The organism is Microbacterium sp. MYb62, from assembly GCF_002979475.1.
GTDB lineage: Bacteria > Actinomycetota > Actinomycetes > Actinomycetales > Microbacteriaceae > Microbacterium.
Window position 1 is genome coordinate 1 of record NZ_PCOY01000008.1, and the last position, 55658, is coordinate 55658.

The window sequence follows — 55658 nt, forward strand, 5'->3', positions numbered from 1 at the left end:
CGCCCACACCCCCGGTTCCTGAGCGAGCGCAGCGAGACGAAGGGCGCACTCCCACCGCCGAGCTCCGTCAGACGCTCCCCCTCGCCACCGTGCGCGGACTGCAGGTCGCGTACGGAGAGAACACCGTGCTCGACGGGGTCGACCTCGACCTGTTCCCCGGCGAGATGGTCGCCCTGCTCGGCGCCTCGGGGTCGGGCAAGTCGACGCTCATGCGCAGCCTCACCGGGTTCGCGCCGATCGCAGCCGGCTCGGTGCGCGTGGCCGGGCACGACGTCACGAACCTCGGCCGTGGCGAACTGCGGACCCTCCGCTCCGAGGTCGGTCAGGTGTTCCAGCAGTTCAACCTGATCCCACGGCTCAGCGTCCTGACCAACGTGCTCACCGGAGCCCTGCACGGCGCCGGGCCGATCAACCTCGCCGGCGGGTTCTCGACCGCACACCGTCGACGGGCGCTGGAGCTGCTCGACCGGGTCGGCATCGCCCACAAGGCGTCCGCCCCTGCACGCTCGCTCTCGGGCGGACAGCAGCAGCGGGTCGCGATCGCCCGGGCGCTCATGCAGCAGCCGAAGGTGATCCTGGCCGATGAGCCGGTCGCCTCGCTCGATCCGAAGCTCGCGGGCTCGGTGCTCGACCTGCTGCGGGAGATCGCCACACAGGACGGCATCCCCGTGCTGGTGAGTCTGCACGTGCTGCCGCTCGCGCTCGCTCACAGCGACCGGATCGTCGGGCTGCGGCACGGCGAGATGCTCGTCTCGGGCGTGACCTCGCAGCTGGATGCCGCGGCGCTCGAGTCGCTGTACGACGACGAGGAGCACGGCGATGACCACGACCACTGAACCGCGAACCGAACGCGCGACCCGTCCCGCGCTCGACCCCGCGGAGCGCACCCGCCTCGAGTCGGCGTTCCGGGTGCCGCGTGCCCGCTTCCTGATCGGTCTGCCGGTCGCCGTGCTGGTGCTGATCTGGTCGTTCAACGGCGCCCAGTTCAACTTCGTGAAGCTCGGCGAGGGTGCGATCAACATGGGCGAGTTCCTGTCGCGCCTCTTCCCGCCCGACTTCTCGAAGATCGGCACCATCCTCGCTCTGCTGTTGGAGACGTTCCAGATGGCCGTGGTCGGCACGGTGCTCGGGGCGGTGCTGTCGCTGATCGTCGCGTTCGGGGCCACGTCCACTCTCGCGCCGAAGTGGCTGTACTACCCGACGCGCTGGGTGATGAACATCATCCGCTCGGTGCCCGATCTGGTGTTCGCGCTCATGTTCGTCTCGGCCGTGGGGCTCGGTCCGTTCGCCGGCATCCTGGCCATGACGCTCGGCTCCATCGGCTCGATCGGCAAGATCTTCGCCGAGGCGATGGAGCAGGTCGACCGCGGACCGGTCGTCGCGATGGAGGCGGTCGGCGCCTCGAAGCGGCAGGTCATCCAGTACGGCATCCTGCCGCAGGCCGCACCGCTGCTCACCTCGTACACACTGCTGCTGTTCGAGGGGAACGTGCGAGGGGCGACCATCCTCGGTCTCGTCGGCGCCGGCGGCATCGGCCTCGAGCTGACGACGGCCATGCGCATGTACGACTACGGCCACCTCAGCGCCATCATCATCTGCATCATCGTGCTCGTCACGGTCATCGACCAGGGCAGTGCCCTCATCCGAAGGAGAATCACATGACCATCATCGACACCGGACTCGTCCTCAGCGCGCCGGTCAATCTGCGCGACCTCGGCGGCATCGCGATCGACGGCGGCGTGCTCCGCGAAGGTCTCGCCATCCGCACCGACGACCTCGCATACGTCACCTCGGAGGTGGCAGACGAGCTCGTCGCCCGCGGCCTCACCGCGATCATCGACCTGCGCTCGCCGCTGGAGGTCTCGGTCACGGGACGCGGCCCTCTCGGTGAGCATCCGGTCGCGTACCACCACCTGCCGCTCATCGCGGATGTGGGGGAGTCGATGGGCGAGAAGGCCCCGACGCTGAGCCACGAGGCCATGGGTCTGATGTACCAGCGCATGGTCGAGAGCGCAGCGCCGCAGCTGGTGATCGCGCTCAACGTGATCGCGCACACCCCGGGAGCTGCGGCCTTCCACTGCGCCGCCGGTCGCGATCGCACGGGAGTTCTCGCGGCCATGCTGCTGCTCGCGCTGGGCGCGGCAGACGACGACATCGTCACCGACTATGCCCGCACCGGCGACAACATGGTCGCGATCATGGCGCGCACCGCCCCCGTGATGGGCGCCATGTGGAAGGCGCTGGGCTTCGACGCCGACGCTCTCGACAAGTCGTCCTCCCTGCTCGAAGGCTCGATGGACGTGTCGATGCGCAGCCTGCTCGACACCCTCCGCGCACAGCACGGCGACCCGCTGACGCCGCTGCGCGCCGCGGGGCTGTCCGATGCCACGATCGCCCGTCTGCGTGCACGGGCGCTCGCCGCGTGAGCACGATGACGACGGATGCCGGGGCCGCGGTTCGCCGCCGCCCCGGTCGTCCGCGCGATGAGGAGATCGACGGGCAGATCGTCGCGGCGACACTGGAGATCATCGACGCGGGCGAGGAGGTCACGGTGTCGCGGGTGGTGGCTCGCAGCGGGGTGAGTCGGGCGGCCCTGTATCGGCGCTGGCCGTCGCTCACGCTCCTGATCGCCGCCGCGCTCGACGTCGGGCGCGAGGTGCCGCCGGAGTACCCCGCTGATGCCGACCTGCACGAGGTGCTGCTCGCCGGTCTCGGGCTCGGTGCCGACGGCGTCGCCCCCTCGGCACCCGGATACTCCGAGGAGCGGTTCCGGCAGCGCATCCGCCTGGTCATGGCTGATCGTGCCCTGCAGAGGACGTACTGGGAGTCGCACGTGTCGCGGCGACGGGTGCCCCTGCAGAACGCACTCCGCACGGGCATCGCACGGGGCCAGCTGCGTGCCGACCTCGACATCGAAGCCTGCTTCGACGCCATCGCGGGGGTCGCGTACTACCAGCTCGTGGTGCGAGGCGACCGGATCAGCGATCCCGCGGTCGTGGCCCGATTGCGCGCCGCGATCGAGGTGATCTGGCGCGGGATGGTCAGCTCTTCGTGAGGTCCTGTGCGAACATCACGAGGATGCCGCTGGGGCCGCGGAGGTACGTGAGCTTGTAGACGTCCTGGTAGTTCGCGACGCTGCGCAGCGGGTGGTAGCCGTGGCGGGCGGCGATCGCGAGTGACTCGTCGATGTCGTCGACCGAGAAGGCGATGCGGTGCATGCCGATCTCGTTCGGCTGCGTCGGTTCGGTCTCGATCGCGTCGGGGTGGATGTACTCGAACAGCTCGATCTGGCCATGTCCGTCGGGCGTCTGCAGCACCGCGATCTTGGCGTGGTTGCCGTCGAGACCGACCGCGGTCGACGCCCACTCTCCGCTGACCTCGTCGCGCCCGAGCACGGTGAGGCCCAGGTCGGTGAAGAAGGAGATGGTGGCTTCCAGGTCGCGGACGGCGATGCCGACGTTCTCGAGGGTGATGGGCATGGGTGGGATGCTACTCGCGTTCGTCGTCCCCGTCAGGGCTATCTCCCGAGCTTCTCTGCGCAGGTGACGCAGTACTCGGCGAACGGTCGAGCCTCCAGGCGCCCGGCCGGGATGGGCTTCCCGCAGTGGGCGCAGATCCCGTAGGTGCCGGCATCCACCCTCGCCAGCGCATCGTCGACCTGGCGCAGTTCGGACGCTGCGGCCTCGGCGAGCCCGGTCAGCCGCGACCACTCCGACGACAGCGTGACGCCCTCGGGGTCGTGTTCGTCGTCGTCGTTCGAGCCCGCCCGGTCGTGAGTGAGTTCGTCGAGCGTCGCGGCCGTCGCCTGCACCCGCGCCTCGGCCTGAGCGCGCAGTGCGAGCAGGCGGTCACGGGCGTCGGCGGTCATGCGCCCACTCTAGGCAGCCCCGCCGACGTCCGGGCCGGCTGAGCAGGCGTCAGGCGGAGGTCCGGGTCGTCGGCACCGAGTCGGTCGTGGTCGGAACCGCCACGGCCTTCATCCCGGGGTGATCGCGTTCGAGTGCCGCGCCCTCCATGTCGACGTTCGGCAGGATGCGGTCGAGCCAGCGCGGCAGCCACCACGCCGAGCGCCCGAGCAGGTGCATGAGCGCGGGCATCAGCAGCATCCGCACCACGAACGCGTCGAGCAGCACACCGAATGCGAGGCCGAATCCGATCGAGCGGATGATCGTCGACTCCGAGAAGATGAACCCGCCGAACACCGACACCATGATGAGGGCGGCGGCGATCACGACCGAGCGACCGGCACGGAAGCCCTGGGCGACGGCATCCCGCGCCGAGGCCCCGTGCACATACGCCTCGCGCATGCCGGAGGCGAGGAACAGCTGATAGTCCATCGCGAGCCCGAACAGGATGCCGACGAGGATCACGGGGAGGAAGCTCAGGATCGGCCCGGTGCTGTGCAGTCCGATGATCTCGGCACCCCAGCCGAATTGGAACACCGCGACGATCAGGCCGTACGTCGCGAACAGCGACAGCACGAACCCGCCCGTCGCGATGAGCGGCACGAGTAGCGAGCGGAACACCACGATCATGATGAGGAGCGAGAGTCCGACCACGACCACGAGGTACAGCGGCAGGACTCCGGCCAGTGCCTCGGAGATGTCGATGTTGATGGCCGCCTGACCCGCGACGCCGAGGGTGATCCCGTCGTCGATCGCCGGCATCGTGCGCAGTTCCTGCACGAGCTTCTCGGTGGATGCGCTGTTCGGGCCCTCTTCGGGCACGACCTGGAACGCGAGGAGCGTGTTGTCGTCGGATGCGGCGATGGGCGCGACCGCCACCACGTCATCCTGATCAGCGATGGCCTGGGCGATCGTGACCTGCGTGGAGAGCAGGTCGTCGTCGCTGACCGCGTCGTCGAGGGTCGCGGTGACGAGGAGCGGTCCGTTCGCGCCTTCGCCGAACTGCTCGTCGACGGTCTGGAAGGCGCGGTAGCTGGTGGAGTCGCTGGGCTCGCTCGATCCGTCGGGCAGTCCGAGTCGCATCGACATCGCCGGGATCGCGATGATCAGTAGGGCGACGACGCTCACGAGCGCGGTGACGATCGCGCGGAGGGTCGACATGCGCTTCACGGGCTTGCCCGCGGCATGCTCCTGGCCGATCGTGGTGCGGGCGCGACGGCTGAGCGGGCGCGTGCCGACGAGTCCGAGGATTGCCGGCGCGAGGGTGATCGCGACGAGCACGGCGACCGCGACGCAGACCGCGCCGACCGTGCCCATGAGGCCGAGGAACGGCACGCCGGTCACGTTGAGCGCGAGCAGTGCGACGATCACGGTGGTGCCGGCGAACACGACGGCCGTGCCGGAGGTGCCCGTGGCGAGGCCGATGGATTCGCGCACCGGGACGCCGGCGAGCAGCTGCTTGCGGTGTCGATTGACGATGAACAGCGAGTAGTCGATGCCGACCGCGAGGCCGAGCATCACCCCCAGCACCGGGGTCACCGAGGCCATGTTCACCACGCCGGAGAAGGCGAGGGATGCCGTGACGCCGACTCCGACGCCGACGATGGCCGTGACGATCGGGAGGGCGGCGGCGAGGAGCGAGCCGAGCATCACGATGAGGACGATCGCGGCGAACACGAGCCCGACCGCTTCGCCGACGCCGAAGATCTCCGGCACACCCTGCGCGATGTCGGTACCGAAGTCGACCTCGACGCCGTCGATCGGAGCGGACTCGAAGTGGTCGATCGCACCCTGCTTCACCTCTTCAGAGAGCTCGAGGCGCGGGTCGACGAACGAGATGTTGACGATGGCGGTCGATCCGTCTTCGGAGACCACGCCGATGCCGTCAGCCAGGTCGAGGAGGGTCGAGCCCTGCTCCACCTGGTCGGCGTTGTCGTCGAGCGTGAGGCGCGACTCGTCGAGCTGTGCGTTCTGCGCCGAGACCTGGGCCAGCTGCGCGTTCAGGGCCGCGATCTGGGCGTCGAGAGCGGCGAGCTGGGCGGAACCGGCACCGGCCTGCTCCGCCTGGGTGCGGGCTGCCGTGAGCTGGGCGAGGCCGGCGTCGAGCTGGGCGCGTCCGTCGTCGAGCTGCGTCTGCGCGGCATCCAGCTGGGCGCGGCCGTCGGTGATCTGGTGCTGGCCGTCGGCGAGTTTCTGCGCCTGGTCGTCCTGCTGCTGCTGTGCGTCGAACGGATCGATCACCCGGGCGACACCGTCGAGATCTTCGGCGCTCATGGCCAGGTCGGAGATCGCCTTCTTCTGCTCGTCGGTGAAGGGCGATCCGTCTTCGGTCTTGTACACGACCGTGCCCGTGCCGCCGGCGGTGTCGGGCAGCTTGTCGGCGAGTTCATCGATCACGGCGCCGGAGGCGGTGCCGGGGATGTCGAAGCTGTTGCTCAGCGTGCCACCGAGGGTGAGGAAGGCGCCGACGCCGATGCCGAGGATCAGGACCCACGAGACGATCACCGTCCAGGCCTTGCGTGCAGCGAACGAACCCAGACGGTAGAGCAGTGATGCCACAGTGGTCTCCTTCAGACTCGAAAGATCATACGGCACGTCTCGTCTAGAGATCTTTGACTATCCTGAGTGCATGGTCAACGAGCATCGGAGCGGGCCCGTGCGCAGCACCGCGGCACGCGAGGCGATCCTCGATGCGACCTCACGACTGTTCCACGCGCAGGGGTACGACCGGCTCACGATCGAGGGCATCGCCAAGGAAGCCGGAGTCGGCAAGCAGACCATCTACCGCTGGTGGCCGTCGCGGGGCGCGCTGATCGCCGACTGTCTGGTGGACGGGCGCCTGATCCCCGTGGACTTCGATGTGCCGGACACGGGAGACCTGTTCGCCGATGTCGAGACCTGGCTGCAGTCGGTCTTCGGGATCCTTGCGAGCACGCAGGGGCAGGCGCTGCTGCAGTCCCTGGTCGCGGCCGCCGCGGAAGATGCCGCGGTCGGTGCCCACCTCGGCGGAAGCCTCGGTGTCGAGCAGCACCTGTCGGAGCGGCTGCGAGGGGGGATCCGCGACGGTCAGCTGCCCGAAGATGCACCGATCGCACAGATCGGCCGCGCGATCCTGGGCGCGATCATCGTGGAATCGCTGGGCCGCGAGAGCAGCGGACCCGAGGGGATCATCGCTCTGACCCGGTACCTCTTCACCCGCTGAGTCCTCTCGGGGGGCCTCAGCGACCCGACTCCTCGAGCCACTCGGTGACGAAGCGCTCATTCGCGTGGATGTGCGTGGCTTCGTATGTGCCGCCGTCGAGCACCTCGAAGCGATGCGCAACGAGTGCGGGAACGACGAGGATCTGCCCGCCGACGCCCACCACCTGCTCCTCGCCGACCGTGAACAGCGCGCGGCCCTGGTGGATCAGGAACGTCTCGGCGTACGGATGCCGGTGCAGACGCGGTCCGCGCCCCGGCGTCGTGATGAACTCGCGCATGATGCTCACGGGCGAGCCCAGCAGGTATCCCTCGACGTCCTCGTCGCGGGTGATGTTCGTGGGCTGGATGGTCATGGTGCCTCCGTTCCCGCCCGAGGGTACGCCTGCGTCGCCGATGGCGCGAGCGTGCTCTGGACGTTCCGCCGTTCCGCCGATCTGTGAACGAGGTGTTCACAAACTGACGACTTCGTCCCGCAGGCTCGCCCCGGGCTGGTGACAGCCCAGACTGAGCGTCAGCCGAGGAGCAGCGTGAGCACCGTCGCGCCGCCACCACCGAGGATGAGCGCGATGATGACGGTCCAGGCGATGATGCGGATGCGCCGGTTGCGCTTCTCGCCGAGGTCGCCGTAGTCCTCTTCGTTCGGGTTCTGCCGGCTCACGTCGCTCATGCGCTGAGCTCCGTGACCGTCGGACCGAAGTACGAGGGGAGCGTGGCCTGCGAGCGCTCGCGCAGCTCGGCGGCCGACACGGTGAAGACGCCCTGCACCTCGAGCTTCGCGCCCTCACTGTCCGTCACGCCGATGCGCATCACCGGGTAGTCGCGTCCCTCGCAGAGGCCGCGGAATTTCACATCGTCTTCGCGGGGCACGGTCACCAGCACGCGGCCGGTCGACTCGGAGAACAGGGCGGATGCGGCATCCACTCCGTCGCGTTCGATGATCTCGTTGAGCCAGACGCGGGCGCCGACGCCGAAGCGCATGACGCCCTCGGCGAGAGCCTGGGCGAGACCGCCCTCGGAGAGGTCGTGGGCTGAGGAGATCAGCCACTCGTCGCGGGCGGCGGAGAGGAGGCCCGCGAGGCGCTTCTCGCCCGCGAGGTCGACCTTCGGGGGCAGACCGCCGAGGTGCTGGTGCACGACGTCGGCCCAGGCCGAGCCCGACAGCTCGGTCGAGGTGGTGCCGAGCAGGTAGATGTTCTGGCCCTCGTCCTGCCATCCGGAGGGGATACGACGTGAGACGTCGTCGATGATGCCGAGCACGCCGACGAGCGGGGTCGGGTGGATCGGCACGTCGCCGGTCTGGTTGTAGAACGAGACGTTGCCGCCGGTGACCGGGGTGCCGAGCTCGTAGCATCCGTCGGCCAGGCCATCGACCGTCTGACCGAACTGCCACATGACCTCGGGGTTCTCGGGGGAGCCGAAGTTGAGGCAGTCGGTGATGGCGGTCGGCACGGCACCGGTGACGGCGACGTTGCGGTATGCCTCGGCCAGGGCCAGCTGCGCGCCCGCGTACGGGTCGAGCTGGCAGTAGCGGCCGTTGGCGTCGGTCGAGACCGCGAAGCCGAGACCGGATTCCTCATCGACGCGGATCATGCCGGCGTCGTCGGGGAAGCTCAGGGCGGTGTTGCCGAGCACGTAGTAGTCGTACTGGTTGGTGATCCAACTCGTGTCGGCCAGGTTCGGCGAGGCGACGAGATTCAGGAACTGCTCGCGCAGCGTCTCCGGGTCGTTCGAGCGGGGAAGGTTCTCGGCAGCATCGGCCTGCAGGGCGTCGATCCACGTCGGGTACGCGACCGGACGGTCGTAGACGGGGCCGTCGACCGCGACGGTGGAGGGGTCGACGTCGACGATGCGCTCGCCCTGCCAGTCGATGATGAGGCGTCCGTCGCCGGTGACCTCGCCGAGCACGGAGGTCTCGACCTCCCACTTGTCCACGACCGCGAGGAACGCGTCGAGCCTCTCGGGCGCGACGATCGCCATCATGCGCTCCTGCGACTCCGACATGAGGATCTCCTCGGCCGTGAGCGTGGGGTCGCGCAGCAGCACGTTGTCGAGTGAGACCTTCATGCCGCTGTTGCCGTTGGCCGCGAGTTCGCTGGTCGCGCACGAGATGCCGGCGGCGCCGAGGTCTTGGATGGCCTCGACGAGCTCGCCGCGGTACAGCTCGAGGCAGCACTCGATGAGCACCTTCTCGGCGAACGGGTCGCCCACCTGCACCGCGGGACGCTTGGTCGGTCCGGTCGAGTCGAAGGAGTCCGAGGCCAGGATGCTCGCGCCGCCGATGCCGTCGCCACCCGTGCGGGCACCGAACAGGACGACCTTGTTGCCGACGCCGGTCGCATTGGCGAGCTTGAGGTCTTCGTGACGCAGTACGCCCACCGCGAGGGCGTTCACGAGGGGGTTGGCCTGGTAGACGGAGTCGAAGACCGTCTCGCCGCCGATGTTGGGCAGGCCGAGGCAGTTGCCGTAGAAGCTGATGCCGCTCGTCACGCCGTGCACGACCCGGGCGGTGTCGGGGTGGTCGATCGCGCCGAAGCGCAGGGCGTCCATGACCGCGACCGGGCGCGCGCCCATCGAGATGATGTCGCGGACGATGCCGCCGACACCGGTCGCCGCACCCTGGAAGGGCTCGATGAACGACGGGTGGTTGTGCGATTCGGCCTTGAAGGTGACGGCCCAGCCCTCGCCGACGTCGACGACGCCCGCGTTCTGGCCCATGCCCACCATGAGGCGTTCCTTCATCTCGTCGGAGACCTTCTGGCCGAAGCGGCGCAGGTAGTTCTTCGACGACTTGTACGAGCAGTGCTCCGACCACATGACGGAGTACATCGCCAGCTCGCCCGAAGTGGGGCGGCGGCCGAGGATCTCCTTGATGCGCTCGTACTCGTCGGGCTTGAGTCCGAGGGCCGCGTACGGCTGCTCCTTCTCGGGCGTCGCGATCGCGTTCTCGACGGAGTCGGGGACGTGCTGGGGGGAAGGTGCAGGGGCGGTGGTCACGCGCACTCCAAAGGAAGGGGCCGGCGGGGCATGCTCAGTCTACCGGCGCAGGTGAGGCGGCTCTCCCGTGGGTGCGGAGTCAGATCTGGTCGGCACGGATTTCGTCGAGGACCTTCGCGGACGTCTCGGTGTCCTGCTGTGGGAGGTGTGACAGAGCGCCCTTCTTCGTAGGAAGGGTGACTCTTCCGGTGCGCACGAGTCGCGACCACGCCGCGTCACGATCACCCGAGGCGAGGGCGGCGGCGATATCTCTCCGGGTATGAAGCACACGATGCACGCGCACGGAATCCGGGTCGTCGGTGTAGATGACGATGTACGGGAACCGCAGCAGAGTGAAGGCGCGGATGTCGGGAATCTCGGTCACCAGCTCGAAGCGGGCCGATCCGAGCGAGGGGTATGCGGTAAGTCGACCCATCGCATGCTGGAGGTCGTCGATGAACTCGAGCGCGACCTCCGACCCTGCGTCACCGAGATAGCGGGTGACCGCGCCGGCGATGTCCTCGTCGGCCCGCCGAGTCGTGACGAGACGCTGCGGGGTCACGCGTCGGGCGCGTCGGCGTGGGCGCGGTCTCGAAGGCGATCGAAGTATGCCTGGTCCACCACAGAACCTGGCCCAGACGTCATCCCGTCGATGACGAGCGACCGCAACTGTTCGCGAGACTGCTCGTGGCGAATCAGCTCACGCACGAACTCGCTGCTGTTGCTGTAGCCGCGCTCGGTCACCTGGGCTTCGACGAAGTCCTTCAGCGCGTCCGGAAGAGAGATGTTCATCGTGGCCATGCCCCCACGCTAATACCGATGGCAAAGTTTGTCATAAGGACAGCAACCCTGATTCTCGCCACTGATGCCGCCCCGTCATGGCCTAGTTCCAGGAAATGGGGAAAGGTCGTGAAACTCGACGATTCAGGAGGACGAGTCGCACGCCGCGGCGAAGCGCTTCGCCAGGGCGGTCGCCGCCTTCCGCAGCGCCGGCGGTCCGACCACGGCGAAAGCCGCATCGAAGCGTGCGACCGAGGCGAGCACCCCTGTCCACGACCACGAGCCGACCGTGACCAGGCACGAGCCGTCGGCGAGCTCCTCCACCTCGCCATCGCCCACCCACGGTGCGACCTCGCGGGCGGGCAGCGCGATCACGACCTCGCCCACGCACGGCCAGCGGTCTTCGGCCGCCGAGCCCTTCGCCCGAGCGGCCAGATACGTCGCGGCATCCGTGGCGGGAAGCGGACGCGACGTGAACGTCGGTCCGGTCGGGATGCGCGGCTGCATCCGATCCAGCCGGAACGTGCGCCAGTCGGCAGCCTCCAGGTCCCACGCGAGCAGGTACCAGCGTCCCTCGCGGGCGACCACCGCGTGCGGTTCGGTGCGACGGGCCGGGCGGTCGGGGTCGGAGCCGTAGTCGAAGCGCAGCACCTGGCGGTCGCGGACAGCTGCGCTCGCCGCCTCGAGCACCGCCGGATCGACGCGCACATCGGCGGCGGCGCCCGAGAACCGGATGCCGTCGACACGGTGCCGCAGTCGCGAGGGCATCACCTGCCGCACGGTGGCGAGCGCCCGCGCCGCACCTTCCTCGATGTCGATCCCGCTCGACGGAACGGTCTGCAGTGCCACGGCGATCGCGACGGCCTGGTCATCGTCGAACAGCAGCGGCGGCAACTCGGATCCGGCTTCGAGGCGGTAACCGCCGTAAGGGCCCTTGACCGCCTCGATCCGGTAGCCCAGCTCCCGCAGCCGATCGACGTCGCGGCGCACCGTGCGCGGGCTGACCTCCAGCCGCTCGGCGAGCACATGGCCCGGCCACTCGCGCGGTGTCTGCAGCAGCGACAGCAGCGCGAGCATCCGGGACGAACTTCCGATCATGTGATGCAGTCTGCCCGTAGTAGCGGACAGAAACCGACCGCTACCCCTGTGATCGTCGTCATCGAAGCGGTTCCGACTGGCGGATCGCAGCGAAGAAGGAGACACCACATGACCATCACCACCACGACCCACCTGAACTTCCGCGGCACGGCTCGGCAGGCGCTCGAGTTCTACCGTTCCGTGTTCGGCGGCGAGATCACTGCCGCGACCTACGGGCAGTTCGGCATGCCCGAAGGGGTGCCCGGCTTCGACAGGATCGTGTTCGGGCAGCTCGAGTCGGCCGACGGCATCCGCCTGATGGCCTACGACATCCCGGGCACGGACGACGCTGACCCGGCGGCGACGGCGGGGACCACGCACCGCGAGAACGGGGCGACCATCACCGATCGCACGTTCTTCCAGTCATTGCGCGCCGACTCGTTCGACGAGATCCAGCGCTACTGGGACGGCCTGGCCGAGGGCGCGACGGTCATCGAACCGCTGGCGGCCTCGGCATGGTCGGCGGGCTTCGGCATGCTCACCGACCGCTTCGGCGTGACCTGGGTGCTCGACGTGCAGGCCGGCTGACCGTCGGCGGCCTCCACACCGCGACGGCCGCGCATCACGCGGGTGGCCACTGCGGATGCCGTGCCACGGCCACCCGCGCCGCCAGATCCGTGAGCACGCGAGACCCGGAACCGGCGGCCACGGACCCACCGGCACCGCCGAACCCGACCGCCTCGGCCCACCCGAGCGCGAGCAGGGCATGCCCCGCGGCGCTCGGGTGGAACGCGTCGTCGAGCAGCCCCCACGGCGTGCCCTCGTTGCCCGGGCCGGTCCCCGCCGGGAACTCCGCGAACGCGGCGTAGTGGTCCACGACCACCACCCCGTCCCGCGCGGCCGCATCCCGGATCGCCTGCGCGAACTCGCCGATGCGTGCCCGGTCGGGGGCGTGCAGCAGGTCGACGGTCGGCGGCGTCTGCAGCACGGGCACCGCCCCGAGCTCCCGCACCCGCCGCACGAACTCCGTGATCGACTCCGCGAACGCCGACACCTCGATCACCGGGTCGAGCCACTCGGTGGTGCAGTCGTTCGTGCCGATCATGAGCGTCACCACGTCGGGCCGCCAGCGCGTGACGCGACGGTCGAAGTCGCCCAGGATCAGGTCGGCCCGCCACCCCGTGATCGCCGTGTTGATCACGGCATCCTGCACCCGGCCGGCATCGCCGCGGATCAGCTCGTGCAGGTGGTCGACGGAGTTGCGAGCCCCGCGCGTGTGGATCAGCCCGTGCGTGATCGAGTCGCCTGTGAACACCCAGGTGACCGGCGCCCCGGAGGCGAGGAGCCCCCGGAGCGCCGCGCGGTCGTCGGTCAACGGCTCACCTGCAGCTGCACGTCGATGAACCGCGGCCGGTAGATCGAGGCGTCGTCGTACACGTCGCCGACATTGTCGAAGGTGTTCACGTTGTACGACACGAGGATGCGGTTGCCCTGCCGCAGATTCGGATGCTCGTGCGCGTTGTAGGTGAACACGTCGGGGTCGCCGTAACTGCCGAGCGCCCCCGTCTCGGGTGTGCGGTACAGCTCGACCGGATCGGTGAACGGTCCGGTGGGAGAGCAGGACATGCGCGCGACGATGCGGGTGCTGAACAGCTCGGACGTGTCCTGCGTCACCAGCAGGTAGCCGTCGCGGAAGGGGGCGACACTGAACTCGTTGGCCACGGACGGCACCACGGGCACGGCATCCGTCTCGGCCCCCGACCAGGTCGTGCCGTTCCAATACGTCCACGTGCCCTTCAACCCGTCTTCGCCCTGCACCTTCGCGACGTACGCCGAGCGCACTCCGCCGGGGTCGGCGATGCCGTAGATGTAGGTCGTGCCGCGTTCTTCGAGCGTCCAGGATCCCCAGTTGATGCCGGTCGCGGAAGGAAGATCCACGATGCCGTCGAGCTGCAGCGTCTGGCCGTCGAGCGTGGCGAGGCGGTTCGCCGTCCACGCGAAGTCCCACTGGCCGGTGCCGGTGCGCGCGAACTGCAGCAGCGGTACCTGCACGGTGCCGTCGCGGCCGGGTGTCGGGTCGCCGATCCAGTACCACTTGCCGTCGGGCTCGGGCGGGATGATGCCGGCCGGGTCATCCGGGGTGCCGCCCGTGATGGTCGAGAGCCCTCCGCGGCGGTCCTGCACCACGACGGAGTTGTTCACGAACGGGGAGTCGGAAGGACGGGAGCCGTCGGGGTTCACGGTGCCGAGGAAAGTGTCCGAGAAGAACCAGCCGGTCTTCCCCTTGCCGAGCGGCAGCGAGTAGGTGCTGTCACCGCCGGTCCACGCGCCGCCCGTGTTCCCGTAGGTCGTGAACGTGTCGGTCAGTCCCTGGTTCACGCTCGATGTCGCCGTGAGCGTCTTGTCTACCAGCGAGCACTGACCGGGGCCATGTCCGTTGCCGTGCCCGCCTCCGGCGGGAACGGCCGCGCTCGCCGGGGCGGCGAACAGGGCTCCCGCGCAGAGGGATGCGGCGGCGAGCCCCGCCGCGATCATGCGTCTTCTCATCTCGATCACTCCTTCGTGTTCGTGTGGGGTACAGCGTGGTCCTGCGGTTCGTGCAGTGGTCCGGCGGTCGTGTTCAGCGCCCGGGAGTCTCGGAGATCCCTCCCGACGCGTCGATGTCGTAGGTCCGATCGCCGACGCGCAGCCCGTGCAGCACGGCGTGCGGGTCGAGCGCGGCGACGCATCCGGCCGCGCGCACCGTTCCGTCCGTCGCGACCGAGACGCCGAACAGGGCCTCGATCACGAGCTCGATCCAGGCGCCCGACGACGAGCACGACCAGTCGATGATGTACGGCAGCTGCGGCGGGGCCTTGCGGGCGCCGCCGTTGATGCCGGGCACGGCCTCCTCGACGAAGTGCGCCTGCCCCATCGGGCCCTGGTTCGCCGTGCGTGACAGCCCCTCGATCCACGACGTGAGCACCTCGGGCGCCCCGAGCGCGGCGAGGGCGCGTCCGGCGTCGGCGGGCCAGGCGGGGTAGGCGCCGTTCCACTGGTGGTCGGGTCGAGGGCTGTAGCTGGCGTCGGGGTCCCAGGGCGAGAGCGCCCGCATCCAGTTCTCGGTCTGCAGCTCGCGCTGGAAGAACGAGACCATGTCGTCGCGGATGCCGGGGGCGAGGTCTTCGGCGATCGTGGTGCCGACGACGCTGAAGTCGTAGCAGTGCCGCACCGGCAGCACGGTGCCGTCGGGCTGTCCTGCCGCGAAGATCCCCTGCCCGGGGAGGTAGCGCTCGATCACGGCGGGGAGCAGTGCGTCGGCCTCGGCACGCAGTTCCGCTCCGGCAGCGGAGTCGCCCTGCAACTCGGCGAGTGCGGCGGCCGTCCGCATGCTCCAGACGTTCGCGGCGTTGAGGCTCGCGACCTCGTGCGTGTACGAGCTGACGCATTCGAGCAGGTTGTCGATCTCCCCGTAGTCGGCGAGGGGAGTGTCTCGGCGCAGCGTCTTCCAGGCCGTCGCCCACTGCCGCACCGACTCGGCGATCGTGTGGTCGCCGACGATCTCGTCGAGGAAGGCGGTGTCGCCGGTGAAACGCACGTAGTCGTGCACGAGCCTGGTCATGGCGTAGTCGTTCACCGAGTACCAGCGCCCGACCGGGCCTCCGGTGAGCGAGGAGGTGCCGAAGTGCGAGTGGATGTCGAGCGAGATCCAGTGCCGCACCTGGTTCCGCATCTCGGCGGGGTCGAGCAGCGCGTGACTGACCGAGCTGAGGCTGTAGTCCCAGATGAACGTGGTGGTGCCCCAGTAGTTGGGCATGAGGGTGTCGTAGGAGCGGCCGAGCACGTTGCCGGCGAAATCGCGGCGGAACCAGATCACGCCCAGCGCCGCCCACCAGTACAGGCGGCGCAGCGGCGCGGATGCCGTCTCCAGCACCGGCAGCGCCCCGGAGAACTCGCCGTCGTCGGGGTCGAAGGCGCCCCGCAGCTGGTTGTTCCAGAACTCCTCGGCCGCGGCGACGGCGCCTGAGACGTCGGCGGTCACGGCCGCATACGTGCGCGCCGCGTCGTCCCGAGAGGTCCCGACCGCCTGCACGTACGCGGTGCGCGCGACGGCCCCGGCCGGCACCGCGAGCACCACAGCCAGCTCGCCGCCGCGTCCGTTGCCGCCGATGCCCGTGTCGAACGCGTCCGGCAGCTCGGCCACGCCGCTCAGTGCCGCCGAGCCTCCGATGATCCCCTGCATGCTCCACGCCGCGGCATCCGCCGAGGAGAACAGCAGGCGCTCGCCGTCCACGGTCGCGGTGTCGCGTTCCGACGGCGATTCGGCGTCGAGCCAGGCGTCGGCCGAGCGCGTCACCCGCGCGGCCGCCGAGAGCCCGATCCGCACCTCCCGGTCCGTTTCCCCGGTGTTGCGCACGGCGATGTCGATCGCCACCGCGGTCTTCCCCGGCACGCACACCGTCGTGGTCTCGATCTCGAGCTCACCCACGGTCGCCCGCCGCACCACCCGGTCCGCCCGCCACTCGTGGGTGACGGGCACGCCGTACGACGCGAACAGCCGTCCGTCGACGAACAGCACCCCGGTCTGGGTGAGCCCCTGCGACACGGGTGGGAACTGCACGGCACTCACCGCGGTCAGGTCGTGGTCGACGCGCACGGTGCCGAGCATGTTGGTGAGGCCGGTGGGCGCGATCATGTCGTCGTAGTGATGGGTCACCGCATCGGCGGCGAGGTCATCGACGGTGGGGATGAGGGGCTGCATGATGCCTTTCGAGGGGCGGGAGAGAGGGGTCAGTACTGTCCGAGCGCGAGGCCCTTGGCGAAGAACCGCTGGGTGCACAGGAACAGCACCACGGTGGGAAGCGAGACGAGCACGGCCGCGGCGAGCACGACCGACATCTGCGCGCCGCCATAGGTGCTCTGCATGCCGGACAGGGTCGTGATGATGGGGCGGATGTCGTCGGACTGGCTGAGCGTGAGGCCGAGCAGCAGGTCGTTCCACACGAACGTGGCCTGCAGGATGAAGATCGCGACCAGGGCACTCGACGCCATCGGCAGGTACAGGCGCACGAAGATGCGCCAGGTGGTGGCGCCGTCGAGCACCGCGGCCTCGAACACGTTGTGCGCGACGCCGGTGAAGAAGTTGCGCATCACGAACGCCGAGAACGGGATGGAGATCACCGTGTAGATGATCACCATGCCCACGCGGGTGTCGAAGAGTCCGATGCGCGAGTATGCGTCGAACAGCGGCAGCAGCACCATCTGCAGCGGGAACACCGTGCCGCCGAAGATCACGACGAACCACAGGAACCCGCGCTTGAGCCGCAGGGCCACGATCGCGAACCCGGCGGCGGCACCCACGAGTACAGCGATGGTCGGCGAGACGATCGAGTAGATCAGGGTGCTCAGGATGCTGTCGCCGATGCCGGAGAGCGCGAACGCGTCGGCGAAGTTCTCGAACAGGTGGAAGTCGGTCGGGATCCAGGACTCCTTCGAGGTGAAGGTGAGCGGATCTTTCATCGCGTTCACGACGAGGAGGTACGCGGGCAGCAGCCACACGAGTCCGAGGATGATGAGGACGGCCGTTCTGATGACTTTCGACATCACATCTCCTTCTTCGGGGAGAGCTGCTGACGCAGGTACAGCACCGACGCGACCAGGGTGATGACGGTGAGGAACACCGCGATCGCCGAGCCGAGGCCGTAGTCGCTGTTCACGAACGTCTCCTTGTACATCGTCAGCGCCAGGGTCTCCGAGACCGTGCCCGGTCCGCCCTTGGTCATGCCCCAGACGATGTCGAAGGTCTTCAGGCTCGCGACGATCGAGAGCCCGACGACCACCGCCGTGAGGGGGCGCAGCATCGGCCAGAGGATGCTGGTGAACAGTCGCACGCCGCCGGCGCCGTCGATGCGCGCGGCCTCGAGCGGCTCTTTCGGGATGGCCTGCAGCCCGATCGTGAACAGCAGCGCGTTCACGCCGACGCCCTGCCACGACGAGGCGATGATCATGACGATCGTGTTGAGCGGAGCATCCAGCAGCCACCGCGGCGGGTCGGTCACGCCGAACGCGGCCAGGGCCTGGTCGAGCGCCCCGCCGGAGGAGAGGATGAACGACCACACCACGCCGACGCCGATGCCGGAGAGGGCATAGGGGATGAGGAAGGGCAGGCGCAGCCAGATGCCGCCGCCGAGGTTCCAGGTGAGCAGCGCGATCGCGAGGCCGATGCCGACCGGGATGATCAGGGTGCCGATCACCCAGAGCACGGTGTTCATCGCCGAGCCCACGAAGTCGCCGTCGGTCAGCATCTCGACGTAGTTGTCGAGGCCGATCCACTTCGGGCTCCCGAGCCCGTTGTATTTCGTGAAGCTGAGGAACACCGTCCACAGCAGGGGGAGGTAGAGCAGGACTGCGACCAGGATCACGCCCGGGGCGATGAAGCCCCGGGCGGACCACTGGTACGGCGTCTTCTGATGCGCCATCCGCCCGCTTACTCCTGCTCTGCCCAGTACTTGTCAGCGGTGGCCTGGATCTTCTCCAGGAACGGCATCGGGTCGCCGGGGTTGGCGTTGAAGGCGCCGAACTGCTCGATCGCGGTGGTCACGATCTCGGTGGGCATGGCCTCGAAGAACCGGTCGTACAGCATGTAGTCGTCCCCGGCGATCTCGGTGCCGAGCTCGGCGAGAGCGGGGTCGGAGACCTTCGCCTTGGGGTTGAAGGCGACGTCGCCGTGCGCGTCGTTCCAGGCGGTCTGCGCGTCGGGCGACATCCACCACTCGGCGTAGGCGAGGCCGAGGTCGCGCTGCTTCGAGTTCTCGGCTGTGCAGATCGGGCCCGATTCGACGGCCACCGGGGTGGCGTCGAGGTCGTCGCTGACGGCCGGGATGGCGAACATCCCGTAGTCGTCGGTGGTCATGCCCGCGCCTTCGAGGTTGCCCGCGAAGAACGTGCCGAAGTTGATCATGGCGTAGTCGCCCTGCTTGAGGCCGACGGCGGGATCGGTCGTGCTGCCCGCGTCGCTGAACCAGCCGTTCTCCTGCTCCTCGAGCCACACGTTCATGACGTCGACGATCTCGGGGTCGGTGTACTTCACGTCGCCCGTGGTGAGTCCGGCGTACAGGTCGGGGTCGGTCGAGGCGACCAGGTGCTGGAACCACTGGAAGGTGAAGAGCACGCTGGTCTGGTAGTACGGAGTGACCCCGCCGTCCTTCAGCGTCTCCGCGGCGGTGTTCAGCTCGTCCCAGGTGGTGGGCACTTCGACGCCGTTGTCGGCGAAGGCGGCCTTGTTGTAGAACATGATCCAGTAGGCGATGTTCATCGGCACGCAGTACTGCTTGTCGTCGAAGGTGTAGCTGTCGCGCAGGTCTTCGCTCACCCAGCCCTCGTCGACGGCCTTGGTCCAGATGTCGGTGGTCTCGGCGACCAGGCCCTCGTCGACCAGCTGCTTGAGCGAGTCGCCGGTGTGCCAGGTGAACAGGCCGGGCGACTTGTCGGTGCGGAACGACTGCTTGATGAAGGCGTCGTACTGGTTGGCGTCCGAGTAGCCGGTGGTCTTGAGGGTGATGTCGACGGCCTCGCCGCTGACCTCGTTGAGCGACTCGAAGTCGGGCTTCCACGCCGCCTTGTCGGTGTAGAAGTTGAGCGTGCCGGTCACCTCGCCGGAGTCTCCGGAACCGGAGTCGCCGGAGCATCCGGCGAGCGCCAGGGTGCCGAGGAGGAGACCGGCCGCGGCGGCGGCGATCGTGCGTCGCGAAATCATTCAGAACTCCCTTGTTCGTTTGGTATCGTTACCAGAAATCTGGATTCACGCTACCAAGGTGATGAGTGCGGTGCAAGGGATTCCTGTGGTGGGAGTCCCCGGCGATGGGTACGGCATTGCGGGTCGCTGTGTTCAGTTGTCGCTCGTGCGCGAGCCGCGCACGTAGGCCTTGACGGTCGCGAAGCGGGCGCTGCGCGAGTTCTCGGTGCGCTCGATCCGGTACGCACCCACGGCGGCCGGCACGATGAACGTCTCGGCGTAGTGGATCACGAAGGGCTCGAACGCGCCGGTCGGACTGACGACCTGCACCTCGTCTCCCTCGACCAGGTTGAGCACGTTGACCGTGCCCTCGGTGTCGTGGTCGGCGGCTCGGGTGAACCAGTGCCGACGCACCTCGATGAACTCGAGCTCGTGCAGGCCCGTGCTCTCCTCGGTCACATCGCCCTCGGTGCGGATGGTCTCGACCTGGCCGAGGAGGTTGTCGCCGACCCAGGTGGTGTCGCGGTCCCACTGGATGTTGCGGGCGCCGTGGTCGAGGTGCACGGGGCGGGGGATACCGTCGAGGCCGACGCGGCCCCAGTCCCAGAGCTTGAAGGTGAAGATGAACGGCGTCGCCGAGATCTCCAGCACCATCGAGTTCGCGCCGGAGCAGTGCACGGTGCCGGCGGGGATCGCGAAGTGGTCGTGCTTGCGGGCCGGGAACGAGTTGACGTACTTGTCGGCGGGGAACGGATGCTCGCCGTCCTGCGCCGTCGCCAGATCCTGCAACATCTCGGTGCGGTCGATGCCCTCCTTGGTGCCCAGATACACGACGGCGTCGTCGCCCGCATCGAGCATGTAGTAGCTCTCGTCCTGCGTGTAGTGCATGCCGAACGTGTTCTGGATGTAGTCCGTCAGCGGATGCACCTGCAGGCTGAGGTTGCCGCCGTCCATCGTGTCGAGGAAGTCGAAGCGGATCGGGAACTCGGCGCCGAAGCGCGAGAACGTCTTCGCGCCGAGCAGATCGACCGGGCGGCTGAAGACGAGGTCGAGTGCGGGGATCTCGATCACGCCGCCCTCCCCTTCCAGCAGCAGCGAGTTCTCCTCCGGCACGCAGTCGAAGCACCACGCATAGTTGTCCTTCGACGGATCGAGGCCCATGAGGTTCTTCATCCACTGCCCGCCCCACACGCCGGGGTCGAAGAACGGCACGACGCGGAAGGGGCGGAGCGCGGCATCCTCCAGGGCCTGCCGGAAGGCGGCGCCGGTGATCATGCCCGCTTCCGGGGAGTCCGGATGCTGTTCGGCCGGGGCGATCGCATTGCCGTCGAGCACGAAATCGACCGTCTCGAAGAGGCTGCGCTTGTGGCGGTCGGCCACGCGCCACTCGACGAAGAAGCCGCGCTTGTACTTGCGCAGGTTGTCTTCGGAGGCATTGTCGGCGCGCCAGTTCGTCGCCCCCTGGCGCTGGCGCAGCTGGATCTCCCATCGGGCCATGTCGACGAGCACGGTGACCGTGGAATCGTCGAGGCGCGGGGAGAGGAGGGCGGCGCCCCAGCCGATCACGACGGTCGGGCTCTGGGTGATGCTGCCCGCGAGATCGTCGAGCTTCGCGGCGTCGTAGAAGTCGGTCAGGGTGAAGTGGCTCATGACGCCGAAGACACGGTCGTCGGTGAGGTTCGGGGTGATCAGCTGCTCGACCTCCGCGACCGGGCGGGCGGCGCTCTCGACGTCGACGATGCTCCACTCCGGCAGCGCCTGGCGCACCTGCTCCGTGAGGACGGGGACGTCGACTCCCGGGTAGGTGTCGACGAGCAGCACGGGGCCGGCGCCGGTCACGCGGGCGCAGGCCTCGGCGAGTTCGGCGGCGGCGGTCCAGCCCTCGGCGCCGCGGAGGATGCGCTCGCCCTCCGGCAGGGCCACGGTGGGCTGGGTGTCGTAGCGACCTCGGGTCGTGTGCCCTTCGTGCATGTCGCTGATCGGCGTGGTCACTGTTCCTCCTGCGGTGTTGCGGTGTGAGTGGTCGTGGCGCGGGCGAGGACGCTGAGTCCGCGGGCGACGGAGAGTTCGGGCTCGGGCGGGACGACGAAGCGCGGGGGTGTCATCGAGGGCCAGAGGTGTCGGCGCACGTGAGCCTCGATCGGGGCGCGGACCGCGTCGCCGGCGCGCAGGATCCCGCCGGACAGCACCACAACGGTCGGGTCGTACGAGTGCACGAGCGAGGTGACCACGGCGCCCCACACGTGCAGGAAGCGCTCGCGGAGCGCGGGGTGCGTGTCGGTCGTGAAGACCTCGGTCATGGTGACCGCGTCGGGGAGCGCCCTCGTGCTCGCGAGCGCCTCACCGCATCCGAGGTTCCCGCACGGGCAGAGGGGGCCGTCGATGTCGACCGTGAGGTGTCCGCCGAGGATGCCGGCGTGCCCGGTGCGTCCGCGCAGCGGGGTGCCGTCGATCATCGCCGCGGTGCCGATGCCGGTGCCGAGGGTGACGAGCACGGTGTCGCGCTCGCCGGCCGCGCTGCCGGTCGAGGTCTCGCCGATGAGGGCGGCGCGGGCGTCGTTCTCGACGACGGCCGCAAGTCCGAACTCCGCCATCGCCCACGCGTGCAGGTCGAAGCCCTCGAGGAAGTCGTACTTGGCGTTGGCGTGCCGCATGCGTCCGGTGGTCGGGTCGACGACGCCCGGTACCGCGATGCCCGCGGCGTCGGCGGATCGCCCGTTCTCGGCGAGGAGTCCGCGTGCACAGGTGGCGGCCGCGGCGAGGTCGGCGGCGCTGCCCAGGACGGGGATGCTGCCCGCGGCGACCATGCTGCCGCCGTCGATCAGGGCGAGCTTGATCTCGGTGCCCCCGAAATCGATGCACAGCTCCATCCGGCCTCCTCGTCGCCTCATTCGACTGCCCCGTCAATGATTGGTAACGTTATCAACGCAATGTGGGGGTGTCAACACTTCTGTTGCGAGGGCGAGACCGAAACCTTCAGGATTCATGTCCGCATGTCGTCATGACGTGTGAGCGCTCTACTAGGTTGTGTCTAATGCCCAAGAACGCCTAAGGGGAAGAATGACCGCCGAGCCTGGTTCCCGCAACGATTTGAAGGACCTACGCGAAAGGTTGACTCACATCGCGCAAGGCGGCGCGGGGACCCTTCTGACGGTTGTCGGCTCCGGTGTTAGTCGTGGGTCGGTGGCCTCGACTCAAGAAATGACGGAACGTTTTCTTATCGCCTTGAGCGATTCCGTCGCGCAGGGCCTACGAGCACGTTGGGCGGCCGATACCCCCGACTATCTGAAGTACCAGCAGGCGGCTGAGGCAGTCTCGAGGCAACGCGGGGACAAGGCTCTGACGTCGATCATTAGAGCCGCCGTGCTCGAAGCCCTTGACGAGGACTGGCAGGAAACGGACGACGTGCGCACCGCCGTGCGCGAGCGTCGCTGGAAGCTACCGAAAGCGCATCGCGACCTCGCGGAGTTCTACGCGCGCCTCCCCGCGGAAATCCGTGGGCCGATCATTACGACCAATTTCGATCCATTGATTGAGGTAGCGCTGCGTGGGAGCGGCCTCATAGCCGATCCGATTCCTGTTTCATTCGACGATCCGCCAAGTCGGGCGCACCTACGAAACATGATGTCGGTGCCGGTGATTCATATCCATGGCTACTTTGCCGAACCTTGGAGCATCAATGCCCTGAACCAGATCGCTGCGCCGCGGGCAAAACTAGAGGAACTGTTGAGCGCTCTTTTTACGGATGCGAACGTCCTTGTGCTCGGCTATGGAGGGTGGGAAGACTCCTTCATGCGGGTGCTTGAGCGGCACGCGGCGTCTCCGAGTGTGTTGAGCGCGGAGGTTGTGTGGTGCTCACACGCCCCAAAACTCGAAGAGGCGGGAGGCTCCATCCAAAGGCTGCATGGGATGCCCGGGTTCCACGTGTACTCCGGGATCGACGCTGCCACGCTGTTCGACGCCCCGATCGGTCTGAGGGCGGCCTCGCCCACCCTTGCGTCGCCCCGAGGATGGACACGGCTGCCGGTGCAAGTAGACGAGTATCGACCACCCCGCGAGTTCTTCGAGGGAGCTCAGCCCTCCTGGTCTGACGGGGTCGCTGGTCGTTGGCCGCTCTTGTCACCAGGTCGAGAACTTTTGTTCGAGGCCAGAAGCCGCATGTCGAGTGGCACGACCACAGCGGGTCTAGTTGCGTTGGGGCCGATAGGTGAGGGCAAGTCGATGGCCTTGCGTCAAGTCGCGATGGAGTTGGCTGGCGACACTGATTGGACCGTACTGTGGCGTGCTCCCGGGGCGCCGGCACTTAGTGAAGACTGGCTCGCAAATGAGAGACCGAGCTTGGGCAGTGCCGTTTTCTGCATAGACGAGGCCGATCTCGCGCGCTCAGATATCGAGGTTCTGTTACGCGCGGACAGGTCCGAGCGCACGATTCTTCTTCTGGCGTCGCATGATCGATTGTGGTGGTCGTTGCCTGCGAGCGTCACCCGGCAAATCGATCCCGTGTTGTTCGATGGGCTGAGTGACACTGATGCCGCTCTGCTCGCCGAAGGGTGGGACAGCCTAGGGATCACGATCAGGCGCGGAGATCGAGAGTTGGTGAGCACCGAGGTACGGGAAGACCTGATTGCAAAAGCGCGCGCGCAACATCACCAGGCGAGGTCGACCTTGTTCGGGGCGGTGCTCGCGGTTCACGAATCCAAGGCGTTGTCCGCGCGTATCGATGAGCTCATGAATCGTCTCGTTCGGACTCCGGCGCGTGCTGGCACTCTACTTACTCTCGCGGACGTCTTCGGTGCAATCTGTTTCATGCAGGCGACACTGGATTCGAACGGCGCGAACCTTCGGGGCGCGACGCGAGTCCTCGTCGGCGAGATGGTCAACTTCGATGATTCGCTTGAGAACGTATCTGTCCTCAACGCGCTTGGACGCGAGGCGAGTATCACCTTCGCGGGGCGGCACGTTTACGCGAGGCATCCGATAATCGCCCAGCACGCGGTCGATTGGTTGCGGAAGAACGGGCGACTTACGGATGTAGCAGAGGCGTGCGCTCGGGCGGGTGCCCGACTCCGGGTAGCCGGTGCGGAAAGAGCGGACTACCAGGACGCGTACCTGTTGGGCAAAAGCATCGACGACACCAGAGTGGCCAGGGCGGCCTGTACCGGAGCTATCAAGGGAGCCCCTGAACTTCTGGAGCCTCGTATCACGTACCTGAGTGTGACACGGAAGACTGATTCACAGCACGCCCTCGAGTATGCGAAGGGGATCATTCCGCTCCTGACTACGACGCAGGACTCTAGGAGCGCGATTCGTGTGTACCTCAATGAGCTCGCTCGCATCGAACTGCTTCAGAACCACGCCCGGCTTGGGCTCGGCGTTGCCGGACTTATCCTCCATAACGGCGCTGGCCACGGCGCGACGCGTGAGCAAGTTGGGTACGGGATCGGAACAATGGCTAGTGCGTTCCGCGTGCTTCATCGGCAGAGTCCGCAGCGCTACAGCGATGGGATTCAGGTATTGGAGAGAGTCGCCTCACAAATCCTGGGCGCTGAGGACTTTAGGCGGTATGTAGGTAGCGTCCTGCCAAGCCTGCCGAGGGACCCCATGCTTGAACGGCTCCCGCTGATGGCTGGACTCCAACGCCTGGCGCGACACCTCTCTCCGTTCAGCGTGGACGCAATCTCTCAGCTGGGTTTGCCGTTCGGCTCCGCGCCGGGGGGAGGCAAATTCTCCTTCCACGGGGGGCTAGATTTCAGCGAAATCCGACACTACGAGATCTCCCCGTGAGTGCGACAGTGGGTTAAGCGTCTCAGCGCACCCCGCGCAGCGACACCGGCAACTCGATCTCGCGGGCGGGGGCGTCGAGCTTTCCGCCATCGAGCCGGTCGAGCAGCAGGCGGGTGGCGGTGCGGCCGAGTTCGCGGGGGTCGTGGTCGATCACGCTGATCGGGACCGGCGACAACTCCGCGAGCTCGAAGTCGTCGAAGCTCATGATCTCGGGGAAATCGGCCACGGTGCCCGACCCGGCGTTGAGCTGGGTGCTGATCTCCTTGAGCGCTCCGATCGCGTTGCGGTTGTTCGCGCAGAAGATCGCGGTCGGCGGATTCTCGACGCGCAGAAGAGTGCGCGTCGCTTCCCTGGCCTGATCGACGGTCTGCTGGTTCGCGGCGACCAGGTGCGGGTCGACGGCGACGCCGCGTTCGTCGAGCGCGCGGGCGAATCCTGCGTAGCGACGCTCGCCGGTGAAGATCGACAGCGCATTGCCGAGGTAGCCGATGCGGGTGTGGCCGCGGTCGAGGAGGGCGATCGTTCCGCGGTAGGCACCGTCGTCGTCGGCGAGCACGACGCTGTCGGCGGCGAGACCCTCGATGCGGCGGGAGGCGAGCACGACGGGCACGCCCTGGCTCTGCGAGTGGGCGAGGTGGGCGGAGGTCGTGCCGGCGGGGACCACGATGAGCCCGTCGACGCGGCGGCCGAGGAAGTCGCCGACGAGGTCGGCTTCGCGCGCGGCATCCTCCGACGTGTTGCCGAGCAGGATGCGGCGGCCGGTGAGCGCCGCCTCCTCCTCCACGCCGAGTGCGAAGGTGCTGTAGTACGGGTTCGCGATGTTCGTGATCGCGACGCCGATGAGGCCGCTGCTGTGACCAGGGCGGAGGCTGCGGGCGTTCTCGTTGCGGTGATAGCCGAGTTCGGCGACGGCCTCCATCACGCGCTGCTGCACGTCGGGCTTGACGTTGAGTCCGCCCGAGAGTGTGCGCGACACGGTCATGGGGCTGACGCCCGCGCGGAGGGCGACCTCTTTGACGGTCGGGCGGCGCGCTCGTTCGCTCATCACTGCCCTCCGAGATGTGGTGCCGTCGATCAAGGGAACGTTACCAGCGAGCCCCGGATCTCGGGGGTCGTCGCGGGGTGGCAGGAGATAATTGCGCACGCGGTCGCCGCGTTCGCGGCGTCACGGACGGAAACGCGAGATGCGACGGCGCGGGGCCGTCCGTAGATTGGTCGGACCCTGCTGTGAATGGAGTTCCCCGTGTCCGAGATCCGCGCCGTGCGCCCGTCCTGTACCGGCACCGCCGGCTGACCCGGCGGGAACCTCGATCATGACCGCGAAGCCCTCCGCTCCTCCGTCGCATCCGTTCGATGCGCGCACCCGCCTACACCTCGATCGGCCGCAGAGTCGCAAGTGGAGTCTGCATCCGGGGCGGATCGGGGCCTGGGTGGCGGAGATGGACTTCGGGGTCGCTCCCGAGATCGCCGAGGCACTGCACCGGGCGATCGACGACGAGAACCTCGGCTACCTCTCGCCGCCGCAGGCCGCGGAACTCGGCGAGGCGACCGCCGACTGGATGCGCGACGAGTACGGGTGGGCGGTTGATCCGGAGCGCGTGCATCCGGTGTCCGATGTGATGGCGGCTCTCGGCGTCGCGGTGCAGGAGTATGCGCCGGCCGGTTCGCCGGTGATCGTGCCGACTCCCGCATATATGCCGTTTCTGACATACCTGCCCGCGATCGGACATCCGGTCATCGAGGTTCCGGGCTCCGAGGTCGATGGGCGCTGGCAACACGACCTGCAGTGCATCGAGGAGGCGTTCGTCGCGGGGGCGCGGACGCTCGTGCTCTGCAACCCGCACAACCCCACCGGCACGATCGCGGGGCGTGAGGAGCTCGTGGCGATCGCCGAGATCGTCGAGCGCCACGGCGGGCGGGTGTTCGCGGACGAGATCCATGCGCCGTTGCGATACGACGGTGCGCCGTTCGTGCCGTACGCCTCGGTGTCGGCGGCGACGGCCGCCCACACGGTGACGGGGACGAGCGCCTCGAAGGCCTGGAACATCCCCGGGTTGAAGACCGCACAGCTGATCACCTCGAACGATGCGGATCAGGAGCAGTACAAGCGGTTCGGATTCGCGGTGCAGCACGGGGCGTCGACGCTCGGCGTCGTGGCGTCGTCGGCGGCGTATCGGTCGGGGAAGCCGTGGCTGACCGATGTGATCGGGTATCTCGACGGTTCGCGGCGCGAGCTCGCGCGACTCGTGGACGAGCACCTGCCGGGGGCCGTGTACCGTGCGCCCGAGGCGACCTACATCGGCTGGATCGACACCAGGGCGCTGGGGATCCCCGGTCCGCCGGCCGAGTTCTTCCGGGAGGAGGCGGGGGTCGTGCTCACCGAGGGGCGTCTGCTGGGGCGAGGGGCGGAGGGCTTCGTGCGCGTGGTGTTCGCGACACCCCGACCGATCCTGGAAGAGGCGTTCGCGGCGATGGGGGATGCGGTGCGGAGAACGGCTCTCACGTCCTGAGAGTCGCGGGGTCGGATGCCGCGGAAGAGGGTGTCAAGGCCCTCTGCCGATGTCGGTTCCGTGGCGTAGAAAGGATGCAAGAGAAGGGATCGCGCATGTCCGCAGGCGATATCGAGACGTTCCACCGCAACGGCATCTGGTTCAACCGCATCGAAGGGGAATCCCAGACGCTGGGCAGCAGCTTCGAGAGCGAAGACGAGGCGGTGAAGGTCGGTCGCAGTGCGGCGGTCGCGCGTCAGGTCGCGCACACCGTGCGCTCCGAGGAGGGTCCGTCGAAAGACGCCCACGCCTACGATCTGCACCCGCGCGAGCTGATCGGGTGATGGCCGCGGCTTCCGATTCGAGTGCCGGCGCGGCCGCAGAGCGACGAATGCTGTTGCAGGCATGTGTCAACGGGGCCCGCGAGGCGGCGGAGCATCCGTGGCTGAGTGCCGATGCGTCCGTCGTCGTCGATGACGCTGCCCGTGCCGTCGTCGCCGGGGCGCACGAGGTGCACGTGCACCCGAAGGATGCTGCGGGCCGTGACAGCCTGGCCGCCGACGACGTCGCGCGGTGGGTGTGGGCGGCTCGCGCCGCGAGCCCGGGGGTTCCGGTGGGGGTGACCACCGGGGCGTGGGCCGAGCCCGACGTCGAGCGTCGTCTCGCCGCGATCGAGGCGTGGACGGAGTTGCCCGATCACGCGTCGGTGAACTGGCATGAGGCCGGTGCCGACGAGGTAGCCGCGCTGTTGCTGCGCCGGGGAGTGGCCGTCGAGGCCGGGTTGTGGGATGCCGCGGGCTTCGGGGTGTGGAAACGTTCGCCGGTGCGCGGGCAGTGCCTGCGGGTGCTGATCGAGCTGCCGGACGAGCCGGCCGCGACGCTGCGTGATCACGCCGAGGGGATGATCGCGCACGTCGAGCTGGAGGAGCCCGGTCTTCCGATCCTGCTGCACGGCGAGGAGGGTTCGGCGTGGCCGGTGTTCGACCTGGCCGTCGAGTTCGGACGGGACTCGCGGATCGGGCTGGAAGACACCCTCCTCCTGCCCGACGGTTCCCCCGCGCCGGGGAACGCCGCCCTGGTTCGTGCCGCTGTCGCACGGATGGGCGTGCGCGCCGGCTGAGCAGGCGCTCTGTCGCTGACGCGGGGTCCCGCTCATGCAGTGGAGTCGTCGCCGGCCTTCAGGAAGTCGACCATGAGCGCCGCCGCCTCGGGGGCATGCGTTTCGAGCAGGAAGTGCCCGGCGTCGAACACGTGAGCCTCCATGCGCGGGAGGTCGCGCATCCACGATTCCACCTCGGCGAGGTCGAAGAAGGCGTCGTGGCGCCCCCACAGGAGGAGCGCTCGCGGCTGCGTGCGCGCCAGGTATTCGGCGATCTCGTCGAACCGCGCGGCGTGGTTCGCGTAGTCGGCGTTGAGCGCCCGTTGCGCGTCGAGCCGACCCGGCAGCTGCATCACGTGCCAGTCCTGCTCCCAGACGGCGGGTGAGATGTGTTCGGCGACGTCCGCGGGGAGGCCGGCGATGTACTGATCCCGTGTGCCGTCGTGCGTGAGGTGCGCGGTGGCGGCGTTCGTGTTCTCCTCGCTCGGGTGCTCCCACGATTCGAGTGTCGCCGCCCACTCGGGGCCGAATCCGGTGTGGTGGGCGTTGGCGTTCTGGATGATCAGGCCGAGCACCGACGCGGGGTCGCTCATCGCGATCTGGAGTCCCACCGGTGCGCCGTAGTCGTGGAGGTAGACGTACCGCTGTCTCACTTCGAGCGCGTCGAGCAGTTCGGTGACGGCTTCCGCGAGGGCGGGGAAGGTGGCTGTCGGGAGGACATCCGATTCCCCGAAGCCCGGCAGGTCGGGCGCGATCACGTACGCGACCTCGGCCAGTGCGGGGATGACGTCGCGGAACGTCAGCGCGGAGGAGGGGAAGCCGTGCAGCAGCAGAACTGCCGGGCGGCTCGGGTCGCCTGCGGTGTAGTAGGAGAGTTCGGTGCCTCCGGAGAGGCGCAGCCGGTGGTGGTCCGCTCCGGGAATGTCATGAACCCTGTCGGCCTGTTCCCTGTCGGCGGGATTCCTGTCGTTCATCGCATGCACTCCTGTTCCGGTCTCACGAGGAGGCGCCGCGGGGTCTCCGGCGGCGCGGTTCTGTCGTGTATACCCGGACCTCGAGGACAAGGCAACACCGTTGCGATGCCTGGTTCGTCCCCTGCGGATCACGCTCCGGGACCGCGCGACGAGCACGTCGTGGGAGCGACTGGGTACTCTGGGCGCATGTTCGGTGACAGCGTTGTCCTCTTCATCTTCTTCTACGCCGCGGTGTTCCTGATCGGAACCCTCATCCTGTGGCTGGTGATCTACTCGGCCGTGCGCGCGGCGTTGTCGTCTCATCGGCAGGCGGTGGCGCGGGGTGGGCAGCCAGGCCGGCTGTAGTCGCGCAGCGGCGATCGCGCACCCGGGCCGCGGTCACGCGCCTTCGTGCTCCCACCCCGACCAGCCGGGTCGGTCGACGATGCAGAAGCGGTTCCCTTCCGGGTCTTCCATGATCATGTAGTCGGCGTCGGCCGGCCGACCGTCCCAGTGCACCTCGCTCGCGCCCAGCTCGGTGAGTCGGCGCACCTCGGCGGCCTGATCCTCGGCGTAGATGTCGAGGTGGATGCGCGGAGGCAGCACGCGCTCGGAGCGATGGGCATCGAGGGAGATGCAGGGGGCATCGGCGTCACGCGGCTTCAGCACGACCCAGTCGTCTTCCGCGGGGTCGCGTTCGATGTAGTCGAGGGCCGCTTTCCAGAAGCGCGTCTGCGCGGGGAGGTCCGTCACGCGGATCACGATCGAGGCGAGCTTCAGCATGAGGTCGAGTGTAGGGGCGCGCGAAGGTTCGCATCTGACGTCGTGAGGAGATGGGGCAGGGAGATCCGCGAGCCATGGCGGCGTGGGGCCGACAAGACCGCCGAGTTGCGCATTCATCGCTCAGCTCCGACTCCGTGCACAGGCGATATTCCGGCACTCAACGCCACATATGAGTGCAATATGACCTTCTTTGTGCCACTGTCCATCGTGAACCGCCGCAGTGCGGCACATTTCACGAAGGGAGCTCGCCATGATCCGCAAGAAGAGGTATCTGCTCGCTGCATCAGTTTCGATGCTGTCGGTATCGGGGGCCGCGTTGTTTGCGGCACCAGCGATTGCCGATGATTCGCTGTCGCCTGACTCGGCCACGCCCGCTGACGTCTCGGCTCTGGTCGCCGAGGCCGTCGATTCGGCTGGCGTTTCAGCTACTGCTGCTTCGGGAGGTTCTGCTGTCGATGTGAACGTGCCGAAGGATGCGGCTGAGGGCGTGGTGGTGCAAGTGGCTGATGGCCTGGACTTCACCGTCGCTACGCCAATCGGGGTCTTCACCGACCAAGGGATGACGACTGCGGATGGATCCACGGTCTACACCGGTGAGGACGGGCACCCCGACGTGGCCGTGACCCCCCTGCAGGGCGGTGTGCGGATATCCACGGTCCTCTGGGACGAGTCGCACGCGACGAGCTTCGACTATCCGCTGCCGGAAGGAGTCAACGCCGAGGTCCTTCCCGACGGGAGTGTGGAGTTGACACGTGCCCTCGAGGTCGCCGGCACCGCCGGCGAGGTTGCCGCCGTCGTCGGTCAGGTGGAGCCGGCATGGGCGGTCGATGCGGACGGGAACACGGTTCCCACCACCTACGTCGTCTCCAACGGGATCTTGACTCAGGAAGTCGACACGGCGGGCGCAGCCTTTCCGGTCGTAGCTGACCCGACGTGGGGATTCACGAGCCCGATTCAAGTCCGAGTTCGATGGAATCGCGCGGAGACGGCGACCATCGCGAATGGCGGGTGGGGTGCCAGTGGCATCACGGGGGTCTGCGCCGGGGCGGGAGCGGCACTGGGCGGTCCTGCCGGCGCCGCGGCCTTCGGGGCCGGCTGCTTGGCTACGTCGGGGCCGGCCGTCTACACGGCAGGCGTCGCGCAGAACTCGAGCCCGAAGAGGTGCCTCGAGGGCTTTCTCACCTACATCCCTGGGGTGAGCCTCATCATCCCGTGGTACGGAACGTACGCATGCAGATGAACGCGAACTTGTACACGTACTCGATGCGCACGCGACTTCACGTCCTGTTCTCGCCGCTGCGTCTGGCGGCCTTCATCGCGGCGATCGTCATCGCAGTGGTGGGGAACGTGCTCTACATCAACAATGGGGGCGGGCCCGACTGGCTGGGGCCGGTGTCAGTGGCCCCGATCTGGGCGTGCGTCGCCTGGGAGGTCGCGACCGACATGAAGATGAGGCGTCGTGACCGCGAAAGTGGAGGCAGCGACTCATAGATCGTCGGGCTGAATACCTGACGCCATGAGGTCTCGGGCAGATGCGAAACGCCCCCGCCGTTCGGGTCGGCGGGGGCGTTGGCTTCGCGGGTGCGGCTTACTGCACCGACCATCCGCCGTCCGAGGCGAGGATGGCCCCGTTGATGTTCACGGCGTCGTCCGACAGCAGGAACGTGATGGATGCGGCCAGGTGCTCGGCCGTCGCCACCGTCGGGATGGACTGCTGGAATGGAGCCAGGCGGCCAGAACCGTACTCGGACATGTTCGGGGGCATCGGGATGCCGGTGGCGACGCCGCCGGGGGCGACGGAGTTCACGCGGATGCCCTTCGGCCCGTACATGAAGGCGGCGGACTTGGTGACGCCGATGATGCCGTGCTTGCTGGCCGTGTAGGCGTTGCCCGAGGCGTTGCCGCGCAGGCCCGCTTCGCTCGAGACGTTGAGGATCGCACCGTGACCGGCTGCCTCCATGACGGGGATGACCGCGCGCATGAGCTTGAACGGAGCGGTCAGGTTGATCGCGATCACCCGGTCCCAGACAGCATCCGGGGTCTCGCCCGCGGGGGAGAAGTCGTCGTTGATGCCGGCGACGTTCGCGAGGCCGTCGATGCGGTCACCCGCGGCGGCGAGGACGGCGTCGATCGCGTCTTGCTTCGTGAGGTCGCCGGCGACCGTGACGATGTCGGCATCCGGGAGCTCGGACTTGAGGGCGTCGAGCTTCTCGGCGGCGATGTCGCTGGCGATCACGCGTCCGCCTTCGCGGGCGATGCGCGAGGCGGTGGCCTTGCCGATGCCGGAGGCGGCACCGGTGACGATCACGGTCTTGCCGGCGAAGCGGCCGGAGGTGACCTTCTCGGTCCAGCCCTCGGAGGCGTCGTCTTCGGGGATCTCGCCGCCGTTGGCCGCGCGCACGAGGTCGTTGACGACCGACTGGGGGAGCTGGCCCTGGCTCATGGCGACGAGCTGCTGCAGCGGCAGGCCGAGCACGGGGGTGAGGAGTTCGGGGTCGGCGCCCGTCTGCTGGAAGAGTCCGCGGATGAGAGGCCCGCCGGTCGGGTCGTTCATCCAGTCGCCGATGGTGGAGTGTGCGGTGAGGGCCATGCTCTTTCTCCTTGTTCGGGGTTCCTGCGGTTTCGCAACGGTGCGTCTACTTATATTCCAGTGTACGCCTGACTACGCTCGAAGGGTGCCCCGTCCTCGCAGTGAAAAGGCCCGTCAATCCGTGCTGGAGGCGATGCGGCGCGCGCTCGCCGCAGACGGGTACGAGTCCGTGACGATCGAAGGCCTCGCGGAGTCGGCGGAGGTGTCGAAGCAGACGATCTACCGGTGGTGGCCGTCGAAGGCCGCGATCCTCGGCGAGGCGCTGCTCGAGGGGTCGATCCCGGATGCCGACGCTGTGGTCCCCATGACGCCGGACCTCGGCGCCGATCTTCGGGCGTGGTTCACGGCGGTGTCCGCCGGGCTGGCTCGGCCGGAAGGGGTGGCGCTGGCGCGGGCGCTGATCGAGGTGACCGCGGCCGATCCCGAGTTGGGGCTCGTGCTGAACGAGCGGTTGGCGGCGCCGATCCGCGAGTGGGTGGCGGAGCGGGTGGCGCGCGGGCGTGCGGAAGGGGACGTCCGGGCGGATGTGGATGCTGCCGCGATCGCGGATCAGTTCATCGCCATGGCGTCATACTCCGCGCTGATCGGGCAGCCGTTGAGTGCGGAGCGGGTCGAGGAGACGGTGGTGCGGTTGCTGCGGGGGATTGCGGCGTAGCTCTCGACGTCGCGCCCTGGGTGCGATGTGAGAGGGTCATCGCATGACAACTGAGAACCCCACCCCGGCTGAAGCAGGTGAGCTCATCCTGGCTGCTGCGCGACGAGAAAAGCTCTGGCGAGATCTGTATGACGTCGTGAGGCGGAATCGTGATGCCAACGGCCCGCGACCGATCGCCGAGCTCGAATCTCTGGTCTCAAACGCGCGATTCGCGATCCGTTCGCCGGAAACCAACGAGCAGGACGGACCGCTGTTGCGCGAGTTGGAGGATGTGTTCCGTTCGAACAGCGGCATCGTCGAGGAACTGCCCGAGAGCGACCTGGACTACGTCGTCGCCCAAGCGCTCGCTGGGAACAGGCCAGAACGGTTGACGTAGTCGACGTAGTCGACGCACTCGGGCTGATGGCGGCTAGAAGTTGCCCTCGGCCACCTGGAAGCACACCAATCCGCGAGACCGCCACATCTCGACCACGCTGCGACGGTCGTCGACGACGCCGATGACCGTGAAGTGCGGTTCGATGTGAGCGTCGTAGATCTCGGCCTTGACGATGTTGTCGGCGCGCTGGTCGCCGGTTCTCCGGAGCAGGAGGCGGTCGAACGGGATCTCGTTGAACGTCAGCCAGGCTTCGGTGGAGCGTCGTGCGGTCTCGTCGCGGCCAGAGACGACGATGAGCGCATCGACGTCGGGGTGGGCGGCGAAGGCCTGTGCTGCGACGACGACCGGGTGGTTCGGGGTGTCGATCGCCACGTTTCGCATATCGTACGGCGAGCGGTCGCCGATGAGGGCGAGGGTGCCGTCGACGTCGAAGATCCAGGCGCGCGGGCGATCGGTGGGCATGGTGTGAGGGTAGTGGGTTCTTGGTCGGACGATCGCCGTGTGGAGTGTCGAACGGGCGCGCTTACTGCGCCGGCTCGGACATCTTCGCATCCGTCCGCCCATCCGCGAACCGCGCCTGAGCCCGGTCGTGCCGCTTGCCGACCTCGACGAGCTCCGTCGCCTTCGGCAACCCCATCGGTTTCGTCGAGACGTACACGCTCTCGGCGGTGTCGACGCGGAACGTCTCGTGCCAGATGCCGACCGCTCCCGGAGCCTTGCGGGCTGCGCGGTTGAAGGCGGTCCAGGCGGGGCGGTGCTCCTGGTTCGGGCTGGACGCGTAGGCGTAGAGCTTGTCGACGGATGACCAGTACTGCACGACGTAGGGTCCGCCCGAGCCGAAGAGCAGGTGGTAGCCGAGCATGCCCGAGTCGGGGTCGGTGCTGAGTTCGCGCAGCATCCCCGGCATGGCGAAGAAGGCTGGCATCCACAGGTCGGGGCGCCACCAGCGGTTGATCTGCATCCCGATGTGGAACACGACGAGCTCGCCCTCGTGGCGGTGGGTCATGCGGCCCGTGATGACTTTCGACATGATGACTCCTTGGTTAGATAGTGTCACTATCGATAATGGATAGCGCTACTATCGAAGTCAAGAGGTGGTCATGAGAATTTCCGAACTGTCAGCCCAGACCGGCGTGACCGTGCCGACGATCAAGTACTACCTGCGCGAGGGGCTGCTGCCCGAGGGTGAGCGGTCGTCTGCGACTCAGGCCGCGTACGGCGAGAAGCACGTGGAGCGGTTGCGGGTGATCCGGGCGCTGCTCGACGCGGGCGTGAGTATCGCTGAGACGCGGCGGGTGCTGGCTGCGCTCGACGAGCCTCCAGAGAACGCACACAACCTGCTCGGGATGGCGCATGCGGCGATCACTCCGCCGGTGGATGAGTCTTTGGATCTGACGGACGCTGAGGCTCTTGTGGCGGGGCTCGGGTGGAAGCCGGGGATGTGCGACGAGGCAGTGCTGCACGCGGTCGCACGGGCGCTGCAGGGATTGGAGCGCGTCGGCTTCATCGTGCCGGATGCGGCGATGGCGGAGTACCTCGCGAGCATGCGGCGGATTGCGGATGCGGAGATCGCGGGGGTGCCGGAGGAGTCTGCGGAAGCGGCGGTGCGGTACGTGGTGTTGGGGTCGGTGTTGGTGGAGCCGTTGTTGCTGGCGCTGCGGCGGGTGGCGCAGCAGGTTAGCTCGGGGGAACGGTTCGGGGCCCCGCGGGTAAATAGCGATCGCCGTTACTCTTCTCCGGCCGCCCTGCGGACGTATGCCCGGAAGACGAGACACCCACGAGATCGCTAGACGTTAGGAGTCGCTCCCCGAGCCCAACCCGAAGAACCGCTCGAAGAAGCGCGCGAGTGCCTCGATGGCGGTCCGCTTCTTCTCGCCATGCCCGCCCTCCACAGCGAACCGCGATACCGGCGGAAGAATCTTCGTGATGGCGGTCCCTGTCGTCCGGAGCTGGCCATCGCGGAACGCTGCCTCGATGAACGCGCGCGTTTCATCGGGACGGAGCTTCTGATCGGAGATCAGTGTTTCAAGCTCGGCGTCGCGCTTCGCCGCCACGAAAGCCTTCCATTGTTCGTCGACGGCGCCGGTCACAGAGACCGAGTCAACGAAGTCTTCGACGAGGTCGCGCTTGCTGCGCAGGCTCGGGCTGGCGTCGACCGCGCGGGTGATCTCGGCGCGAATCTCCTTGTCTTCGCCGTCTCCGAAGCTGGTGCGGTACTTCTCGACGAGCATCAGGATGTAGTCGACGTTGATCTCGACCTGCTTGATCAGCTCGATCTCGAACACGACGTCGTCGTTGATGAGCTCTTTGTCCGAGTCGCGGTCTTTGCGGAACTCGGCGTAGAAGTCGAGATACCAGCTGCGATAGTCCTGCGCCTGACGTTCTGTCAGGGGATTCTGACCCTCGAAGTCATCGAAGGAGGTGAGGATGTTCTGGAGTCGCAGGATGGCTCCGAACAGCGCGATGAAATCCTTCTGCGCCGACTCGCCGATGATCTGGGTGCCGAGCGGGAAGTGCTGCAGAAGCTCCGTGACCTTCTCAACATAGTCGCCGTAGTAGTCGTGGTATGGCTTGAGGAGAACGGCTCCACGGGCATCCCTATTGCCGAACAGCTCGAGGGCGGTGTTGGTCGCATCCTCAAGGTTCCGGAACGAAACGATGTTGCCGTAGGTCTTGACGGAGTTCAGGATGCGGTTTGTGCGCGAGTAGGCCTGGATGAGGCCGTGGGACCGGAGGTTCTTGTCGACGAAGAGCGTGTTGAGCGTCGTGGCATCGAAGCCGGTCAGGAACATGTTGACGACGATGACCAGGTCGAGCTCGCGGTTCTTCATCCGCTGCGACAAGTCCTTGTAGTAGTTCTGGAACTTGTCGGCACTCGTGTCGTAGCTCGTCCCGAACATGTCGTTGTAGTCCTGGATGGCATCTTCCAAGAACGCGCGATTGTCGGATGAGAGCCCATCTGTATCGAACGCTTCATCGTCGAGCATGTCCTCATCCGGCGCATCATTGGCACCATACGAGAAGATGATGCCGACCTTCAGGCGGCGATCTGGTGTTAGATCCTGCTGTTGAATCTGGAAATGGTTGTAGTAGCGGCGGGCCGCCTCGATTGATGCTGTCGCGAAGATCGCGTTGAAACCGCGGACACGCTTCTTCTCGCGCAACGCCTCGGCACGCCGCCTGGTGCGGACGGACTCAGCGACGTTTGTAACGACGGAGTGTTCGTAGTTTGAAGCACGCTTGGTCTTCTGATCGAAGTGCTCAAGCGTGTACGTGACGATCTCGCTGATGCGTCGTGAGTCGAGTAGCGCCTTCTCGGTATCGATGGACGACACCTGCTTGTCGTCTGGATCGCCGACCTTGACGGTATTGATGTAGTCGATTCGGAATGGCAGGACGTTCTTGTCGGTGATCGCGTCGACGATCGTGTAAGTGTGCAGCTTGTCACCAAACGCCTGCTCAGTGGTCTTGAGCTGGGGGTTGCCCCCGGATCCCGAGTTGGCGGCGAAGATGGGCGTGCCAGTGAACCCGAAGAGGTTGTAGCGCTTGAATGCCCGGGTGATGTCGGTGTGCATGTCACCGAACTGCGAACGATGGCACTCGTCGAAGATGATCACGACGTGACCAGAGTAGATCTCGTGGCCCTTATTGGCGCGGATGAAATTCGAGAGCTTCTGGATCGTCGTGATTATGATCCGCGCGTTCGAGTCCTCGAGCTGCTTCTTCAGCACCGCGGTCGACGCGTTCGAGTTCGCGGCGCCCTTCTCGAAGCGGTCGTACTCGCGCATCGTCTGGTAGTCGAGGTCCTTGCGGTCGACGACGAACAGCACCTTGTCGACTCTGGCTTGTTTCGAGGCAAGTTGCGCGGTCTTAAACGACGTGAGCGTCTTGCCCGAACCAGTCGTATGCCAGACATACCCGCCGGCCTCGACCGTACCGAGACGCTTGTGGTTGGTGGCGATGTCGATGCGCTGCAGGATCCGCTCCGTCGCGACGATCTGATACGGACGCATGACCAGCAGGTCGTGGTCGACCGTGAGCACGCAGTACTTCGTCAGGATGTTCAGCAGCGCGTGCTTTGCAAAGAAGGTATTCACGAACGCTGTCAGCTCCTGAATCGGCTTGTTCCGCGCGTCCGCCCACCACGACGTGAACTCGAAGCTGTTACTGGTCTTCTTTTTGCTCCCCGTGGTTTTCCTGTTCTCATCGATGTGTCGGTTGCGCGTCGTGTTGGAGTAGTACTTGGTCAGTGTGCCGTTGCTGATCACGAAGAGCTGGACGTACTCGAACAGGCCGGAACCAGCCCAGAAGCTGTCCCGCTGGTAGCGGTTGATCTGATTGAATGCCTCGCGGATGTCGACGCCGCGGCGCTTGAGCTCGATGTGCACCATCGGCAGGCCGTTGACCAGCACTGTCACGTCATAGCGGTTGGCGTGTTTCGCGCCGCCTTCGTGTTGCCCGATCTCGTACTGGTTGATGACCTGAAGGCGGTTGTTGTGGATGTTCTTCTTGTCGATGAGCATCACGTTCTTCGTCGAACCGTCATCGCGCGTCAGGATCTGAACGTGATCCTCTTGGACCCGGATCGTCTTCTCGGCGATGCCGTCGTTCTGGCTGGCGACTTTGTTCTTGAAGAAGTCGTCCCACTCCACGGCGGTGAAGGTGATGCCGTTTAACGCCTCGAGCTGCGTGCGCAGGTTCGCGATGAGCTGCGCTTCCGTTGTGATCGGAAGGTACTCGTACGCCTGCAACTGCAATAGGCGAATCACCTCGCGCTCGAGGTCGGCTTCCGACTGATACGCCGTCGCCTGAGCGGGATCGGGAACGTACTCCGCAACGACGGTGCTCTCCGCGGACATGGCGATCGGGTCGTACTTGCGGCCAGGGGCGTCGCTCATGATGCCGCCTCGGGGAATGTCAGGAGCTTGTCGCGGTAGTACTCGTATTGCTTGCGGCGAGCCATAAGCTCCGCGGGAAGTCCTACCCGCAGGTCGCCAACCAACGAGGCGAAATTGTCCAGCACGTCGGCGACTCGCTCCTGCTCGGCCAAGGTTGGTAGATTCATGGACACTTTGACGAGCTCAGCCTGACGAATACCAGAGACTGTCGATCCGGTCGATCGAGCCAATAGTTCACCCCGTGGAGCGCCAGCGCGAAGCAGATGAAACAAGTATCGCGAGTGCAAGAACGACGGATTTGGGCGAAGACCAAAGACACGCTGCCCGATCGCCCAATCGACAGGACTCTCGATAATGGCGACGGATCCGAGCGGCGCTTCAGACGTAAGCAAAACGTCGCCAGGATAGAGCGGAACCTTCATCCACTTGGCGAAGATTTCCTCGCTGATGTAGTGGTGGTCGTTGTTGTCGATCCCGCCGCCCTTGAAGTTGATTGCCGAGACAACACGGTGTCCCTTCGTGGCCCAGTCCCCTCCAAGCTTCTTCGGCGTTTTCCCCCGATGGTCGATGACTTCGAGCAATAGTTCGCCGAGAGCCGCAGTACGGACGACATCCCGTGGCGTCAGGAGCAATTCGCTGAAGTAGGCATACTGCTGCCGACGGGCCTCCAGCTCCGCCTCCAGTTCTGCCTCCAGCTGTGTGAACTGATCCAGAATTCTCACGATCTCACGCTGAATGCTGGGAGGTGGGACGGGAATTCTATAGCTCAGGATCGCAATCTTGTTGCCTCGCGGCATCTTTGCGCCCTTGGCGTGCTGCATATTGAAGGAGAAGAAGCCGTCTGATGAGAGCAGGTAGTAGAGAAACTCGGCGTCGAGTTCCTCCCGGTTCTGTTCTTTGATGCGAATCGCCAGAACGTCGCCACTGCACCCGCCCTCGTTCGTCGCGAGCCAGACCTTCTTCAAGTACGGGCGAATGTTTCCAAGCAGAATGTCACCTGGCTTATACGCGGTCAGGCGGGCCGTGTTCGGCAGGTATGTTGCCTCAACGCGCCCCCCTTTGTCTGCGACGAGGTTATCGACACCCACGAAGCTCGCTTCATCGAGAGTCGCCGCGTCAACCCGGGTCTGCGAGTACTCGGCGACATCGGATAGCGCGGCGTGACGCACTCCCGCGGGCGCCAGCTCCTGGATCAGCTCGCCAATGCGGCTCACTTGGAGCCGTCCAGATCCGCCACGATCGCATCAATCGAGTGTCGAAGCTCCGCCTGGCGGGCGACGATCTGTGCGAGCTCCGCGTTCAGCGCCGTGATGTCGATAACCTCGCGAGTGTCCTCGGCCTCGACGTAGGACGGCACAGACATGTTGTAGCTGTTCGCAGCGATGTCTGCGTTCGCGACCCGCGCCGAATAGTGAGCCTCGTGGGCGCGCGCTTCGAGGGTCATCAGGATTTTCTGCTGGTGGTCCTGCGTCAGCTTGTTCTTGTTTCCGACGCGCTTGAATTCGGCCGAGGCGTCGATAAAGAGCACTGAATTGTCGGACTTGGACTTCTTCAACACGATGATGCACGTCGCGATGGTCGTGCCGAAGAAGAGATCTGCAGGAAGCTGAATGACGGCATCGACGTAGTTGTTGTCGATGAGGTACTGGCGAATCTTCTGCTCTGCGCCGCCCCGGTAAAGGACGCCAGGGAACTCGACGATCGCCGCGGTGCCGTTCACGGCGAGCCAGCTGAGAATGTGCATCGTGAAGGCGAGATCGGCCTTCGACTTTGGTGCAAGTACTCCGGCCGGCGCGAAGCGCTCGTCGTTGATCAGGAGCGGGTTCGCATCGCCGTCCCACTTGATTGAGTAGGGCGGATTGGAGACGATCGCCTCGAACGGTTCGTCGTCCCAATGAGCCGGGTCGATGAGCGTGTCGCCGTGCGCGAGGTTGAACTCGGCGTAGTTGATGTCATGTAGGAACATGTTGATGCGCGCCAGATTGTACGTCGTCAGGTTGATCTCCTGACCGTAGAAGCCCTCACGGACGTTTTCCTTGCCGAGCACCTTCGCGAACTTCAGCAGTAGCGAGCCGGAGCCGGCAGCCGGGTCGTAGACCTTGTTCACTGAGGTCTTTCCGAGCACGGTGATGCGCGCCAGCAGCTCAGAGACTTCCTGCGGCGTGTAGTACTCGCCCCCCGACTTCCCGGCGTTGGCTGCGTACATCTGCATGAGGTACTCGTAGGCGTCGCCGAACAGGTCGATCGAGTTGTCTTGAAGATCACCGAGCGGCAGGTCCCCGATGGCATCCAGCAGCTTGGCCAGCGTCTTGTTGCGTTTGGGCACCGTCGCGCCGAGCTTGTTGCTGTTGACGTCGAGGTCGTCGAAGAGCCCCTTGACGTCATCCTCGCTATCCGTGCCGAGAGCCGAACCCTCGATGTTCTTGAACACCCGCTCCAGCGTCTCGTTCAGGTTCTCGTCCGACGCCGCGCGAGCGCGGACGTTCGCGAAGAGCTCCGACGGGATGATGTAGAAGCCCTTTTCGGCCACCGTCTCTGCGCGCCCGAACTCGGCCGCGGCGTCCGGGAGCTGGGCGTAGTCAAACTCAGCGTCGCCCGCCTCGTGCTCGCTTTTATTGAGGTACGCCGTCAGGTTCTCGGAGATGAATCGGTAGAAGAGCATGCCGAGCACGTAGGACTTGAAGTCCCAGCCGTCGACAGATCCCCGCAGATCATTCGCGATCCGCCAGATCGTCTTGTGCAACTCGGCGCGCTGGCCCTCTTTGGTGGTCGGTGCCATGGTGTTCGTCTCCTGCGCAGGGTGGCGCGATTCGTATAGTCGCGCTCACTCCCAAGCTATCGGTCGATGCCGACACTGGGCGGGAGCGCCATAGCGGGGACCAGCGTCGCGCTAAGCCTCTTCAGTCGCGTCACCAGCTCGTCCGGCTCCCCACTCACATCCACCGCATGCGCCACAACCGTGGTCCCCGTCGCCGCAATCTCATACCGCCGCGGCTCAACATCCCCCGACACATACAGCAGATGTACCTCACGCACCCCCGCCGTCACGACGTACGCGAGCGCCTGATATACATCTGCGTTCGGCGGCGACCCGTCGCTCTCGCCCCACACCTTGTACTTCGTATCCGCAACCGCGACCACTCGCCCTTGCCGCGAGATCACGATGTCCGGACGCATCCGGATCTTCCCGTCGGTGTCCAACCGCCAGTCCGACACCTGCAGATCGACATCGAATCCCTCCGGATGCAGCGTCGCCTGAAGAACTCGCCCAACGAAGTCTTCGTACACCTTCGCCACGTTGAGCAAGAATGCGGACCCCGAGCTCGCACCCTCGGCGTGTGCCCACGATGTCGCCTCGAGAACCCATCGGGCGAGGCGGAGGGCGGGCTGGTAGTGCGCGTTCAACCGCGACTCCGCGGGCAGCATGACCGGGCCCGTCACACGCAGATCCGATACCTCGGAGAACAACCCCAGGAGCGGACCGAACTTGTCGACCACCCGCCGCGGAAGCTGCTCCAGTCGTACCAGCGCGCGCAGCGCGGCCTTGAGGATCCTGTTCTCCGCAACATCCTCGGTGTAGTCGTCGTAGGTGAGCTCCACCGGCACGGGGATACCGGGCCGCACCTTGAGCTGGCGAGCGATGTCCCAGCGACCGCGAATCACGGTGCCCGTCTCCTCGACGGAGACATACCCCTTGAGCATCCCTCGGCCCGTCGCGTCCCCGACTGCCCGTATCAGCGCTGAGGCCAGCGCGGCAGGGAGATCCTGATCGGCTTCGAATGCGAACGACGCATCATCCACCTCGGCCTGCAAGCCGGAGTAGGAGGCCATGAAGATGAGACTTCGCAACGGCGTCTTTGGTCGCACGATCAGACGCACATCATCGATCGCGACCACACCGACGCGCGTCACGTCCGTGACCCGCCAGATGCCCGAATCCGACGTCGGCGAGACCCGACAGAACCTCAGCCCTTGCAGACACGCAGCCTGCGACCCGGTGAGCGCGACGAAAGACTCGCCCTTCTCGGCGATGTCCTCGACGCGAGGCTCGACCATGACCGAGCTCATGTCTCGGGCGTTGGGTCCGTGTCCGTGGTGACGATTGTGAGCAGAGCATCCAGCCCGTACCTCACATGCACGTCGACGCCCGTGCCGATGTGCCGTTCTTCGAGCAGAGGCATGATGCTCTCCTCCCACACGGCACGCAGGTCGTCTTCGCCCAAGTCGTCCGTCCGGAGCAAGTGGCTCGGGCCGATGCGATCCTCGCGATCGCGGATGCTCTCGTTCAACAGCTCGAACAGCGCGGCGACCGGCAGTGTCTGCGGATGCTGCTCCGACCACCGGCCGAGGATGCCCTTCACCGGAGCGACATCCGGATGCAACTCGAAGAATGCGAACCGGCGGCGCATCGCCGAGTCGAGCAGCGCGATCGACCTGTCGGCGGTGTTCATGGTTCCGATAATCAGCACGTTCGCGGGGAGGCTGAACGACTTCCCGCCATCGTCGCCCGACCCGGCGTAAAGTACGTCGATCGCATCGTCCCGATACTCGAGCAGGTAGTACAGCTCGCCGAACACCTTGCTGAGGTTCGCGCGGTTGATCTCGTCGATCATCAGCACGTGCGGGACATCCGGATTCTTGCGCGCTTCATCCGCGATCTCTCGAAGCGGGCCGCGCGTGAGAGAGAAGGACAGCTGCCCCGCGGCATCCGTCACTGGGCGGTATCCGGCGAAGAAGTCCTCATAGGTGTACGACGGATGGAACTGGATGCGCTTCACTACGCTTCCGGGTTTGCCGAGCCGGTCGGCCAACGCGCGGGCGACGTAGGTCTTGCCCGTTCCGGGAGGGCCGTAGAGGATCACCTGACCGCGACGGTGCAGCGCGCTCGTGACCTTTCCGAGCCATGCCTCGTGCAGGTGGGTCGCGCCGGCGAGCTCTGTGAGGTCGACCTCGGAGGGGAGGAACCCGCGGGGGTCCGCGCTCACGACATCGTCGGTTTCACCGTCGTCGTGCGGAAGCTCATGGTCATCCTGCTGCGCATCAGGATGCCACCGGCCGCGAAGTGGCTCGTCGTACACATTCACGGGCTTGCCCGCCTTGAGCTGAAGCGCGATCTGAATGCGCTGCAAATCTGAGTCGGCGTCATCGGAGAACTCCCCGCCGATCTCACCGATGAAGGCCTCGCGGATGAGACGGCGATGATCGGTCGACACAATCGGTCCGAAGAACCCAGGGTGCACCAAGTAGAGCAGGGCATACCTCTGCGTTGGGAATCCCGCATCCGATCCCAGGACGAGATCGCGCCACTTTCGTGGATCCTCGAGCGCCTCGAGCTGCTCGTCATCATCAAGCTCCGTCCAAGCCACGAGAACGTCGAGAATGATGGTGATCGCCTTGTTGATATGGGACTGCATCCCTTGGCCGGGGTTGAACGCACCGCCGCCGAATGCCTCATCGAAGACCTGCGGAATCTCGACCGGATGCCGCATCGTCTTCAGCATCGATTCGACGCGCTCTCGCTTCTTGGCGTGGCCGATGATCCAGCCGACCGGCAGCACCTGGAGTGCGATGATTTCGGCCATGAGGAGACGCTGGTCGTCGGTGGCATCGGCGAACTGGAGCGCAAGGTTCCCCGTAAAGCCCTTCCCTTCGGTAGCCTCCGCGGCATCCCAGAGCGCGTGCACTTCGCGGATGTTGTCGCTGCTCCAGACCTCGCGCCCAGGGGCGAACGCAGACATACCTTTGCGAAGCCCCTCCTGGACGATCACGTCGGCGGCCGCGAGGAGCTTGCGCTGTGCACTGTCAGTGCTGACCCAGCGTTCGGGCAGAGCTTGCTCGATCTCATCGCGCAGCGCCGCGCGGCCGAGCGCATACCGGCGCTGTGCTTCGAGAAGGAAGGAGTCGCCGGGGTGAGCGCTGAGAGCTGCGGCGCCCTCAGGAGTGATTGCCCATTCGCCGATCCCTGACGGGTTCTTGCGAAGCCACCCGGCCGCAACGAGGTCAGCGCTCGACCATCGCCAGTCGATCTCACCTCGCGGCCGGTTGTGCGATTTGAGCTCCAACTCGTACGGGGTGAGCGGGACGCGGTCAAGGCACGCTGCCCAGATGGCGGATACCGGGAGATACTCCCCCTCCGGAACACGCTCCTTAAGAAGCTCTAGAGCGGCGCGTGCGCGTGCAGCGCGCTTGACTTCCTTGTCCATCGTTCTCCTTCGACGTAGCTGTTGCGAGTCTAGGAGAGCGACGTCATCTCCGGCTCATGCCGACATCCCAGCGATCTGCGCAACTGCGTCTGCGCTCACCGGCTCTACGTCTTTGGTGCGGATGTAGGCGATCGCTCGCTCCACCGCAGTGATCTTCTGCCTCACCTCCTTGCCGATGCCGTGCGGGAAGAGCAGGATCGTGCTGTCGAAGACTGCATCCATCGATGTCAATGCAACCTCCGCGGCGGAGGTGGGATAGGTCATGGTGCAACGGCAATCCGCACTGGCCGCTCACTGGGGCCGGGGTCAGCTCCGCTAGCATCTGAGCATGTCAGCGATCTCCACTCTCACCGACCGTAACGCCGTCGAGGATGCGCTTGACGAGTTCGACCGTATCGGCCGCTTCGCTTTTCTTGAGCGGTACGGATTTGGCGAAGCAAAGGAGTACTTCCTCGTAACCGAGACGGGAAATTACGACTCGAAGGCTGTTTTCGCGGCGGCATATGAGCGCCAGTTCGGTACGCGACTCACGCCTGATGACTTCTCGGGCGGCAAACAGGGGGCTGCTCGTTGGCTGAGTGACTTGGGGTACGCAATCGAGGGGTTGGACTCGAAGGAGGGGCGGCTGACGTTCGACTCCTTTGAGGCTGCGCTAAACGCTTTTCGTCTCGCGGTCGAGAACATCAACGCCGCGCGAGATTTCGTCGCGAGCCGCAATTTCGTGACGTTCTACCTCCCGCCTAGTCGTCAGTACATTGCGATGATTCCCCGTGGAGGATCTCGACCGACTGCTTGGATCAACAAGGGATACGTGTGGTTCAAGAACGACGATGGCACGCAGGACGGCATCGCTTTCCCTTACAACAAGCTCCGCGACGGCGGACGGAACTCGCGACAGCGCAGGCGAGAAGAAGCAGAGCGTCGAATCTGCCCGACCCCGGGATGCGGGATGGTGCTACCGCCCAATGGGGTCTGCGACTATTGCTGACCTTGAAGGAGTGAGGATCTCCGTCGCGTAAGACCGATGTGCACTCCTGCGAGCTGGATCGCTACTCAAACCCACCTGTTGACCGCCACGCATTGAATTCGTTCAGAGCCCGGTGTCTCGGAGATGCGGGTCGCGCGGGCGCACGCTGCTCAGCCCTTCCACCTCGTCCCCTCCTCCGCCATGATGAAGAGCATCGCCCGCAAAGGAGACCGCCTTGCCTCTCGCTCAGACCCCGCCGAAGGATGCAGCTTTCGTCGGACTCCCCGGAGTCGTGGTGGTCGCGGGGATCCGTCGAACTCTGATCTGGACGTTGATCATCGCCGTCCTCTTCCCGGCCTTCATGTCCGGCAGCCGGGGCTATTGTCCTGGCGGCGTCGACGGAAACGGCGGGTTCATCGACGCATCCGGCCGTCCGGTCGACGAGGCCCCCATGTGCGTGCAGCTGTCGCTCGGTCCGAGCCCGCTGGTCTATGTGGGCATCGCTCTGATCGTCCTGTTCGCGATCGGCCGCGTGATGAAGGCATCCGACGAACGCGCGGCGCTGCGGATCCTCGAACGCGCGATCCAGGGAGCGGGCCTGCTCGTGGTCGTCGCGATCGTCGTGTCGAACGTGTGGTTCCTGATGACGCCGATCGAGGGCTTCTCCTCAGGATCCTGGTCGATCTTCAGCCCCTTCCCCTTCGGCATCATCAGCGTTGAGATCACACCCATGTCCTGACCGTGATGTCTCGATCGCGCCAGCGGTGGCGCATCAACCGAGACTCACGCCGAGCAGGTGGAACCCTGTGGCGATGAGCGCGAACAGGGCCGCGTAAAGGGCGAGCAGCTTGCCGAGGTAGTCGTAGCCTGCCCGCGTCGCCAGCTCGGCTTGCTCTTCTCTCCTCCTCCGGTCGCGCTCCTGGCGTGCCCACTCGTCGTCGCCCTCGGGCATCCATCGGGGGGATTCCTCGCCCGGCCAGCGCACGGCACGATGGCCTGCCAGTCGGGCTGCGCTGGCGCCGAGCGACAGAAGCCCGACTCCGAGCCCGAGCCAGATGACGAGCTCTGTCGCCGTCTTCGGCTGGGGCATGAGGACGGTGATCGCGGACACGATCATGAACGAGACGACGGATACTGCGGCGGCGTGAGTGCAGATGAATCGGCCGAAGCTCCATTCGTCCTTCGCTGCGGGGGTTCGCGAATGCTCTGATGAGGTCATGACCAGCACGGTAGCCGGGGGTCACCCCTCTGCGTTCAGGAAGAAGCCGAGAGGCGCCGGGGCGTACCGGTATTCCGTCGTGCGAATCCCGCCTGTCGACTGTATGAGCGTCGGTTGCCGCTCATACAGTGACCGCATGCAGCTTGGATCCCTCGCAGATGTGGTCACCGCCCTCACCGCCATCGGGGCACTCATCGCCGCCATCGCCGGGGCGAAACATGCCGGTCGCCTGTTCGGCATCGAAGCGAAGCGAGACGAGGCCGCGGCGGCCCGCGAGCTGCAATCACAGGCGAGCAAGGCCTTCGCGTGGGTGGCGACGCGGATCGGCGACCGGGACTTCTACGGCGTGGTGGTGGTGAACTCCTCGGAGCAGGCGATCTACGACGTGGTCGTCCGAGTCACCGGCGCCAACGAGGCCGAGCGGCCTCCGGTACGTCTCACGATCCTCCCTCCCGGTGCCTACTATCTCGAGGAGAGCCCGGAGGCATATGGATGGGAGTACGCGTCCCGGCTGCGCTCGTTCGAAGAAGAGATCCGCCCTGTGACGAAATCGAGGAAACGTCGCATCCTCGGGATGTCTTTCCGAGACAGTTCGAACATCACCTGGACTCGCGACGTCGAGGGCATGCTCGCGCGTGGCTGACGACGCATCGCCACCTTCCAACGAACGACGACGGATGCTGACGCTGCGACGACCTCGACGCGCTCTCCCCGGTCCGGTCGACTCGGTGCTGTAGGCGACCCGCATCCCGCGATCACGATTGCGCGACGTTCGCGGCAGCGGGGGTGTGCACACGGATAGCGTGCCCTCATGAGAAGACGGCACGCCGCCGCGTTACTGCTCCTCGCTCCGAGGCTGGCGCTGACCGCGTGCACTCCTGCGGAGACGGGAACCCTCGGCCTGCTCCGGGAGGAGGACGGCTCGCTCAGGGTGCTCGTGCGCCTCTGTCATGGGTCCGTCGATCTGCTCTCCCTCGACGCCGTCAACTCCTTCCCGCCCAACCGGGAGGGCGCGTCCGACGACAAGGGGTGGATGAACGTCGAGGACAAGGAGTTCGCCCTCTCGACGCCGATCATCGGTGCGGCCGACGTCGACATGCCGTTCCGGGAGCGGACCCTCGGGAAGGACGTGCTGTGGAGGGTGACGGCTTTCGGGGACAACGGCGAGAACGCCGCCTCCGCCATGTTCGGGGCGAGCGAACTGGCGGCGGTGGAACCCGGCGAGGTGCTCACAGCCATCGGGACCTACGCCTCCGACATCTACGATTCCTCCGATGACCCGGTCGTGAGTCCCGAGGAGTTCGAGCGCTTCGCGACGGACTTCTGCTCGTAGCGTCGGCTGCGGGTGAGGTCACACCTCAACATGATCGTCGAGAGCGATAAGCAAGCTCATTTCCCGCAATCCTGTGCATAGTGAGAACTAATTAGCCCAAACAGGATTGCATATCGCTCCCAGATTTGGAGCCGATGCCGCGCGAGGCGGATACTTCTGGCATCCGAGCTTCCGCTCTCAGCCCGGGGAATCGACATGCAGACCACCTCTTCGCTCGCGCCGGGAACGACCTTCGCCATCGTCGGCGCCGGTCGTCTCGGCGGCGTCCTCGCGCGGGCGCTGCGCGCCGCGGGCTTCGACGTGCTCGGCCCCCTCCGACGCGATCAGTCGATGCCGAACGTCGACATCGCGCTGCTCTGCGTGCCCGACGCGGCGATTCCGGCCGTCGCCTTCGTGGCTCGGCCCCACGCGCGGCTCATCGGCCATGTCTCCGGCGCCACCCCGCTCACCGACGTCGACTTCAGTATCCATCCGCTGCAGACCTTCACCGGCGCGGAGACGCCCGACGTGTTCCACGGCATCGGCGCGGCGATCGCCGGCCGCACGGCCGAAGCCCTGACGGTCGCCGAGCAGCTCGCCCGCACCCTCGGCGCCCATCCGTTCCCGGTCGACGACGCGCACCGCGCGAGCTATCACGCGGCCGCCTCGTTCGCCTCGAACTTCCTCCTCACCGTGCTCGATGCCGCCGAGCAGCTCGCCGCCTCCGCGAGTATCCCGCGCGACGAGGCCCGTCAGCTCCTCGCCCCGCTCGTGCGCCGGACGGTCGAGAACTGGGCCGCAAGCGGAGCGGCCGCGGTTCTCACCGGACCCATCGCCCGCGGCGATCAGGCGACCGTCGCCCGGCAGCGCGCCGCGGCCGGAGCCGTCGACCTCGAGAACCTGTTCGACGCTCTCGCCGCGGCGACCCGCGCCATCGCCGACCGCCCCGCCCCCGCACCTCACACGCCCGAGGAGTCCCCGGCATGAGAATCCTCCGCACGATCCCCGAGGTGCGCGCGGCCGTCCGCGACGCTCGGCTCGCGAACCGCACCGTCGGCCTCGTCCCCACGATGGGCGCCTTCCACGAGGGACACCTCTCGCTCATGCGCGCCGCGCGCGCGGCCTCCGACCTCGTCGTCGTCTCGCTCTTCGTCAACCCGACCCAGTTCGGCGCGAACGAAGACCTCGGCGCCTACCCCCGCGACGAGGCCCGCGATGCCGCTCTCGCCGAGGCCGAAGGCGTCGACATCCTCGTCGCCCCCGCGGCATCCGAGATCTACCCCGAGGGGTTCGCGACCAACATCCACGTCGCGGGACTCACCGATGTGCTCGACGGCGCGAGCCGCGGAGCGCACCACTTCGACGGCGTCGCGACCGTCGTCACCAAACTGTTCGGAATCGTCCGACCGGACGCCGCCTACTTCGGCCAGAAGGACGCGCAACAGGTGCTCGTCGTCCGCCGGGTCGTGCGCGACCTCGACCTCGACGTGCGGATCGTCACCTGCCCGATCGTGCGCGAGGCCGACGGGCTCGCCATGAGCTCGCGGAACGTCTACCTCGATCCGGATGCTCGCGCACAGGCGACCGCACTGAACCGCGCCCTCGACGCCGCGGCCGCCGTGTCGGAGTCCGGGGAGCGCGATGTCGACCGCATCCTCTCCGCCGCGCGCCGCGAGCTCGACGACGCGGGAATCACTCCCGAGTATCTGGAACTCCGCGACGCCGAGACGCTGCAGACCGTCACCCGCCTCGATCGGGATGCTCTCCTCGCCGTCGCCGCCCATGTCGGGGCCGCCCGGCTGATCGACAACCACCTCCTCTCCGCGCCCGCCGCGAACCCCACCGATCCGAAGGGCGACGCCTGATGCGACGCACCATGCTCAAGTCGAAGATCCACCGTGCGACCGTCACCGCCAGCGACCTGCACTACGTCGGCTCGATCACGATCGACCCCATCCTGCTCGAGGCCGCCGACATCCTTCCGCACGAGCAGGTGCACGTCGTCGACGTCGACAACGGCGCCCGCTTCGAGACCTACACGCTCACCGGGGAACGCGGATCCGGCGTGATCCAGGTCAACGGCGCTGCCGCCCGCCTCGTGCACGCGGGCGACACCATCATCGTCATCTCCTACGCCGACTACTCGCGCGAAGACCTCGCGACCTACGAGCCCGTCGTCGTGCACGTCGACCGCGCCAACGCCATCATCCAGGTCGACGACGCCGTCGACCGCCTGCTCACGGAGGTCAGCGCATGAGCGCCCACGCCGCCCCTCGCCCCCGCATCACGCTCGCCTCCCTCGCCGCGAAGAAGGATGCCGGCGAGCCGATCGTCATGGTCACCGCCTACGACCACCCGAGCGCGCAGATCGTCGAAGCCGCCGGCGTCGACATGGTGCTCGTGGGTGACTCGGCCGCGATGACCGTGCTCGGCTACGACAGCACCGTGCCGGTCACGATCGACGAGATGCTGATGCTGACGAAGGCCGTGCGGCGGGGACTGACGGTCCCGCTGCTCGTGGGCGACCTGCCCTTCGGGTCGTACGAGGCCTCCGACGAGCTCGCCATCGCCACCGCCCAGCGCTTCATCAAAGAGGCGGGCTGCGACCTCGTGAAGATCGAACGCGCCGGCACGACCGTCGACCGCGCCAGAGCCCTCGTACAGGCCGGCATCCCCGTCGTCGGGCACGTCGGACTCACCCCGCAGACGGCCACCGCACTCGGCGGCTACCGCGCACAGGGACGCACCGCCGAAGCCGCTCTCGCCGTGATCGACGACGCCCTCGCGCTGCAGGATGCCGGATGCTCGGTGCTCGTCGTCGAAGCGGTGCCCTCCGAGGTCACGGCTGCCCTGGTTCCGCTGCTAGACATCCCCGTGATCGGCATCGGGGCGGGTGCGGATGCCGACGGGCAGGTGCTCGTGTTCCACGACCTGCTCGGCCTCTACGACGGTGGCGCGGCCAAGTTCGTCAAGCGCTACGCCGATCTGCGCAGTGCCGCGATCGCAGGCGTCGAGGCGTATGCGGACGAGGTGCGCGGCGGCGTGTATCCCGCGGCCGAGCACGGGTATGCGATGCCGGAGGGTGAAGCTGCGCGACTCGAGGAGCTGCTGGCGGGGCGCGCGCGGAGCTGACGCGCAGGGCATATCCACGCCGGGTCGGCGATGCTGCCGGGCGGCACGGCCGCGACATGCGATCGCGGTGAGGTGAAGCGCCCCGGCCGCGATTCCGCCGCCTGTGCAGGGGAGAGATCGGGATGTTCGGATCGCAGAAGAAGCGCAACGATCTGATGGAGCAGCTCAGGCCCGATCCGAGTCGCGCATCGCTCGGCGTCGGGCCCCGGTTTCCGGGCGCGGCCTCGAACCCGCGCCTGAGCGGCGAGGCGTGCAGAAGCAATGCGGAACGGCGTGCGGGACACTCGCGCTCGGCGTCCTCGTCGACGAAGACCTCCCGATCGCCGCGCTCACCCGGTCGCGATTCGTTGATAAATACGAGATAAATGCTCGCTATGGAGAAGGTCTACGGAAGTGAGCCCTCCGAATCCCCCGAAATTCCGGCATCCACCTGTGTATAACTTCGAATGTGACGCTGAAACGCGATAAAATCAAGCATGTCCACACTGACCGGGTTGCACGAGGCGATGACTCACCTCGACCTGGCTTGGTCGAGCGCGGATGAGTCCGGTGATCTGTCTCGGGCGCAGTTGATCGCCGTGAACGATGCGATCGGCGTGTTGCAGCGCCGGTTGGATGCGGTGCATGTGGAGGTGGCGGCGGGGATCTCGCGGGAGTCGCGTGCGGAGTTGGGGGCGGGGAGTCTCGCGAAGCAGCAGGGGTTTCGGAGTCCGGCGAAGTTGATCGCGGCGACGACGGGTGTATCGACGGGTGATGCGCAGCGTCTCGTGAAGGTCGGCGAGGCGACGGCGCCGCGCACGGACCTGATCGGGGCGCGATTGCCGGCGAAGTACCCGCTCGTGCGTGAGGCGCTGGCTTCCGGTGGGCTCGGTGCGCAGGCGGCGGCGATGATCGTCGGGTTGTTGGATCGGTGTCGGGTGGCTGCGGGACTGGAGCGCATCGCCGAGGGGGAGCGGGTGCTCGCCGATAAGGCGCAGGGTTTGGCGCTCGACGATGTCCGCAAGCTGGTGGTGCGTGCGGAGGCGTGGCTGGACCCGGATGGGGTCGAGCCGAAGGAGGAGGAGCGTCGGAGCAAGCGTGCGCTGACGATGTTCGAGCGTGATGGCATGGTGCATCTGAATGCGGTGCTGGATGCGGAGACGGCGGCGCCGGTCGTGACGGCGATCCGCGGATACGTGACGGCGGCGTTCGCGGCGCGTCAGGATGCGCCCGACCCGGAGTCGGCGGATGCGGATCGGCGGACGGTGCCGATGATCCAGGCGGACGCGTTGGCGGTGTTCTGTGCTCATGTTCTCGGGTGTGCGCAGCGGGTGCCGCTGGCCGGGGCGACCATGATCGTGCGCATGAGTCTTGACGACCTGGAATCCGGGGCGGGGTCGGCGACGGTCGACGGGGTCGATGAGCCGGTCAGTGTCGGGGCGGCGCGGCGGATGGCGGCCGGGGGAGGTGTGGTCCCGTGTGTGCTCGGGGGTGCGAGTGAGATTCTCGATTGGGGGCGGGAGAAGCGGTTGTTCACCAAGGCGCAGCGGTTGGCGTTGGTGGAGCGGGATGGTGGGTGTGCGATGTGCGGGTTGCCGCCGGAGATGACGAAGGCGCATCACATCCGGTGGTGGAAACGCGATCACGGACCAACAGATCTCTCCAACGGGGTGCTGCTGTGTGAGACGTGTCATCACCGCATCCACGACAACGGGTGGGAGATCCACATCGACGGGGGTGGTGCGCTCAGACGGGTGTGGTTCATCCCACCCGACTACGTCGACCCCGCGCGCACGCCCAGGCTCGGCGGACGCGCACGCTTCGACATCGCCGCCTGACGCGACCGTGATCTTGTATTTACTTCTTTCCCGAGCATCTGGCGCTCCGACCGTGAAGTTGTTTACCTAACGTTCCTGTTTTCGCCGTTCCCTGTCTCGAACGGCTCCCTAGCGTCGCTTTCAGCACCGGTTCGGTGCGTCGTAGATAGACACGTGGAAGAGGATCAAGTGAAGAGACAGATCGCAGGGGTGTGCGCGCTCGCGGCCGTCGCCGCCGCCGTCGCGTTCCCCGTCACCGCGGCGAACGCCGCCGATGCGCCGGCGGCGCCGACGTTCAGCCAGGAAGGCGGCCGATACACCCAGTCGACCACCGTCGCGCTCACCGCAGCTCAGGGCGCCCAGATCAGGTACACGCTCGACGGATCCACGCCGACCGCGAAGAGCCCGGTCTACACCCGGCCGCTCGTCATCGACGAGACGACGAACCTCGCCGCCGTCTCGATCAAGGACGGCGCCACCTCTCCCGCCGAGATCGAGGGCTACATCATCAAGACCGACGAGGAGCCGCTGCTGTCGTTCTTCGTGATGAGCGACGTGCACACGTCCGCCCTCACCGAGAAGAACCGCGGCATCTGGAGCAGCCACTTCGACACCCTCGCGTCGATCAACCCCGACCCCGACCTGATCATCTCCAACGGCGACCAGATCAACGACAACAACAACGACACCGCGTCCGACCACCAGGTCGTGAAGACGATCTTCGACGAGAACCTCGATCGCCTCGGCCTCGACGACACCCCGATCCTGATGTCGCACGGCAACCACGACGTGGGCAATGCCGACATGGCGAAGTATTACGGCGACTGGTTCCCCAACGCGTCCGGTGGCTACTACGAGAAGAAGATCGACGACCAGACGTTCCTCGTGATCGACACGGAACGGTACTCGGGAGCGCAGCGCACCTGGCTGCAGGGGCGCCTGGCCGCGCTGTCCGCCGAGCCGGATGCCCTCCACCGGCCGATCTTCGTCGTCGGCCACCGTCCCACCGCGAACACGGTCTACGACGGCGCCCAGGCGTCGAACGCGACGCTCACGAGCGACCTCTCCGCCTTCCCGCAGGCGGTCTACTTCTCGGGCCATTCGCACCTGCACCTGAACGACGAGCGCTCCATCTGGCAGGGCGCGTTCACAGCCGTCAACGACGGGTCGATGTCGTACACCGAGACCCCGCACGACGCGTACCAGATCTACGGCAACGCGCTCTGGGACGAGTTCACGATCCCCACTGCACAGGCTCTGTACGTCGAGGTCTACGCCGATCGCACCGAGATTGACCGGATCAACTTCGCCGCCGAGCAGGACCGCACCTACACGAACGGCACGTGGGGCGCGTATCAGGCCGACTACCCGTTCACGAGTGCGGGCACGCTTGCCGGCCCCACCTGGACGGTCCGCCTCGACGGCAGCACGCCCGAAGAGGTGCGCGCGAACTTCGACTACACCTCGGCTGCGCGCGACACCGTCGCCCCGGTGCAGCAGGGGGCGCCGGAGCACGTCGTGACGGCTGCCGGCGCCGACGTCCTCCGCGTCCCCGCTGCCACCGATGACGAATCCGTCTACGGCTACGACGTGCGGGTCCGCGATGCGGTCACCGGCGTCGAGGCACTGCCGATCCGGGCAGGCGCGAAGGTGCTCGCCGACTTCCAGATCGCGCCTCGACCGAGCATCCTCGAGATCCCGCTCGCGATCCGCAACGGACGCCAGGCCGATGCCCCGCTGATCACCCTCACG

General features: G+C 66.7%; 56 protein-coding genes (1 of these 56 running past the window's edge). 26 read left to right on the top strand and 30 right to left on the bottom strand.

The window, feature by feature from the left end:
* The 4 genes from phnC to CQ042_RS09975 all read left to right on the top strand — a co-directional run.
* Nucleotides 1-836: phosphonate ABC transporter ATP-binding protein (gene phnC / locus CQ042_RS09960; RefSeq protein ID WP_219844840.1), on the top strand; the 836-nt coding region annotated here is incomplete at its 5' end.
* Nucleotides 820-1662 (top strand): phosphonate ABC transporter, permease protein PhnE, encoded by an 843-nt coding sequence (gene phnE / locus CQ042_RS09965; protein WP_105670330.1) that lies wholly within the window; start codon nucleotides 820-822, stop codon nucleotides 1660-1662. The genes phnC and phnE, both read left to right, overlap by 17 nt.
* A complete protein-coding gene (locus tag CQ042_RS09970) occupies nucleotides 1659-2426 on the top strand; it encodes a tyrosine-protein phosphatase (protein WP_105670331.1) in 768 nt (255 codons plus the stop codon). The genes phnE and CQ042_RS09970 overlap by 4 nt, the downstream gene beginning before the upstream one ends.
* 5 nt (nucleotides 2427-2431) lie before the next feature.
* Entirely contained in the window at nucleotides 2432-3055 is a 624-nt protein-coding gene (locus CQ042_RS09975; RefSeq protein ID WP_258132226.1) for a TetR/AcrR family transcriptional regulator, read from the top strand.
* On the opposite strand, the gene CQ042_RS09980 is transcribed toward CQ042_RS09975, so the two are convergent.
* The 3 genes from CQ042_RS09980 to CQ042_RS09990 are packed head-to-tail and all read right to left on the bottom strand — an operon-like array spanning nucleotide 3042 to nucleotide 6464.
* Nucleotides 3042-3479, bottom strand: coding sequence for a VOC family protein (locus CQ042_RS09980; protein WP_105670333.1), 438 nt, complete (start codon nucleotides 3477-3479; stop codon nucleotides 3042-3044). The two genes, CQ042_RS09975 and CQ042_RS09980, sit on opposite strands and share 14 nt — an antisense overlap.
* Before the next feature lie 38 nt (nucleotides 3480-3517).
* On the bottom strand, nucleotides 3518-3868 hold the full coding sequence (locus CQ042_RS09985; RefSeq protein ID WP_105670334.1) for a TraR/DksA C4-type zinc finger protein: 351 nt from the start codon (nucleotides 3866-3868) through the stop codon (nucleotides 3518-3520).
* Nucleotides 3869-3917: 49 nt separating this feature from the next.
* Entirely contained in the window at nucleotides 3918-6464 is a 2547-nt protein-coding gene (locus CQ042_RS09990; RefSeq protein WP_105670335.1) for an MMPL family transporter, read from the bottom strand.
* A 70-nt stretch (nucleotides 6465-6534) separates the two neighbouring features.
* On the opposite strand from CQ042_RS09990, the gene CQ042_RS09995 reads away from it, so the two are divergent.
* Complete coding sequence (locus tag CQ042_RS09995; RefSeq protein WP_105670336.1) at nucleotides 6535-7107, top strand: TetR/AcrR family transcriptional regulator; 573 nt, start codon at nucleotides 6535-6537, stop codon at nucleotides 7105-7107.
* Between the two features lie 16 nt (nucleotides 7108-7123).
* Here CQ042_RS09995 and CQ042_RS10000 read toward each other — a convergent pair whose 3' ends face one another.
* The 6 genes from CQ042_RS10000 to CQ042_RS10020 form a co-directional block, all read right to left on the bottom strand.
* Entirely contained in the window at nucleotides 7124-7459 is a 336-nt protein-coding gene (locus tag CQ042_RS10000; RefSeq protein ID WP_105670337.1) for a cupin domain-containing protein, read from the bottom strand.
* Nucleotides 7460-7617: 158 nt separating this feature from the next.
* Nucleotides 7618-7773, bottom strand: a complete 156-nt coding sequence (locus CQ042_RS20440; protein ID WP_181157523.1) for a hypothetical protein — start codon at nucleotides 7771-7773, stop codon at nucleotides 7618-7620.
* Nucleotides 7770-10100 (bottom strand): phosphoribosylformylglycinamidine synthase subunit PurL, encoded by a 2331-nt coding sequence (gene purL, locus CQ042_RS10005; RefSeq protein WP_105670338.1) that lies wholly within the window; start codon nucleotides 10098-10100, stop codon nucleotides 7770-7772. Before purL ends, CQ042_RS20440 begins: the two co-directional genes overlap by 4 nt.
* Before the next feature lie 79 nt (nucleotides 10101-10179).
* Nucleotides 10180-10641 (bottom strand): type II toxin-antitoxin system RelE/ParE family toxin, encoded by a 462-nt coding sequence (locus CQ042_RS10010; protein ID WP_105670339.1) that lies wholly within the window; start codon nucleotides 10639-10641, stop codon nucleotides 10180-10182.
* Nucleotides 10638-10880, bottom strand: coding sequence for a ribbon-helix-helix domain-containing protein (locus CQ042_RS10015; protein ID WP_105670340.1), 243 nt, complete (start codon nucleotides 10878-10880; stop codon nucleotides 10638-10640). The genes CQ042_RS10010 and CQ042_RS10015 overlap by 4 nt, the downstream gene beginning before the upstream one ends.
* A 123-nt stretch (nucleotides 10881-11003) precedes the next feature.
* Nucleotides 11004-11957, bottom strand: coding sequence for a YafY family protein (locus CQ042_RS10020; protein ID WP_105670341.1), 954 nt, complete (start codon nucleotides 11955-11957; stop codon nucleotides 11004-11006).
* Between the two features lie 108 nt (nucleotides 11958-12065).
* On the opposite strand from CQ042_RS10020, the gene CQ042_RS10025 reads away from it, so the two are divergent.
* Nucleotides 12066-12524 carry a VOC family protein gene (locus tag CQ042_RS10025; protein WP_105670342.1) on the top strand — a complete coding sequence of 153 codons (459 nt, stop codon included), beginning with the start codon at nucleotides 12066-12068 and terminating at the stop codon, nucleotides 12522-12524.
* A 34-nt stretch (nucleotides 12525-12558) separates the two neighbouring features.
* Here the strand turns inward: CQ042_RS10025 and CQ042_RS10030 are convergent, their stop codons facing one another.
* The 8 genes from CQ042_RS10030 to CQ042_RS10065 all read right to left on the bottom strand — a co-directional run bounded on the left by CQ042_RS10030 (nucleotide 12559) and on the right by CQ042_RS10065 (nucleotide 22520).
* The gene (locus tag CQ042_RS10030) at nucleotides 12559-13311 is read right to left on the bottom strand and encodes an SGNH/GDSL hydrolase family protein (protein ID WP_105670343.1); all 753 of its coding nucleotides are present in this window, start codon (nucleotides 13309-13311) and stop codon (nucleotides 12559-12561) included.
* Complete coding sequence (locus tag CQ042_RS10035; protein ID WP_181157524.1) at nucleotides 13308-14483, bottom strand: DUF4185 domain-containing protein; 1176 nt, start codon at nucleotides 14481-14483, stop codon at nucleotides 13308-13310. The genes CQ042_RS10030 and CQ042_RS10035 overlap by 4 nt, the downstream gene beginning before the upstream one ends.
* Before the next feature lie 73 nt (nucleotides 14484-14556).
* A complete protein-coding gene (locus tag CQ042_RS10040) occupies nucleotides 14557-16677 on the bottom strand; it encodes a hypothetical protein (protein ID WP_219844841.1) in 2121 nt (706 codons plus the stop codon).
* Between the two features lie 29 nt (nucleotides 16678-16706).
* Nucleotides 16707-17519, bottom strand: a complete 813-nt coding sequence (locus CQ042_RS10045; protein WP_105670345.1) for a carbohydrate ABC transporter permease — start codon at nucleotides 17517-17519, stop codon at nucleotides 16707-16709.
* Nucleotides 17519-18394 (bottom strand): carbohydrate ABC transporter permease, encoded by an 876-nt coding sequence (locus CQ042_RS10050; RefSeq protein ID WP_105670346.1) that lies wholly within the window; start codon nucleotides 18392-18394, stop codon nucleotides 17519-17521. Before CQ042_RS10050 ends, CQ042_RS10045 begins: the two co-directional genes overlap by 1 nt.
* Nucleotides 18395-18402: 8 nt before the next feature.
* Nucleotides 18403-19671: an ABC transporter substrate-binding protein gene (locus CQ042_RS10055; RefSeq protein WP_105670347.1), complete on the bottom strand. Its 1269-nt coding sequence runs from the start codon at nucleotides 19669-19671 to the stop codon at nucleotides 18403-18405.
* A gap of 132 nt (nucleotides 19672-19803) precedes the next feature.
* Nucleotides 19804-21642: a class I mannose-6-phosphate isomerase gene (locus CQ042_RS10060; protein WP_105670348.1), complete on the bottom strand. Its 1839-nt coding sequence runs from the start codon at nucleotides 21640-21642 to the stop codon at nucleotides 19804-19806.
* Nucleotides 21639-22520 (bottom strand): ROK family protein, encoded by an 882-nt coding sequence (locus CQ042_RS10065; RefSeq protein WP_181157525.1) that lies wholly within the window; start codon nucleotides 22518-22520, stop codon nucleotides 21639-21641. The genes CQ042_RS10060 and CQ042_RS10065 overlap by 4 nt, the downstream gene beginning before the upstream one ends.
* 190 nt (nucleotides 22521-22710) lie before the next feature.
* On the opposite strand from CQ042_RS10065, the gene CQ042_RS10070 reads away from it, so the two are divergent.
* On the top strand, nucleotides 22711-25434 hold the full coding sequence (locus CQ042_RS10070) for an SIR2 family protein (protein ID WP_105670350.1): 2724 nt from the start codon (nucleotides 22711-22713) through the stop codon (nucleotides 25432-25434).
* A 22-nt stretch (nucleotides 25435-25456) separates the two neighbouring features.
* Here the strand turns inward: CQ042_RS10070 and CQ042_RS10075 are convergent, their stop codons facing one another.
* A complete protein-coding gene (locus tag CQ042_RS10075; protein ID WP_105670351.1) occupies nucleotides 25457-26479 on the bottom strand; it encodes a LacI family DNA-binding transcriptional regulator in 1023 nt (340 codons plus the stop codon).
* A 268-nt stretch (nucleotides 26480-26747) separates the two neighbouring features.
* Between CQ042_RS10075 and CQ042_RS10080 the strand changes: the two genes are divergently transcribed.
* The 3 genes from CQ042_RS10080 (at nucleotide 26748) to CQ042_RS10090 (ending at nucleotide 29043) form a co-directional block, all read left to right on the top strand.
* Nucleotides 26748-27944 (top strand): MalY/PatB family protein, encoded by a 1197-nt coding sequence (locus CQ042_RS10080; protein ID WP_105670352.1) that lies wholly within the window; start codon nucleotides 26748-26750, stop codon nucleotides 27942-27944.
* 95 nt (nucleotides 27945-28039) lie between these two features.
* Nucleotides 28040-28267 (top strand): DUF2188 domain-containing protein, encoded by a 228-nt coding sequence (locus tag CQ042_RS10085; protein WP_105670353.1) that lies wholly within the window; start codon nucleotides 28040-28042, stop codon nucleotides 28265-28267.
* Entirely contained in the window at nucleotides 28267-29043 is a 777-nt protein-coding gene (locus tag CQ042_RS10090) for a 3-keto-5-aminohexanoate cleavage protein (protein WP_258132210.1), read from the top strand. The genes CQ042_RS10085 and CQ042_RS10090 overlap by 1 nt, the downstream gene beginning before the upstream one ends.
* 32 nt (nucleotides 29044-29075) lie before the next feature.
* Here CQ042_RS10090 and CQ042_RS10095 read toward each other — a convergent pair whose 3' ends face one another.
* Entirely contained in the window at nucleotides 29076-29996 is a 921-nt protein-coding gene (locus CQ042_RS10095) for an alpha/beta fold hydrolase (RefSeq protein ID WP_105670354.1), read from the bottom strand.
* Between the two features lie 186 nt (nucleotides 29997-30182).
* On the opposite strand from CQ042_RS10095, the gene CQ042_RS20445 reads away from it, so the two are divergent.
* Entirely contained in the window at nucleotides 30183-30341 is a 159-nt protein-coding gene (locus CQ042_RS20445; protein ID WP_181157526.1) for a hypothetical protein, read from the top strand.
* 33 nt (nucleotides 30342-30374) lie between these two features.
* Here CQ042_RS20445 and CQ042_RS10100 read toward each other — a convergent pair whose 3' ends face one another.
* On the bottom strand, nucleotides 30375-30758 hold the full coding sequence (locus CQ042_RS10100; RefSeq protein WP_105670355.1) for a VOC family protein: 384 nt from the start codon (nucleotides 30756-30758) through the stop codon (nucleotides 30375-30377).
* 250 nt (nucleotides 30759-31008) lie between these two features.
* Between CQ042_RS10100 and CQ042_RS10105 the strand changes: the two genes are divergently transcribed.
* Nucleotides 31009-31998, top strand: a complete 990-nt coding sequence (locus CQ042_RS10105; RefSeq protein ID WP_146115373.1) for a hypothetical protein — start codon at nucleotides 31009-31011, stop codon at nucleotides 31996-31998.
* A 23-nt stretch (nucleotides 31999-32021) separates the two neighbouring features.
* Nucleotides 32022-32249, top strand: a complete 228-nt coding sequence (locus tag CQ042_RS10110; protein WP_146115374.1) for a hypothetical protein — start codon at nucleotides 32022-32024, stop codon at nucleotides 32247-32249.
* A 97-nt stretch (nucleotides 32250-32346) separates the two neighbouring features.
* Here CQ042_RS10110 and CQ042_RS10115 read toward each other — a convergent pair whose 3' ends face one another.
* On the bottom strand, nucleotides 32347-33348 hold the full coding sequence (locus CQ042_RS10115) for an SDR family NAD(P)-dependent oxidoreductase (RefSeq protein WP_105670358.1): 1002 nt from the start codon (nucleotides 33346-33348) through the stop codon (nucleotides 32347-32349).
* An 85-nt stretch (nucleotides 33349-33433) separates the two neighbouring features.
* Between CQ042_RS10115 and CQ042_RS10120 the strand changes: the two genes are divergently transcribed.
* Both CQ042_RS10120 and CQ042_RS10125 read left to right on the top strand, forming a co-directional pair.
* Nucleotides 33434-34003 (top strand): TetR/AcrR family transcriptional regulator, encoded by a 570-nt coding sequence (locus CQ042_RS10120; RefSeq protein ID WP_258132212.1) that lies wholly within the window; start codon nucleotides 33434-33436, stop codon nucleotides 34001-34003.
* Between the two features lie 43 nt (nucleotides 34004-34046).
* Complete coding sequence (locus CQ042_RS10125; RefSeq protein WP_146115375.1) at nucleotides 34047-34379, top strand: hypothetical protein; 333 nt, start codon at nucleotides 34047-34049, stop codon at nucleotides 34377-34379.
* Nucleotides 34380-34412: 33 nt separating this feature from the next.
* Here CQ042_RS10125 and CQ042_RS10130 read toward each other — a convergent pair whose 3' ends face one another.
* Both CQ042_RS10130 and CQ042_RS10135 read right to left on the bottom strand, forming a co-directional pair.
* Nucleotides 34413-34841, bottom strand: a complete 429-nt coding sequence (locus CQ042_RS10130; RefSeq protein WP_105670361.1) for a polynucleotide kinase — start codon at nucleotides 34839-34841, stop codon at nucleotides 34413-34415.
* Nucleotides 34842-34902: 61 nt separating this feature from the next.
* The gene (locus CQ042_RS10135) at nucleotides 34903-35409 is read right to left on the bottom strand and encodes a DUF4188 domain-containing protein (protein ID WP_105670362.1); all 507 of its coding nucleotides are present in this window, start codon (nucleotides 35407-35409) and stop codon (nucleotides 34903-34905) included.
* Nucleotides 35410-35479: 70 nt separating this feature from the next.
* Between CQ042_RS10135 and CQ042_RS10140 the strand changes: the two genes are divergently transcribed.
* Nucleotides 35480-36169 (top strand): MerR family transcriptional regulator, encoded by a 690-nt coding sequence (locus CQ042_RS10140; RefSeq protein ID WP_258132213.1) that lies wholly within the window; start codon nucleotides 35480-35482, stop codon nucleotides 36167-36169.
* Between the two features lie 3 nt (nucleotides 36170-36172).
* Here the strand turns inward: CQ042_RS10140 and CQ042_RS10145 are convergent, their stop codons facing one another.
* Genes CQ042_RS10145 through CQ042_RS10170 form a run of 6 tightly spaced genes read right to left on the bottom strand, consistent with a single transcriptional unit; the run spans nucleotide 36173 to nucleotide 45744 of the window.
* Nucleotides 36173-39277: a type I restriction endonuclease subunit R gene (locus tag CQ042_RS10145; RefSeq protein ID WP_105670363.1), complete on the bottom strand. Its 3105-nt coding sequence runs from the start codon at nucleotides 39275-39277 to the stop codon at nucleotides 36173-36175.
* On the bottom strand, nucleotides 39274-40491 hold the full coding sequence (locus CQ042_RS10150; protein ID WP_105670364.1) for a restriction endonuclease subunit S: 1218 nt from the start codon (nucleotides 40489-40491) through the stop codon (nucleotides 39274-39276). Before CQ042_RS10150 ends, CQ042_RS10145 begins: the two co-directional genes overlap by 4 nt.
* Nucleotides 40488-42056: a type I restriction-modification system subunit M gene (locus tag CQ042_RS10155; protein ID WP_105670365.1), complete on the bottom strand. Its 1569-nt coding sequence runs from the start codon at nucleotides 42054-42056 to the stop codon at nucleotides 40488-40490. Before CQ042_RS10155 ends, CQ042_RS10150 begins: the two co-directional genes overlap by 4 nt.
* A gap of 56 nt (nucleotides 42057-42112) precedes the next feature.
* Nucleotides 42113-43333, bottom strand: a complete 1221-nt coding sequence (locus CQ042_RS10160) for an McrC family protein (RefSeq protein ID WP_181157527.1) — start codon at nucleotides 43331-43333, stop codon at nucleotides 42113-42115.
* Between the two features lie 8 nt (nucleotides 43334-43341).
* The gene (locus CQ042_RS10165; RefSeq protein ID WP_105670367.1) at nucleotides 43342-45480 is read right to left on the bottom strand and encodes an AAA family ATPase; all 2139 of its coding nucleotides are present in this window, start codon (nucleotides 45478-45480) and stop codon (nucleotides 43342-43344) included.
* 54 nt (nucleotides 45481-45534) lie between these two features.
* Complete coding sequence (locus CQ042_RS10170) at nucleotides 45535-45744, bottom strand: hypothetical protein (RefSeq protein ID WP_105670368.1); 210 nt, start codon at nucleotides 45742-45744, stop codon at nucleotides 45535-45537.
* Between the two features lie 64 nt (nucleotides 45745-45808).
* Between CQ042_RS10170 and CQ042_RS10175 the strand changes: the two genes are divergently transcribed.
* Both CQ042_RS10175 and CQ042_RS10180 read left to right on the top strand, forming a co-directional pair.
* Nucleotides 45809-46468 (top strand): hypothetical protein, encoded by a 660-nt coding sequence (locus CQ042_RS10175; protein WP_105670369.1) that lies wholly within the window; start codon nucleotides 45809-45811, stop codon nucleotides 46466-46468.
* A gap of 214 nt (nucleotides 46469-46682) precedes the next feature.
* Nucleotides 46683-47186: a hypothetical protein gene (locus CQ042_RS10180; RefSeq protein WP_105670370.1), complete on the top strand. Its 504-nt coding sequence runs from the start codon at nucleotides 46683-46685 to the stop codon at nucleotides 47184-47186.
* A gap of 33 nt (nucleotides 47187-47219) precedes the next feature.
* On the opposite strand, the gene CQ042_RS10185 is transcribed toward CQ042_RS10180, so the two are convergent.
* The gene (locus CQ042_RS10185; RefSeq protein ID WP_146115376.1) at nucleotides 47220-47666 is read right to left on the bottom strand and encodes a hypothetical protein; all 447 of its coding nucleotides are present in this window, start codon (nucleotides 47664-47666) and stop codon (nucleotides 47220-47222) included.
* Between the two features lie 136 nt (nucleotides 47667-47802).
* Between CQ042_RS10185 and CQ042_RS10190 the strand changes: the two genes are divergently transcribed.
* From CQ042_RS10190 to CQ042_RS10230, 8 genes are all read left to right on the top strand, one after another.
* On the top strand, nucleotides 47803-48309 hold the full coding sequence (locus tag CQ042_RS10190; protein ID WP_146115377.1) for a hypothetical protein: 507 nt from the start codon (nucleotides 47803-47805) through the stop codon (nucleotides 48307-48309).
* 168 nt (nucleotides 48310-48477) lie between these two features.
* A complete protein-coding gene (locus CQ042_RS10195) occupies nucleotides 48478-48999 on the top strand; it encodes a hypothetical protein (RefSeq protein ID WP_105670373.1) in 522 nt (173 codons plus the stop codon).
* 195 nt (nucleotides 49000-49194) lie between these two features.
* Complete coding sequence (locus tag CQ042_RS10200) at nucleotides 49195-49965, top strand: DUF2520 domain-containing protein (protein ID WP_105670374.1); 771 nt, start codon at nucleotides 49195-49197, stop codon at nucleotides 49963-49965.
* Entirely contained in the window at nucleotides 49962-50843 is an 882-nt protein-coding gene (gene panC, locus CQ042_RS10205) for a pantoate--beta-alanine ligase (RefSeq protein ID WP_105670375.1), read from the top strand. Before CQ042_RS10200 ends, panC begins: the two co-directional genes overlap by 4 nt.
* Complete coding sequence (gene panD / locus CQ042_RS10210; protein WP_105670376.1) at nucleotides 50843-51235, top strand: aspartate 1-decarboxylase; 393 nt, start codon at nucleotides 50843-50845, stop codon at nucleotides 51233-51235. The genes panC and panD overlap by 1 nt, the downstream gene beginning before the upstream one ends.
* Nucleotides 51232-52110 (top strand): 3-methyl-2-oxobutanoate hydroxymethyltransferase, encoded by an 879-nt coding sequence (gene panB / locus CQ042_RS10215; RefSeq protein ID WP_105670377.1) that lies wholly within the window; start codon nucleotides 51232-51234, stop codon nucleotides 52108-52110. The genes panD and panB overlap by 4 nt, the downstream gene beginning before the upstream one ends.
* A gap of 476 nt (nucleotides 52111-52586) precedes the next feature.
* On the top strand, nucleotides 52587-53927 hold the full coding sequence (locus tag CQ042_RS10225) for an HNH endonuclease signature motif containing protein (protein WP_258132214.1): 1341 nt from the start codon (nucleotides 52587-52589) through the stop codon (nucleotides 53925-53927).
* Nucleotides 53928-54095: 168 nt separating this feature from the next.
* Nucleotides 54096-55658, top strand: partial view of a chitobiase/beta-hexosaminidase C-terminal domain-containing protein gene (locus CQ042_RS10230; protein WP_146115378.1) — the 5' portion only. 654 nt of this gene lie beyond the right edge of the window; the window shows 1563 of its 2217 coding nt (coding positions 1-1563); the start codon lies at nucleotides 54096-54098; its stop codon lies off the right edge, out of view.

Excerpts from the sequence above, each read along its gene's own strand:
- panD (WP_105670376.1), top strand. The coding sequence starts at position 50,843 with ATGCGACGCACCATGCTCAAGTCGAAGATCCACCGTGCGACCGTCACC.
- CQ042_RS20445 (WP_181157526.1), top strand. The coding sequence starts at position 30,183 with ATGTTCGGTGACAGCGTTGTCCTCTTCATCTTCTTCTACGCCGCGGTG.
- CQ042_RS10130 (WP_105670361.1), bottom strand. The coding sequence starts at position 34,841 with ATGCCCACCGATCGCCCGCGCGCCTGGATCTTCGACGTCGACGGCACC.
- CQ042_RS10055 (WP_105670347.1), bottom strand. The coding sequence starts at position 19,671 with ATGATTTCGCGACGCACGATCGCCGCCGCCGCGGCCGGTCTCCTCCTC.
- CQ042_RS10020 (WP_105670341.1), bottom strand. The coding sequence starts at position 11,957 with ATGATCGGAAGTTCGTCCCGGATGCTCGCGCTGCTGTCGCTGCTGCAG.
- CQ042_RS09985 (WP_105670334.1), bottom strand. The coding sequence starts at position 3,868 with ATGACCGCCGACGCCCGTGACCGCCTGCTCGCACTGCGCGCTCAGGCC.
- CQ042_RS10085 (WP_105670353.1), top strand. The coding sequence starts at position 28,040 with ATGTCCGCAGGCGATATCGAGACGTTCCACCGCAACGGCATCTGGTTC.
- CQ042_RS10155 (WP_105670365.1), bottom strand. The coding sequence starts at position 42,056 with ATGGCACCGACCACCAAAGAGGGCCAGCGCGCCGAGTTGCACAAGACG.
- panC (WP_105670375.1), top strand. The coding sequence starts at position 49,962 with ATGAGAATCCTCCGCACGATCCCCGAGGTGCGCGCGGCCGTCCGCGAC.
- CQ042_RS10100 (WP_105670355.1), bottom strand. The coding sequence starts at position 30,758 with ATGCTGAAGCTCGCCTCGATCGTGATCCGCGTGACGGACCTCCCCGCG.
- CQ042_RS10170 (WP_105670368.1), bottom strand. The coding sequence starts at position 45,744 with ATGACCTATCCCACCTCCGCCGCGGAGGTTGCATTGACATCGATGGAT.
- CQ042_RS10110 (WP_146115374.1), top strand. The coding sequence starts at position 32,022 with ATGCGCACGCGACTTCACGTCCTGTTCTCGCCGCTGCGTCTGGCGGCC.
- CQ042_RS10165 (WP_105670367.1), bottom strand. The coding sequence starts at position 45,480 with ATGGACAAGGAAGTCAAGCGCGCTGCACGCGCACGCGCCGCTCTAGAG.
- CQ042_RS10135 (WP_105670362.1), bottom strand. The coding sequence starts at position 35,409 with ATGTCGAAAGTCATCACGGGCCGCATGACCCACCGCCACGAGGGCGAG.
- CQ042_RS10145 (WP_105670363.1), bottom strand. The coding sequence starts at position 39,277 with ATGAGCGACGCCCCTGGCCGCAAGTACGACCCGATCGCCATGTCCGCG.
- CQ042_RS10095 (WP_105670354.1), bottom strand. The coding sequence starts at position 29,996 with ATGAACGACAGGAATCCCGCCGACAGGGAACAGGCCGACAGGGTTCAT.
- CQ042_RS10225 (WP_258132214.1), top strand. The coding sequence starts at position 52,587 with ATGTCCACACTGACCGGGTTGCACGAGGCGATGACTCACCTCGACCTG.
- CQ042_RS10115 (WP_105670358.1), bottom strand. The coding sequence starts at position 33,348 with ATGGCCCTCACCGCACACTCCACCATCGGCGACTGGATGAACGACCCG.
- CQ042_RS10190 (WP_146115377.1), top strand. The coding sequence starts at position 47,803 with ATGCAGCTTGGATCCCTCGCAGATGTGGTCACCGCCCTCACCGCCATC.
- CQ042_RS10040 (WP_219844841.1), bottom strand. The coding sequence starts at position 16,677 with ATGCAGCCCCTCATCCCCACCGTCGATGACCTCGCCGCCGATGCGGTG.
- CQ042_RS09975 (WP_258132226.1), top strand. The coding sequence starts at position 2,432 with ATGACGACGGATGCCGGGGCCGCGGTTCGCCGCCGCCCCGGTCGTCCG.
- CQ042_RS10075 (WP_105670351.1), bottom strand. The coding sequence starts at position 26,479 with ATGAGCGAACGAGCGCGCCGCCCGACCGTCAAAGAGGTCGCCCTCCGC.
- panB (WP_105670377.1), top strand. The coding sequence starts at position 51,232 with ATGAGCGCCCACGCCGCCCCTCGCCCCCGCATCACGCTCGCCTCCCTC.
- CQ042_RS10105 (WP_146115373.1), top strand. The coding sequence starts at position 31,009 with ATGATCCGCAAGAAGAGGTATCTGCTCGCTGCATCAGTTTCGATGCTG.
- CQ042_RS10035 (WP_181157524.1), bottom strand. The coding sequence starts at position 14,483 with ATGAGAAGACGCATGATCGCGGCGGGGCTCGCCGCCGCATCCCTCTGC.
- CQ042_RS10015 (WP_105670340.1), bottom strand. The coding sequence starts at position 10,880 with ATGGCCACGATGAACATCTCTCTTCCGGACGCGCTGAAGGACTTCGTC.
- CQ042_RS20440 (WP_181157523.1), bottom strand. The coding sequence starts at position 7,773 with ATGAGCGACGTGAGCCGGCAGAACCCGAACGAAGAGGACTACGGCGAC.
- CQ042_RS10200 (WP_105670374.1), top strand. The coding sequence starts at position 49,195 with ATGCAGACCACCTCTTCGCTCGCGCCGGGAACGACCTTCGCCATCGTC.
- CQ042_RS10065 (WP_181157525.1), bottom strand. The coding sequence starts at position 22,520 with ATGGAGCTGTGCATCGATTTCGGGGGCACCGAGATCAAGCTCGCCCTG.
- phnE (WP_105670330.1), top strand. The coding sequence starts at position 820 with ATGACCACGACCACTGAACCGCGAACCGAACGCGCGACCCGTCCCGCG.
- CQ042_RS09970 (WP_105670331.1), top strand. The coding sequence starts at position 1,659 with ATGACCATCATCGACACCGGACTCGTCCTCAGCGCGCCGGTCAATCTG.
- CQ042_RS10080 (WP_105670352.1), top strand. The coding sequence starts at position 26,748 with ATGACCGCGAAGCCCTCCGCTCCTCCGTCGCATCCGTTCGATGCGCGC.
- CQ042_RS10195 (WP_105670373.1), top strand. The coding sequence starts at position 48,478 with ATGAGAAGACGGCACGCCGCCGCGTTACTGCTCCTCGCTCCGAGGCTG.
- CQ042_RS10025 (WP_105670342.1), top strand. The coding sequence starts at position 12,066 with ATGACCATCACCACCACGACCCACCTGAACTTCCGCGGCACGGCTCGG.
- CQ042_RS10125 (WP_146115375.1), top strand. The coding sequence starts at position 34,047 with ATGACAACTGAGAACCCCACCCCGGCTGAAGCAGGTGAGCTCATCCTG.
- CQ042_RS10185 (WP_146115376.1), bottom strand. The coding sequence starts at position 47,666 with ATGACCTCATCAGAGCATTCGCGAACCCCCGCAGCGAAGGACGAATGG.
- CQ042_RS10140 (WP_258132213.1), top strand. The coding sequence starts at position 35,480 with ATGAGAATTTCCGAACTGTCAGCCCAGACCGGCGTGACCGTGCCGACG.
- CQ042_RS10000 (WP_105670337.1), bottom strand. The coding sequence starts at position 7,459 with ATGACCATCCAGCCCACGAACATCACCCGCGACGAGGACGTCGAGGGA.
- CQ042_RS09995 (WP_105670336.1), top strand. The coding sequence starts at position 6,535 with ATGGTCAACGAGCATCGGAGCGGGCCCGTGCGCAGCACCGCGGCACGC.
- CQ042_RS09980 (WP_105670333.1), bottom strand. The coding sequence starts at position 3,479 with ATGCCCATCACCCTCGAGAACGTCGGCATCGCCGTCCGCGACCTGGAA.
- CQ042_RS10045 (WP_105670345.1), bottom strand. The coding sequence starts at position 17,519 with ATGTCGAAAGTCATCAGAACGGCCGTCCTCATCATCCTCGGACTCGTG.
- CQ042_RS10050 (WP_105670346.1), bottom strand. The coding sequence starts at position 18,394 with ATGGCGCATCAGAAGACGCCGTACCAGTGGTCCGCCCGGGGCTTCATC.
- CQ042_RS10090 (WP_258132210.1), top strand. The coding sequence starts at position 28,267 with ATGGCCGCGGCTTCCGATTCGAGTGCCGGCGCGGCCGCAGAGCGACGA.
- CQ042_RS10175 (WP_105670369.1), top strand. The coding sequence starts at position 45,809 with ATGTCAGCGATCTCCACTCTCACCGACCGTAACGCCGTCGAGGATGCG.
- CQ042_RS10160 (WP_181157527.1), bottom strand. The coding sequence starts at position 43,333 with ATGGTCGAGCCTCGCGTCGAGGACATCGCCGAGAAGGGCGAGTCTTTC.
- CQ042_RS10070 (WP_105670350.1), top strand. The coding sequence starts at position 22,711 with ATGACCGCCGAGCCTGGTTCCCGCAACGATTTGAAGGACCTACGCGAA.